This window comes from Gordonia shandongensis DSM 45094 (genome assembly GCF_000423025.1).
GTDB lineage: Bacteria > Actinomycetota > Actinomycetes > Mycobacteriales > Mycobacteriaceae > Gordonia > Gordonia shandongensis.
This window is the reverse complement of sequence record NZ_KE383970.1, coordinates 10,523-68,193: the sequence shown is the minus strand read 5'-3', so window position 1 is coordinate 68,193 and position 57,671 is coordinate 10,523. Positions and strand designations below refer to the sequence as shown.

The window sequence follows — 57,671 nt, the reverse complement described above, 5'->3', positions numbered from 1 at the left end:
AGCGGTCGCCGAACTGCGGGAGAAGGACCTGCGGGTCGGCACCATCATCGTCAACCGGGCCAACCCGCCGTACCTTCCCGAAGATCAGACCGACGCCATCGCCGAGGGCCGCATCGACTCCGCGGGCGTCGCGAGTTCGCTGGCCGACGCGGGCATCCGCCTGTCCGAGGACGACCTGGCCGGCCTGCTCACCGAGACCATCGACTACGCCGCACGCCTGCAGGCCCAGCACATCGCCCGCGCCGAACTCGACGAGGTCGACGTCGCGCAGCTGGAACTGCCCACCGTGGAGAACGGTGTGGATCTGGGCGCGCTGTACGAACTGTCGGCCGTGCTGAAGAGAGCAGGTGCGTGATGCCCGACCTCATGATGGGGCAGATCCTCACCGACGACGCGACCCAGGTGGTCGTGTGCTGCGGTTCCGGCGGTGTCGGCAAGACGACGACCGCGGCCGCGATGGCCCTCTACGCCGCCGAGCACGGGCGTCGCGTCGCGGTCCTGACGATCGACCCCGCTCGACGCCTGGCGCAGTCGTTGGGCATGAGCGAGCTGACCAACGAGCCGCAGCCCGTCCCCCTCGACGACGACGCGCCGGGCACCCTCGACGCGATGATGCTCGACATGCGTCGCACCTTCGACGACATGGTGATCGAGCATTCGACGCCCGAGCGCGCGGAGTCGATCATGAACAACTCGTTCTATCAGACCGTGGCCTCATCGTTCTCCGGCACGCAGGAGTACATGGCGATGGAGAAACTGAGCAAGCTGCTCGACGAGAAGCGGTGGGATCTGATCGTCGTCGACACGCCGCCGTCACGGAACGCCCTCGACTTCCTCGACGCCCCGCAACGACTCGGGTCGTTCCTCTCGGGGCGGCTGATGAAGATGCTCGTCGGCGGCGGACGCGGCGTGGGCCGCGTGGTGACCGGTGCGATGAGCATGGCGATGCGCGGGATCGCGACGATCGTCGGCGGCGACATCCTGCGTGACGTCGCACTGTTCGTGCAGTCCCTCGATTCGATGTTCGGCGGATTCCAGGAGCGCGCCAACCGCACGTACGATCTGCTCAAAGCGCCGGGCACCCAGTTCGTGGTCGTCGCGGCGCCCGAACCCGATGCGTTACGCGAGGCCTCGTTCTTCGTGGAGCGACTGTCGAAGGACTCCATGCCGTTGGCGGGGCTGATCGTCAACCGGACACATCCCACGCTGACCTCGTTGAGCCCGGCGGCCGCCGAGACGGCGATGGCGACGGTGCCCGACGACCTCACCCGCGGGGTGCTCAAGGTGCACATCGAGCGGGCGGCGACCGCGAAACGCGAACTGCACCTGCTGGGCCGGTTCACCTCGTCTCACCCCAGCGTCCCCCGCGTGGGCGTGCCGGCGCTGCCGTTCGAGGTGGCCGATGCGTCGGCGCTGCGCGCGGTGGCCGAACAGATCACCAGTCGCGGCTGACCAACCGCCGCGACCCCCGGCAGTCGAGCGAGAACGAGCCCGGCCTCACGGCCGGGCTCGTTCTGCTCAATTGGCTGTGCGCACCGCGCTCATCTGCTGGCGACGACGCTGGGCTTCGAAGAAGTCGGCCCACGACGTGACCTCCGGATGCTGACGGAGCAGCGCGCGGCGCTGGCGCTCGGTCATTCCGCCCCACACTCCGAACTCCACGCGGTTGTCGAGCGCGTCGGCTCCGCATTCGAGTTGGACCGGACAGTGCCGGCAGATCGTCGCGGCCTTCCGCTGCGCCGCGCCGCGGACGAACAGATCGTCCGGGTCGCCTCCGCGACAGCGTGCCTGGGACACCCAGGCCAGTCGAGCTTCCGGATCTCCGGTGGACAACGGCGCCAGAGTCATTGCGCGATCCCGCCTTTCACAAACCCATCGACACGTTCCGTGTTCGGTACGTGCATAAGATCTCTCGGTGATTGCGACCTTCGCAGAATTACTTCTGTTAGGTACCTCACGTCCTCAATCTATTGAGACGACCGATACAGCGCAAGTCGGGCCGTCCGGCGAAGCACGTTCGGGCAGATCACGATCCGATATTCGACACACGTCCCCGCAGGTCGCTTCATGGCGTCGTGGCCTTCGACACGTATCCTGGCCAACGTGCGCAAGACTTCGAACCTCACCGGCCTGGTCATCGCGTGCCTGATGGCCGCCGTCCTGGTCGCCGGACTGCTGTTCCCGGTGGCGACCGGGATCGGCGTGCTGTCGAATCGTGCCGCCGCGACGATGGAGAACTCGTCGTCCGAACTGCTCGACGGCACACTTCCCGAGGTCACCACGGTCACCGACGCGAACGGCGCGCCGATCGCGCAGCTCTTCGACCAGTACCGGCGGCAGGTCGGATACAACGACATCGCGCCCGACATGATCCGCGCGATCATCTCGATCGAGGACCGGCGCTTCCTGGAGCACGACGGCGTCGACTGGAAGGGCACGATCCGCGCGGCCTTGAAGAATTCGTCGTCCGGCGAGGTCCAGCAGGGTGCGTCGACGATCGATCAGCAGTACATCAAGAACTATCAACTCCTGGTGCTGGCGCGGACCGAGGCCGACCGCGAGGCCGCGGTGGAGACCACCCCGGCGCGGAAGCTGCGTGAGGTCCGCATGGCGCTGACCCTGGAGCAGACGCTCACCGAGCAGGCCAAGCGGGAGAAGGGCCTCGACGATGCGGCCGCCAAGCAGGACGCCAAGAAGCAGATCGTCACCCGGTATCTGAACGTCGTCCCCTTCGGAAACAATGCGTACGGCATCGAGGCCGCGGCGCAGACCTACTTCGGCCACTCCGCCAAGGAGCTCACGGTGGAGCAGGCGGCGATGCTCGCGGGCATGGTCCAGTCGAGTTCGGCGTTGAACCCGTACACCGACCCGGAGGCCACGGTCGAACGGCGGAACACGGTGCTCGACACCATGATCGAGAACTTCCCGAGTCGGCGGGCCGAGCTCGAGTCGGCCAAGAAGAAGCCGCTCGGCGTGCTTCCGGCCCCGAAGACCCCGGTGCAGGGGTGCATCGCCGCACGCAACAACGGCTTCTTCTGCGACTACGTGCTGCAGTACCTCGCCGACAACGGCATCCCGCGGGCCGACGTCATGCGGGGCGGATACACCATCCGCACCACCCTCGACCCCCAGGTGCAGGCGAGCACCCTGCGCGCCACCCAGCACCAGACGTCTCCGAACACCGACGGCATCGCCTCCGTGATGAGCGTCGTCCGCCCGGGCAAGGAGTCGCACGACGTGCTCGCGATGGCGTCGAGCCGCGACTACGGGCTCGACTCCAAACGCGATGAGACGGTCCAGCCGCAGCCGTTCTCGATGGTCGGTGACGGTGCCGGCTCGGTGTTCAAGCTCTTCACGATGGCCGCCGCCATGGAGAAGGGGCTCGGCACGGGCAGCGTCCTGCCGATCCCGCCGAGCGTGGCCGTCTACGGGATGGGCGACAGCAACGGTGCGTTCGGCTGTCCGCCGAAGGCGTACTGCGTGAAGAACGCCGGCCCGTACCCGCCGTCGGCGTCGGTCACCCAGGCGCTCGCGACATCGCCGAACACGACGTTCGTGCAGTTGCTCCAGCAGGTCGGCGTGAAGCCGGCCGTCGACATGGCCGTGCGGCTGGGGCTGCGCTCGTACAATCAGCCGGGCACGTCGGGCGTCAGCGACCGCAGCCTCGCCGATTACGTGAAGAAGGGCAACTACGGTTCGTTCACGCTCGGTCCGTTCGCGGTGAACGCGCTGGAGTTGTCGAATGTGGCCGCCACCCTGGCGTCCGGTGGAACCTGGTGTCCGCCGAACCCGATCCAGTCGATCCAGACCGTCAAACGCGACCCGTACGGGAACACCGTGGTGGGCCCCGACGGCAAGCCGGTGATGGTCAACGCCCCGTTCAACCCGCCGGCCTGCGAGCAGGTGGTCGAGGAGGGTCTCGCCGACACTCTCGCCAACGCGATGAGCGAGGACGACAAGGGCGCGGGCACGTCCGCGGCGGCGGCCCGCGCCGCCGGCTGGTCGCATCCCCTCTCCGGTAAGACGGGGACCACCGAGGCCCACCGGTCGGCGGCGTTCCTCGGCTTCACCAACCAGTTGGCGGCGGCGGTCTACACCTACAACGACGGTTCGCACCCGGCGGGCATCTGCTCCGGTCCCCTGCGCCAGTGCGGCGAGGGCGATCTGTACGGCGGATTCGAACCCGCCCGCACGTGGTTCGAGGCCATGGGGCCGATCGCGACGAAGTTCGGGCCGGTGAAGATGCCGCCGAAGGATCCGCGGTTCGTCGCGGGCAGCGACCGCGGTCGGATCCCCAAGGTGAGCGGACTTCCGGCGAGCCAGGCGACGGCGCGTCTGCAGGAGGCCGGCTTCAAGGTGTCGGAACTGGAGGTCGACAGCAGTCGCCCGAAGGGCACGGTGGTGTTCACCGCACCGTCCGACAGCGCGATGCCCGGCAGCAAGATCGCGATGTACGTCAGCAACGGTCGTGGCTCCAAGCCGGGTGACGGCGATGGTGGCGACGGTCCGGCCGAGAAGACGGTGCAGGTCCCGGGCGTGGGTCCGGTCGTGATCGAGGTGCCGGAGAACTGACGTTCCGGGCTGCGGAGCCGCGGGGCGTATCCTGTGGGGCATGGTCTCGGTTCCCGGATTCGGTGACTCCCCGCTCGGCTCCCGCCTCCCGACCGTCGGTTCGGCGGCGTTCACCCGGATGATCGCCGGGGCCGCGGGCGCCGCCGCGGCCGGCCTCGTCTATTCGACGGTCATCGAGCGCAACGCGTTCGTGCTCCGTCATGCGTCGCTTCCGGTGCTCGACCCCGGTTCCTCCCCGCTGCGTGTTCTGCACTTGAGCGACATCCACATGACGCCGGGTCAGCACCTCAAGCAGGCGTGGATCGGTGAGTTGGAACGGCTCGAGCCGGATCTGGTGATCAATACCGGAGACAACCTCGCGCACCCGGCCGCGGTGCCCGCGGTGGTCCAGGCTCTCGGCGGTCTGTTGGCACGACCCGGACTGTTCGTGTTCGGGTCGAACGACTATTTCGGCCCGACCCCGAAGAATCCGTTGAAGTATTTCAAGAAGAACCACCGACGCAGCCACGGGCAGCCGTTGCCGTGGCAGGATCTGCGCGCGGCGTTCAGCGAACGGGGTTGGCTCGATGCAACCCACACGGTCCGCGAGCTGGAGGTCGGTTCGGTGCGCGTGGTCGCCGCGGGCGTCGACGACCCGCACATCGAGCGTGATCGTTACGAGACGATCGCCGGGCGGCCCAATCCGTTGGCACAGTTGCGCCTCGGGTTGACGCATTCTCCGGAGCCGCGGGTTCTCGACGCTTTCGCCGACGACGGGTATTCGCTGGTCCTGGCCGGGCACACGCACGGCGGACAGCTCTGTGTGCCCGGGTACGGGGCACTCGTGACGAACTGTCACCTCGACCGCTCGCGGGTCAAGGGCGTCTCGGCGTGGGGGTCGACGATGGCGCTGCACGTCAGTGCGGGGCTCGGCACGAGCCCCTATGCACCCGCACGCTTCTGCTGCCGCCCGGAGGCGACGCTGCTGACGCTGACAGCGGTGTCGCACGGCGGCGACCCCGATCCGATCGAACAGTCGCTCCCGCAACTCGTCGGGCAGCTCGGCTGACCATGCCCGCCGTCCCCGACGACGCTCATCCTCCGGTGGGCCGCACCAACCGCGAGTCGATGCTCGCCGGCGAACCCTACGAGGACAGCGATCCGGAGTTGGTCGAAGCACGCCTGGCCTGCGGAGAGCTGCTCGACCGGTTCAACGCGACGGGTGCGCGGCAGGACGCCGAGCGCACCGAGATCCTCACAGCACTGCTCGGTGGAATAGGTGAACGCAGCTGGATCATGCCGCGATTCCGCTGTGATTACGGCTCGCACATCGTCATGGGCGCCAACAGTTTTCTGAACTACGACGCCATCCTCCTCGACTGCGCGCCGATCACGATCGGCGACGACTGTTCGATCGGGCCGCGCGTCCAGTTGCTCACCGCACTGCACCCGATGGACGATCACGGCGCGCGCCGGGCCCGATGGGAGTCCGCCGCGCCGATCGTGATCGGTGACAACGTCTGGTTCGGCGGCGGCGTGATCGTCTGCCCCGGGGTGACCGTCGGTCGCAACACGGTCGTCGGTGCGGGTAGCGTCGTGACCCGAGATCTCCCCGATCACGTGTTCGCCGCGGGCAATCCGGCGCGCATCGTCCGGCGGCTCCCCGTCGAGGGGTCGCCGCCTCCTGTGCGGTGACGGGCTGACCGCGAAGACACCGCCGCCCGCACGTCCCCGACCTGCTGACTTTTTACCGAACACCCTATTTTGTTACCTTTGCCTTACCTATCACGGAAGGCTGTTCATGTTCTCTGGATTTCGACGCGGCGCGGCCGCGGCGGCCGCGGTGGCCGCGGCCGGCCTCGCACTGACCGCATGCTCCACCACCGGCTCCGACGACGCCGCGGGATCCGGTGAGACGATCACCGTGACCACCGACAGCGGCACGGTCGAGGTCCCCAAGGACCCGCAGCGCGTCGTGGTCCTCGACAACACGGCGGCCGAGACGGTCGCCGCATTCGACGTGACCCCCGCCGCGGTGCCGAAGCAGCTCTTCAGCGGTAAACAACTCGGCGACTGGACCAACGACGAGGCGGTCAAGGACGTCGGCACGCACAACGAGCCCAAGTTCGACGTCATCGAGGACGTGAACCCCGACCTCATCATCGGCGGCTACCGTTTCAGCAAGTACACCGATGAGCTGAAGAAGATCGCCGACGCCTCCGGCGGCGCCTTCATCGACGTCGCGGCCGGCGACGACGCTCGCGGGACCCGGGTGGAGGCCATGATGCGGCAGACCAAGGTCCTCGGCGAGATCTTCGGCAAGCAGGACCAGGCCGAGGAGATCGTCTCAGTCTTCCTCGAGAAGCTGGACGCCGCCAAGAACGCCGCGCGCGACAAGACCGTCTTCCTCGCGAACGTCAACGGCGGAAAGATCGACAACGGCGCCAAGCGCCTCAGTCCCCTCGTCGAACCGCTCGGACTCAAGGACGTGTTCGCCGGGGACGCCGGCGACATCCACCAGAACTCGGGCCTGACCCCGGAGGCCATCGCACAGGCGAATCCCGACTGGGTCATCGTCATGGACCGCGACGCGGCGGTCGCCAAGGACGGCGAATCCCCCACTCCCGCGGCGGCCGTCTTCGACGCGCAGGACGCCTTCGAGAAGACGTCGTTCATGACGAAGAAGCACATCATCTACCTCGACCCGCAGTTCTACCTCCGCGAGGGCATCCAGGGCTACGGCGAGAGCTACGAGAAGATCGCCCAGGCGATGGGCTCCGGCGCCTAGCGTGACCGCCACCGACACCGCGTCCCGGGCCGGAAGCCGATCGGCTTCCGGCCTGGGACGTCTGGTCTTCCCGGCGGCGGCGATCGCCTGCGTCGCACTCCTGCTCGGCTCCCTGATGACCGGCGAGTACCACATCACGCTCGCCGGACTCCTCACCGGCGACAGCGAGATGTGGCGGATGTTCTTCATCTCCCGCGTCCCGCGAACCCTTGCACTGGTGTTCGCCGGGGTCGCGATGAGTTTCTCGGGCGTCATCATGCAGCGCCTCACCCAGAACCGGTTCGTCGAACCCACCACCGCCGGAACGGCCGAATGGGCGGGCCTCGGCGTCCTGCTGTGCCTGCTCTACCTGCCCGGTGCGTCACCGCTCGTCCGCATGGGCGTCGCGACCGCCACGGCCTTCGTCGGGACCATCGTGTTCCTGGCGATCATCGACCGGATCCGGGCCCGCAAATCGGCGATCGTCCCCCTGGTCGGTCTCATGCTCGGCGCCGTCGTCGGCGCGGCTACCACCTACCTGGCGATCGAACGGAACATGCTGCAGGCCGTCGTCGCCTGGCGGTCGGGCGGGTTCGCCCACATCGTCCGGGGGTTCTACGAGCCGCTGTGGGCCGTCCTCATCGTGGCCGTGGCCTGCTACGTCCTGGCCAACTACTTCACCATCGCGGGTCTCGGCCGCGACGTCGCCACCAGCCTGGGACTGCACTACGGGCGCACGGTGGCGGTCGGTGTCACCATGGTCGCCCTGGCCTCCGGCGTCACCAGCGTGGTCGTCGGGTTCATCCCGTTCCTCGGCCTCGTGGTGCCCAACATCGTCAGCGCGCTCCGCGGCGACGACGTCCGCAGCAACCTCCCGTGGATCGGCGTGCTCGCGACCGTCTTGATCATCGGCTGCGATCTGCTCGGCCGCATCGTCGTGCGGCCGATGGAGATCCCGACCTCGGTGGTGATGGGCGTCATCGGGGCGGGCGTGTTCCTGGCGATCATTCTGTCGCGGAGGTTCAATGTCAGTCTCTGATGCCACCGCGGCTCCCGCACTCGGCGCCGGACGGCCGACCCGGTTCTCGTGGCGGTCCCGACTGTTGCTGGCCGCCGCCGTCGCCGCCGCGTCGGTACTCCTGCTGCTGTTGATCCGCACCGGCGCCGACGACGTGATGCGGTGGGACTTCCGGTTCGGCCCCTCGTTCGACCGTCGCCTGCGGACCGCGGCGGCGATCGTCCTCGCCGCGTTCTGCCAGGGTGTCGCGACGGTGCTGTTCCACTCGGTGACCCACAACCGGATCCTCACGCCGTCGATCATCGGGCTCGACGCACTGTACGTGCTCATCCAGACGGTCGGCGTCGCGGTGATGGGGGCCCGATTCGTCGACAACTCCGACACCATCGGACAGTTCGTCCTCCAGACCGCGGCGATGGTACTGTTCGCCGCCGTGCTGTACCGCTGGCTGTTCTCCGGACGTTTCGCGAGTCTGTTCCTTCTACTCCTCGCGGGTGTCGTGATGGGCCTCGCGTTCCGGGCCGTCTCCGAGTTCCTCCAACGGCTGATCGCGCCGTCCGACTTCGACGCCCTGCAGATCAAGCTCTTCGGCCGTCTCGGCTCGGTGAACACGGAACTGCTGCCGATCGCGACGGTGATCTGCGTGCTCGTCGGCGCCGTCATCTGGCGCAGGCGACGCATCCTGGACGTTCTGCTCCTCGGTCGCGAGACCGCGACGAGCCTCGGCGTGAACCACCGGCGCGAGCTGACGCTGTCGCTGGTGCTGATCGCGGTCCTCGTCTCGGTGTCGACGGCCCTCGTCGGCCCACTGACGTTCTTCGGTTTCATCATCGCGACCCTGGCCTATCAGCTCGCCGGCGACTGGCGGCACCGCGCCACCCTGCCGATGAGCGTGCTGCTCGGCATCGCGATGCTGGCCGCGGGTCAGTTCGTCCTCACCAACGTCTTCTATGCCGCCGGGACCCTCACCATCATCATCGAGTTCGTCGGAGGCGTCGCCTTCCTGGCGATCCTTCTCCTGCGGAAGGGGACACTGTGATCGAGTTCGCCGATCTGACCAAGTCGTACGGGAGGGCCACCGTCCTCGGGCCGGTGAGCGGCGAATTCCCGTCCGGCGGCGTCACCGCCCTCGTCGGCCCCAACGGTGCCGGCAAGTCGACGCTGCTGACGATTCTGGGACGGCTGGTCGACGCCAGCTCCGGCACCGCGACGATCGACGGGGTGCCGGTCTCGCAGTTCAAGCCGGCGCAGATCGCCCGTCGCCTGGCGATCCTGCGCCAGGAGAACTCGGTGAACGCCCGCCTCTCGGTCCGGGATCTGGTGGCGTTCGGACGTTTCCCGCACAGTCGCGGACGGCTCACCGCCGATGACCACGCCACGGTCGACGACGCCATCGGATTCCTCGGTCTGGCCGACCTCGCCGACCGTTTCCTCGACGAGTTGTCGGGCGGCCAGCGTCAGCGCGCGTACGTCGCGATGACCCTCGCCCAGGACACCGATGTGATCCTGCTCGACGAGCCGCTGAACAATCTGGACATGCGTCACCAGGTCCGCATGATGGATCGCCTCCGCGACGCCGCCGACGCCCTCGACAAGACGATCATCGTGGTGGTGCACGACCTGAATTTCGCCGCCGCCTACGCCGATCGGATCATCGTGCTCCGCGACGGGACGATCGCCGCGTCGGGGACGCCCGCCGAGATCATGCGATCGGAGCTGCTCACGGAGATCTTCGGGACCACGGTGCGCGTCCACGTCCTCGACGGCATCCCCGTCGCCGTCTACGCGGGTCTGCCGCACCCCGGTGCCGACGACGACTCACCGACCGGTGTCGAAGCATCGGACCACCCGTCACCGTCTCGGTGACCTGGTCTTTTCCGTCGGGGATCGAGGTTCCTCGAACCGTTGGTATCGCGTGGGGCTAGTGTGATCTGCGCTAAAGCTGAATCGATACGTAACGGACTGATCCACACATGACGAAGAAGACACCCCGCCCCTCGACGGGCGACTCCGCGAGCGACGGCGACACCGACGCAGGGCAGCAGGACGGTGGCGACAACCGGCGAATGGCCCGAGTCCGCGAACCCGCTCGACGCCTCATGCGGGAGGTCACCGAACCGGGTCTCGTCCATCCGGCACTGATCCCCGGGATCGGTGTGGAGCGGACGGGACGCGTCTTCCGGACGAACCCGGTCGTCTTCGTCGTCGCCTGCGTCCTCATCGTCGCGGTCGTGGTGTGGGCGTTCGTCGCACCGGACAACATCTTCTCGGTCGGCAACGCATCCCTGGACTGGGTCACGAAGTACTTCGGCTGGATGTACGGCGTCCTGGCGGTGGTGATCGCCGGGTTCATGCTCGCCCTCGGGTACACGCGGCTCGGCGGTGTCCGGCTCGGCGCGGACGACGAGGCCCCGGAGTTCAGCACCGTCTCGTGGGTCGCGATGCTGTTCTCCGCCGGCATGGGCATCGGTCTGCTCTTCTACGGGCCGTACGAGCCGCTCACCTACTTCATGGATCCGCCGCACGGATTCGACGTCGCCCCCGCCAGTGTGGACGCCACGCAGACGGCGCTCGCGCAGACCCTGCTGCACTGGGGGCCGATCGCGTGGGCCTTCTACGCCCTCGTCGGCGGCGCCATCGCGTACAGCGCCTACCGGCGCGGGCGCCCACCGTTGATCTCGGCCATCTTCGAGCCGATCTTCGGGACCCGCACGCACGGCCCGCTGGGCGCCGTCATCGACATCTTCGCGATCGTGGTGACCCTCTTCGGCACCGCGATCTCGCTCGGCATCGGCTCCCTGCAGATCGCTCGGGGCACCGAGGTCGTCGCCGGGGTCGGCAAGCTCGGTAACACGTTCATCATCGGCACGATGGCGGTCCTCACCGCGGCGTTCATCATGTCCGCGGTGTCGGGCGTCAAACGCGGCATCCGCGCACTGTCGAACATCAACATGGTGCTCGCGGGCCTGCTCGCGATCTTCGTCTTCGCCGCCGGCCCGACCGTCTTCCTGCTCAACCTGATTCCCGCCGGAATCATGGAGTACTTCAACGAACTGGGCACCATGCTCGTGCGCAACCCGAATCAGGGCGAGGACACGGCCGAGTTCATGTCGACCTGGACCACGTACTACTGGGCGTGGTGGGTGTCGTGGACGCCGTTCGTCGGCATGTTCATCGCGAAGATCTCCCGCGGCCGCACCCTGCGCGAGTTCGTCACCGTCGTGATGCTGGTCCCGGCGGGTGTGTGCTTCCTGTGGTTCGCGGTCTTCGGCGGCACGTCGATGTGGATGGAGCTCTCCGGCAAGAAGATCAGCGAGTCGGACAGTCCGCAGTCGATGCTGTTCTCCCTGCTCGACAACCTTCCGTTCGCGGGCGTCACAGCCATCATCGCCATGATCTCGATCCTGGTGTTCTTCGTGACGTCCGCCGACTCCGCGTCGATCGTGATGGGGTCGATCAGCCAGCGAGGCAAGTCGCAGCCGTCGCCGTGGGTCACCGTCGTGTGGGGCGTCATGCTGGGCCTGACGGCGTCCGCCCTGCTCCTCGCCGGCGGCGAGGACGCCCTGACCGGACTCCAGTCGATCATGGTGGTGACGTCGCTGCCGTTCGCATTCGTCATCATGGCGATGATGTTCTCGTGGGCCAGAGACTTGAAGACGGACCCGTACATCCTGCGACGAAAATACGCTCAGGCGGCGATCGCCCAGGGCGTCCGGCTCGGGATCGCCGACTACGGTGACGACTTCGTGTTCGGCTCCAGTGAGGTGTCGCCGGCCGCCGGCGCCGGTGCCTGGCTCGACAGCATGGACCCCGAACTCACCGAGTGGTACGTCAAGGCCGCCGCGGAGATCGGCGTGGTCAGCGCCGACGATGTGCGGCGATCCCTGGAGCCCGGCCGCATCCAACCGAAGGGTCCCGATCGTCCCGACCTCACCGCTTCGGGCGATGTCGCGCTGGCGACCCGGCAGCGGGTGGAGCACCATCGCCGCGAATACGCGAAGATCATCGCGCGCAGGCACGCCTCGGCGACGGCCGCCGGGGAGACCGCCACCGGAGACGACAGGGCCCGGAACGACAGGGCCGGGGACGACGGGGCCGGTGAGGGGTCACCGACATCCGACCCGACCGACGACGCATCCGGTGGGGATCGCGACTAGACGCCGATGCTGCGGCCGTTCCACGGCGCCGGAGCGGTCGCTGCCGCCCGGGCCGCGGCCGCCACGTCGTCGGGCATCGGGACGCTGCGTCCCGCCTCCTGATCGACGTGCAGCGCCATGATCTCCTCGGTGGCGACCAGCGTCTCACCCGAGTGCATCGAGTGCGCGATGTGCAGCTTCTTGTCCGCGACACCGACGATCTCGGTGGTCACCGTGAGCGGCGCGGCGAGACCCACCTCCCGCAGGTACCGGACATGCGCCTCCACGGTGTACAGCGAGCATCCGGTCCTGGACCGATACCCCTCGTCGAGCCCGAGCACATCCATCGCGGTGTCCGTCGCATACCCGAAGACCAGCACGTAGAACGCTTCGGACAGGTGGCCGTTGTAGTCGATCCACTCGCGCGCGACCGTCGTCTCGTACGTCGACAGGCTCACCGAGCACCGTCCTGCTCGCCCGGGGTCGGGTACGTCTCCCGCACCGCGGCGACGGCCTTGCGCACCGCGATGATCGAGGCGTCGCGCGCTCGGACCAGATCGGTGATGCTGCGGCCCGCAGCCTCCTCGTCGCATCCGGCGACGACGTCGTCGCGGAGTTCCCGCGTCAGCTCGGGCGCATCGAGACGGGTCCACGGCGACTTCAGCGACGGACCGAAGTGATCGAGCATGTGGGCCATCCCGCCCTCACCGCCGGCGAGATGGAAGGTGAGCATCGGCCCCTGAAGCGGCCACCGCAGACCCGGACCGTCGGTGATGGAACGGTCGATCTGCTCGACCGTGGCCTCACCGGACTCCACCATGTGCAGGGCCTCCCGCCACAGCGCCTCCTGCAGCCGATTCGCGATGAAACCGGGGACCTCGCGATCCATGCGGATCACCGACTTGCCGATCTCGTCGTACCAGCGCGCGGCCCACTCCACCGCGGCGACGTCGGTGCGTTCGCCGCCGACGACCTCGACGAGCGGAATCAGGTACGGCGGATTGAACGGGTGGCCGACCACGAGTCGCGCCGCGCCGACGTCGGGCGTCTCGACGGCCATCTCGGTCATGCCGTACCCGGAGGTCGACGACGCGATCACGGCGTCCGCCGGCGCCGCCGCGGCGATGTCGGCCAGGAGGCGCTGCTTCATCTCGAGCACCTCGGGCGCCGACTCCTGAACGAAGCCGACACCGTCGAGCGCTTCGGCGAGATCGGTGTGGACCGTCCACGCGGTGGCGTCGGCACCCGGGGCGAGCCCCAGTTCGGTGAGAGCCGGCCACGCGTTGTCGATGAGCCGCGTCAACTTGTCCGCGGCGTCGGGACTCGGGTCCCAGACGCGCACGCGGAGCCCCTTGGCCAGGAAGTAGGCGGCCCAGCCGCCGCCGATCACGCCGGCGCCGACGCAGGCGACGGTGTCGATCGAGTTCATGTCTCGCAGCTGCATGTGCTGCCTTTCTCATCACGGGCGCCCGCGGCGGCCCGGTCGGTCGGTGAGGACGGGTGGAGCGACGTCCCCGGTCAGTGGACGCGGAGACCGAGGATCTCGCGAGCCTCGTTCGGGGTCGCGACGGTGGCGCCGAGAGACGTGACGATCTCGCCGGCACGCTCCACGAGCTGAGCGTTCGTGGCCTTGACGCCCTTGCTGAGGTACAGATTGTCCTCGAGTCCGACGCGGACGTGCCCGCCGGCGAGCACCGAACGGCCCACCCACTCCAACTGGTTGCGGCCGATGGCGAACGAGGTGAACTCGGCCGACTTCGGCAGCATGCCGACCATCGCGTCGAGCAGTCCGGCGTCGGCGGGCGCACCGTACGGGATGCCCTGGCACAGCTGGTAGAACGCCGGGTCGTCGAGCAGCCCCTCGGCGTGCATCACGTTGGCGAACCAGAGGTTGCCCGTGTCGAAGCACTCGAGCTCGGGCTTCACACCCAGTTCGCGGATGCGTGCGGCGCCCTCCCGCATCATGTCGGGGGTCGAGACGTACAGGGCGCTGCCCTCGCCGAAGTTCAGGCTGCCGCAGTCCAGGGTGCAGATCTCGGGGCGGAGGGCCTCGACGTGCTCGAGGCGGGTCGCCTGGTTCACCAGGTCCGTCCCGTCGAGCGACTGCGTCGGATTCTTCGGGTCGATCATCAGATCGCCGCCCATGCCCGCGGTCATGTTGATCACCGGGTCGACGTCCGACTCACCGATCAGCCGGGCCACCTCGGCGTAGTACTCCGTCTTGCGCGAGCCCTGCGTGGTCTGCGGGTCGCGGACGTGGATGTGGACCACCGACGCGCCGGCGCGGGCGGCGTCGATCGCCGAGTCGGCGATCTGCTGCGGGGTCACCGGGACGTGCTCGGACTTCCCGGCGGTGTCGCCGGCCCCGGTGAGCGCGCAGGTCAGGATGACGTTTCGGTTCATTGCTTCTCCCGTGTTGGTCTGGGTGTTCGAGTTCTGGAGGTTCGAGTTCTGGGTGGTCGAGTTCTGGGCTGTCGAGTATGGGGGGCGGCGTCTCAGTCGACGGTGAGGTTGCGGTCGATGTAGGCGTCCACCTGGTCGGCCATCTCCTCACCGGTGAGCATCCCGGTGAGCACACGAATGCCCAGACCGTCGATGAACGCGGTGAGCGCGTCGACCACGTCGTCGAGTGGTTCGTCGTAGAACACGCCGCGCTCGCGCCCGTCGTCGACGATGTCGCGGACCGTGTTCCACCACCGCCGGTAGCTGCCGACGTGCTCGCCCTGACCGTCGCCGGTGACGGTGATCGTGGTCCACACCTGCAGCCAGATGGCCCATTCGGCGCGACCCTGCCGGCCGACGGGCAGTTGGAGCCGGATCAGGCGGCGCAGTCGTTGCACCGGGTCGTCGATGGAGTGCAACTGCGCCTGTTGGCGGTCGAAGGCGAGTTTGACCGAGTAGCGCAGCACTTCGCCGAAGATCGCGCGTTTGCCGTCGAAGTAGTAGTGGATCGATGCGCTCGACACGTCGGCGGCCTCGGCGATGTCGGCGATCCGCACACCGTCGTAGCCGTGCTCGGCGAAGAGCCACCACGCCTTCTCCACGATGGTCCGGCGGGCGAGCGCCTGCTCGGCGCTCTCGTCGTGGCGAGCGGGCAGCAGGTCGGCCGGCACCTCGGCGGCACCTGTGCCGCCGGTCATGAGCCAGTCGACGGTCACACCGGCGACGGTGGCGAGGCGGACCAGTTCGTCGGCGGCGAAGCGGCGCGTGCCGCTCAGCGACTTCGACATCTTCGACTCGTCGAGACCGATGCGTCGGCACACCTCGCGCTGCGCCATCCCCGAATCGCGGATGGCGATGCGCGCGCGGTCGCCCACGGTCGTCGATGTCTCGCTCACACCACGCACCGTAACCACATTTTGCGACTATCGCAAGATGTTGAGTCAATCTCAAACAGCTTCGCAAGTTCGATGCCTCGGGGAAACCGCTCGAAGACCGCAGATACGAGGAGACCCCCGATCCGCCGTGCGGATCGGGGGTCTCGTCTGCTTTCTCAACCAAGCGTCGGGGTGGCGGGATTCGAACCCACGACCTCTTCGTCCCGAACGAAGCGCGCTACCAAGCTGCGCCACACCCCGTGTGTAGCCTGCAATAGCGTACAACGAACGTCATCGAACTGGTAAATCGTATGGTCAACGGCATTTTCGCCCAGAGGCCGGTCAGGGGACGTCACCGGCCTGCCACCGGTCGCCGATCACTGGTAGGAGATGAACCACGGCACCGGCCGCACCCGCATCGTTCGGCGCGGCGAGAACATCGGGCTGTCCTCGCGGTAGAAGTTCTTCCACCCCGTCCACGCGCCGGGCGGCAGCCCGTCGACGATGCGGCGCCACGTCTCCAGCTTCACCGGCGGTGTGCCGTGGCCGTCCGCGTGGACGACGACCGCCAACTCGGGATGCCGGGTGTCGATGCGGCTCCGATCACCGAGCATGTCGGCGTCGAACTGGTGCAGGACGAAAGCCTTCTGCGGCAGCCCGTGGGCGCGCACCAGTCCCGACAGCCACGCCGAGACCCGGTTGACCTCCTCGGGCGCCACCGAACCGATCTGCGTGAGATGCACCTGGTCCGCCCGGAGCCGCCACTCGGGGTCCAACGCCAACCCGACATGCGGCTGAGTGAGCAGCCCCTCGTACCGCTTCGCCTGCGCGAGGAAGTCGGTGCGACCGGGCTGCAGATCCAGTGTCACGTACACGCCCGCGGCCGCGGCGGCGTCCACCCACGGCCGGACCGCCTCCGGATCGAGCATCGTGCTGTAGGCGCCGTCCGGCCCCGGATCCGACGAGGCGACGCTGACGATGATCTCGAACCCGGGAACCACGGGAACCGGTGAGACCCCGTCGTACTCCGCGGCCACCCGCTCGGCTCGGGCGACGGACTCCTCGATGCTCTGCCGACCGAGCGGCCCCAACTCGGGCGCGCCCGGCGAACCGTACAGTGCCACCACCCGACGGCCCGGGAACATGATCTGACCGCCGCCGGGGAGTTCCGGCACGCTCCTGGCGAGGCCGATCCGCTCACGCAACAGCCGCTCATCGGCGAAAGCCGCACCGACCGCACGCACCGGGGCGTCCGGAGACGACCTGAGCGACTCGACGGCGCTCCCCGAACTCCGGGGGTCCGCAGTCGGCAGGACCTCCGTCCGTGCGCCGGCGGCCTCCGCCGTCGCGACCGCATCGGCACCGGGATCGACGAGCAGCACGACGGCGGCATCGCCGGCGGGTTCACGCGCACCGTCGTCCCCGGCCGCACCGAGGTCACCGGGATCGGAGGTGCTCGGCACCCCGAGATCGGGCACCTCGCCGATCGTCAGAACACGGTCGACACCCAGCCTGGCGAGCTCCGACCGCACGGCGCCCATCGACGTCGGATCCACGTGAAACATCGGCACGCCCCGTGTCCGCGCGGCCTGCGCTCCCCCGCCGATCGCCGCACCGTCGGCACCACCGCCGACCACGACCGCCGCCGGGGCGGAGTCGAACAGGGTCCGACTCACCAGCACCGCATCGGGAACCCCGCGCTCGGCGACCACCTCCAGTCCCGAACCCGGCGAGGTCGCCCGCGGTTCGGCCGACGAGCCGACGAGGGCCGCCGAACTCGTCGCGACCAGGGCGACGACGATCACGACGACGAGGCCGGCGATCGAACGCCGACGCCCCGCCGCCGGTCGGGTCATTCCTCGTCCGAGGCGTACGACTCCGCGAACGACACGCGAGGCGTGACGAGCGCCGCGTAGACGGCGAGACCGAGATGACTCAACGCGGCCACCGCGAAGGCGACCGCCGCGACGATCATCACCACCCAGATCACGACGACCGTCGCATCGTCCGATCCACGCAACACCAGCACCCCGGCCGTCGCCAGGAACGCCGTGAGCAGCGACCACGCCGCCGAGCGGCAGTGCGGCCCGATCACCGAGCTGTAGAACAGCCGCTGGTACATCCGGACCTCGAACTCCTCGACGGCCGCTCTCCGCACGGCGTCGTCGCCCGCCGCCGAACGCAGCGCGGCGGCCAACTCGGCGTCGCGCGCCAACTGCGACGACTCCGACTGGCGGTACCTGACATATGCGATTGTCGCGACGGTGGCGGCCACAAGGACGGCGGCCATCGCGACGAGAGCCCAGCTATTCACGAGACATCACCGTACCGGGCGTGGCGGGCCCACGGGTTTCACACGCGCGAAGTCACGGTGTGCGCGATGTTCCCGCGGGTGGCCTTCGAGTACGGGCAGAAACCGTGTGCGGCCTGTGCGAGCTCCGCCGCCTGCGCGGTGTCGAGGCCGGGGAGGTACACCTCGATGTCGGCGGTGAGCCCGAAACCGTCGTCCGCGTCGTCCTTGCCGATGCCGACGGTCACCGTCACCGACGCGTCGTCGGGCACCGCGGCACCCGCGTTCTTCGCGACGAGGCGCAGGGCCCCCATGAAGCACGCGGCGTACCCGGCCGAGAACAGTTCCTCGGGATTGCTGCCGTCGCCCCCGCCGCCCATCTCGGTCGGCGGCGCGAGCTGAAGATCGATCCGGCCGGTCTCGGACGCCACTGCGCCGTCCCGTCCTCCCCCGGTTGAGGTGGACGAGATCCGGTAGACGGGGCTCACTGCCATGACTTTCTCCTTCGATTCGATCCTCGGTGGACGGTCGTGCCGCGCCCCCGCTCGAACGGTCGGTCGGGCACGCTGCGCCCCAACCTACCCGCCGTGACGACCCGCCTCAGGCTCTCCGGAAGGGCCGGATGGTCATCGACGGCGGCAACCACGCCGAGACGACCCCGCGCATGGTGACGATCACCGAGAGCACCAGGGCACCGCACTGCACCCACGCCGCGATCCGCGCGAACGCCGGCAGTTCGGGATAGGCGAACAGCAGGTCGGCTCCGACGATCACGAACAGGACCGTCACGACCACGACCGCCGCATAGATGCTGCGGAGGTTCCGACTGTGCGACGAGGCGATCGCCCGCAGCAGCGGATACGTCACCAGCGTCACGAGCGGGATCCCGATGAGGAGCGCCGGAATCCAGAACGACGCCAGCGACTCCGCCTTCTCCGTCGGATCGACGCCCTTCATCTCGGTCAGTCCCGGCAGCAGACGGTCCACCATCAGCCGCTCCACCGTCCCCAACTCGACGAATCCGTAGATCATCCACGTCAGGCACGCCACCGCGGCGACCGCCCACAGCACGGGAGCGTGTCGGGTCAGCGCCGCGGGGGCCGGCCCCGGGTCCACGGGGCGACTCGGATACCGGTTGCGGTGGTCGGCGTCCTTCGAGCGTCTCGCGATCTCCGCCATGTCCTCGGCGTCGAGTTCGGCCTGCGTCGGGATCCGGTCCGGCTCTCCGGATTCTCCGGGAATCGTCATGTCATCGATCCTGGCACATCTCGACGGCCGCGACCCCGGCCCGCCGCTTCCAGACCGTCGCCCCCGGCCCGTCGTCCCCGGACCGTCACCGTCCCGTGCGGCGTCCCGGTGCGACCTTCAGCATGCGGGTCACCGTGCCCTGCCACAACGTCCCGTCGGGCGCGATCATGCCGGTGAGCTGGAGCGGCTCGTCGACGGGCGCCGCGCCGACACGCTCGGTGACGATGCGCCGACCCGTCGCGAAGTCGATCGCCACATAGTTCACCGGCCCCGACTGTTGAACGCCGCCGCGGTACGGACCGTACGCCAGTCCGTGGATCATCCCGTCGGCCCGGGACAGCCGCGGCAGCGTCGCCATCCGGTCGGTCCGCGTCTCCCAGACGCGAGAACACCGGCCGTCGGTCACGTCGACCCGGGTCATCCCACCGCGGAACGGTGCCGACGCGGGTACGCTCGGGCCGCCGCTCGTGGCGATCGGCGGGTACACGAACCCGTAGGTGCTGGGGATCACCAGGCTGTTCCCCCACGCCATCGGCGAGTTCTCCGTGCCCTGCCTCGGGGCCCGGAACGCCTTCATCCGACAGACCTGCGAGCCGTCGTCGGCGCGGTAGACGATCAGCTCGGGCACCGCCGCACTGTCGACGATCGCCACCCAGGCGTCGCCTCCCGGTCCGAAATAGGTCGGCGTGGTGCCCGACCCCCAGGTGAGCTGCCCCGGTTTGCGCGCCTTCCCGCGGTCGTACGAGCGCCGCCACACCGTGTGCGGGACGCCGTCGTCACCCGCTCGCATCTCGTAAAGCGCGTGCGTGCTCAGCACCGACGCACCGCCGCGACGGATCGTGAGACCGTTGCCGAGCCGCTCACCGCGCGGCAACCGGGTGGCGCCGACCCGCCCCGCCGCATCGACGGTCCCGACCACCCCGTGGGTGGTGGCGAACCACGTCCGCCCCTGATAGTCCGGCGCCAAACCGGTGACGCCGTCACCCCGCAGGTGTCGCGAGATGTCGGTGCGGGCGTCGACGCGCAACCGCCACCCGTCGGCCGTCCGATGCTTGCCGACGCGGACGATCGAGCCCGTGCCGTCGGCGACCACCACGCGGTCGCGGGCGTCGAGGAAGCCGTAGACCCCGCCGAACAGGTCGCCCTTGGCCAGCGGAAGCTTCGCCAGCACTCGCGCCGTCTTGGGGTGGAACAAGGTGACCACCGGGACGGCCACGTCCACGCCGGCCACCCCCGACGCGCCGCGCCGCGGCGTCCGCTCCACATAGGCGGTGCACAGCGACATCGGATAACCGTCGCCGGTGACGAAGGTCGCCGCGCACACGCCGCCGGGCACCGACGAGCCGGCCAGGTGCGCTCCGCGGCCCGGCCCCGGGAAGGCGGTGCTGTCACTCGACTCGGGGTCGCCGTGCATCATCGACGTCCACTCGGGTCCGGACGCCGGCACAGCAGGGCTCGCCACGGCCGCCGTTGCCGGAACCGTGGCGAGCCCGAGTACTGCGGCGAGAAGCGCGGTCGTCACGCGCTGCGTGAGAGTCATGCACCCGAGTCGATCACACGGGTGACACTCCGCGCGGCGATTACGCCGTCGACGACACTTACTTGCTCAGGTTGTCGATGATGAACGACGTCGCGGGCAGCAACTGGAACATCATCGGCAGCCCGTGGTTCAACACCATGCCCGGCAGGATCGGCGGCGTGTAGTCGTTCGCCAACCGGACCGGCGCACCCTGCTTCTTCCAGTCGCGGTACAGCTGGACCACCTGGCCGTGCGGGATCACGTCGTCGTTGAGCCCGGTGGAGATGAGGACCGGAGCGTTCGGCTTCGACCCGCCGATGCGCTGATCGGCGAGCATCTCCTGGATCTCCGGGTACTTCTTGACGACGGCGGCCAACGACTTCCCGCTCTTGGTCAGCGCGGTGGTCGGCTGGAACCCGTGGGTCAGCGCGGTGTCGGCGATGCACTGCGTCGAGACCTGCTTGAGCGTCCGCTTGCCCTCGGTGTTGGTCTCCTTGCGCAGGATCGGGTTCAACGCGGGGTAGCGGGCGGCCAGACCGTTGATGGCGTAGCCGATCGCACCGGAGATGAACGTGCCGTCGATCTGCGTGATGACCTTGCTCAGGTCGGCCGGCGGCGCCCCGGCGTAGGTGGCCTTGACGTTGAGCTTCGGCGCGTACGTCTGCGCGAGTTCGGCGGCCGACGCCACCGCCCCGCCGCCCTGCGAGTAGCCCGAGAACGCGACCGGCGCATCGGCCGGCGCCTCGGCGACACGGAGCGCGGCGCGCGCAGCGTCGAGGACGGCGTGCCCCGATTCGAGGCGATTGACGTACGTGTGGATGCCCGGGGTGCCCAGACCGATGTAGTCGGTCATCACCACGCGGACGCCGTTGAGCAGGAAGAGGTTCATCTCCAAACCGGAGTAGTTGACGCCGAGACTCGGCTTGGTCGGGTCGATCGACATCGGCAGCGAAAGCATCTTCGAGCCCGCACACTGGTCACCCTGGCCGACGGTTCCCGGTGCGAGAACCACGGTGGGCCGCGGTCCGCGTCCGCGCCACGGCGCCGTCGGCTCGACGACCGTGCCGGTGACGGCCGTCGGCGTGCCGTCCTGTCTGGTCGACGTGTACATGATGCGCGTGGCGCTGCCCGGCCACTGGCCCCGGACGCCCGGGATCTGCAGGAGCAGTTCGGTCGGCTGGCTGCGGATCACGTCGCCCGGCGTGGACGAGAACGACGCCGGTGGCGTGTAGAAGCTCGCGGCCTGCGCGGGCGCGGGAGCGGCGATGAGCCCCGCACCGGCGACCGCGCCGGTCACGGCGAGGACGGCGAGCCGCCGGACTGGTGAGATGGAACCCCGAATTTTTCTCATGCGAGTAACGTACGGCACAGATTTGCCGTCATGTCAGTCGGGGCTCACCTCGTCGCGACCGGTCGTCCACCGGCCGCGACGAGAGTCGTCAAACGAGCAGTTCCGCGATCTGAATGGTGTTCAGGGCGGCGCCCTTGCGGAGGTTGTCGCCCGAGACGAACAACGCCAGCCCGCGACCGTCCGGGGCACCCGGGTCCTGCCGGATCCGGCCCACCAGCGACACGTCGCCGCCGGCGGCGTCCAACGGATTCGGCACGTCGACCACCGAGACCCCCGGCGCACCGCCGAGGATCGCCCGCGCCTCGTCGGGAGTCACCGACTCCGCGAACTCGGCGTTGATCGACAGCGAGTGCCCGGTGAACACCGGAACGCGCACGCACGTGCCGCTCACCAGGAGGTCCGGCAGTTCCAGGATCTTGCGCGACTCGTTGCGCAGCTTCTGATCCTCGTCCGTCTCCCCCGAACCGTCGTCGACGACACCGCCGGCCACCGGGACGACGTTGAAGGCGATCGGCGCCACATAGTTGATCAGCTCCCCCAGGTCGACGGCGTGACCGTCGTGCACGAGCTGCTCCGCGTCGTCGATGCCCGCGCGCAGCTGACCGGCCAGCTCCTGTACGCCCGACAGACCGCTGCCCGACACCGCCTGGTAGCTGGAGATGACCAACCGACGCAGTCCCTTCGCGTCGTGCAGGGGCTTGAGCACCGGCATCGCGGCCATGGTCGTGCAGTTCGGGTTCGCGATGATCCCCTTCGGCGGGTTCTTCGCGAGTTCGCCGTTCACTTCGGCGACCACGAGCGGCACATCGGGATCCTTGCGCCAGGCCGACGAATTGTCGATCACCGTGACGCCGGCCTCCGCGAACCGCGGAGCCTGCACCTTCGACATCGTGCCGCCCGCCGAGAACACCGCGATGTCCAGACCCGAGGGGTCCGCGACGGTCGCATCCTCCACCTCGATCTCACCGCCGCGCCACGGCAGCTTCTTGCCCGCCGACCGCGGGGATGCGAAGAAGCGGATCTCATCGGCCGGGAAGTCCCGCTCCTCGAGCAGCTTCCGCATGACGGCGCCGACCTGTCCGGTCGCGCCGACGACTCCGAGACGAACTCCCATTGCTCTACCGTCCTGTTCCGCCGTAGACGACGGCGTCCTCGTCACCGCTCAGATCGAACGCCTCGTGCAACACCTGCACGGCGTGATCGAGATCCGTCTCGCGCACGAGCACCGAGATCCGGATCTCCGAGGTGGAGATCAACTCGATGTTGATGCCCGCGTCGCTGAGCGATTCACAGAAGGTCGCGGTGACGCCCGGATGGCTCTTCATCCCGGCGCCGACCAGCGACACCTTGCCGATATTGTCGTCGAGCACCACTTCGTGGAACCCGATCTCGTCCTTGAGCTTGCCGAGTTCGGCGATCGCCACCTCGCCGAGCTCCTTGGGCAGCGTGAACGTGATGTCGGTCTTGCCTGTCTCGACCGCCGAGACGCCCTGCAGGACCATGTCGATGTTGATCTCGGCGTCGGCGACCGCCCGGAACACCTTGGCCGCGTAGCCGGGCTTGTCTTCGATCCCGACGACCGTGACCTGAGCCTCGCTGCGGTCGTGGGCGACGCCGGTGAGGATTGCTTCTTCCACTGGAATGTCCTCCATCGATCCGGACACCATGGTGCCGGTCTTGTTCGAGTACGACGAGCGCACATGGACGGGAGTGTTGTAGCGGCGCGCGTACTCGACGCAGCGCAGCATGAGGATCTTGGTGCCGCAGGCCGCCATCTCGAGCATCTCCTCGAACGAGATGTGATCGAGATGCCGGGCGCTCGGCACGATGCGGGGATCGGCCGTGTAGACGCCGTCGACGTCGGTGTAGATCTCGCAGACATCGGCTTCGAGAGCCGCAGCGAGCGCGACGGCGGTCGTGTCCGACCCGCCGCGACCGAGGGTCGTGACGTCCTTCGTGTCCTGCGAGACACCCTGGAATCCGGCGACGAGAACGATCTTCCCGTCGTCGAGGGCGCTGCGGACCCGTCCCGGGGTCACGTCGATGATCTTCGCCTTGCCATGACTGCTCGTCGTGATGACACCGGCCTGAGAGCCGGTGAACGACTGAGCCTCTTCACCGAGCGTATCGATCGCCATGGCGACGAGAGCGTTCGAGATCCGCTCGCCGGCGGTGAGGAGCATGTCCATCTCACGGGCCGGCGGATGCTCGGTGACCTGCTGAGCGAGATCGAGCATCTCGTCGGTGGTGTCGCCCATCGCGGACACCACCACTACGACGTCGTTGCCGGCACGCTTGGTCTCGACGATCCGTTCGGCGACCCGGCGGATGCGTTCGGCATCCGAGACCGAGGAACCGCCGTACTTCTGGACGACCAGTGCCACGTCGTGCAACCTTCCTTATACCTAGGGGGTGGGGACTTGCGCGCGCTTCACCTTACCTGGACGGCGCTGCGCCTCCCATTCGAGTGAGCAGCGCCATGCGCCCCCGTAGGATCTGTTCCGATGACTACCGCCCGCCTCTCGGACGCGGTCGCGACCCGCGTTCGAGACCACCGTTTCGCGTTGCAGTGCATCGGCGTCTTCCTGGCGGTTCGCGCGGTCGGACTGGCGATCCTCGCCTGGCTCGCGGCCGTCCACCACACCACGTTGACCTGGTCGTTGACCCTGTGGGACGGCGAGTGGATGCTCGGCATCGCGCGCTACGGCTACGCGGGCGTACCCGCCACCTTCGCCGACGCCAACGGAGTCCACACCGACGACACCGCGTACGCGTTCTTCCCCGGCTATCCGATGCTGGTGCGGGCCGTCGCCTTCCTCCCCGGCATGGACGAGACGGCGGCCGCCATGACCATCAACGTCGTGGCCGGCGCAGCCGCCGCGGTCGCGATCGGCCGGCTCGGCGTCCTGTGCGCCACCCGGGTGCGCCCCGCCGTGCGACTGCCCGCACCCGACGCCCCGCGCGCCGGCCTCCTCCTGGTGGTCCTGTTCGCCGCCACGCCGATGTCCGTCGTCCTCAACATGGCGTACACCGAAGCCCTCTTCTGCGCCGTCGCCGCGTGGGCACTCGTCGGGGTGCTCGACCACCGGTGGATCCTGGCCGGATGCTGTGCACTGGGGGCCGGACTCGTGCGGCCCACCGGGATCGCGGTCATCGCCACCGTGATGCTCGCGGCGCTCGTCGCGCGCCGCGACGGACCTCGCGCCTGGATCGCCGCGGCGCTCGCCCCCGTCGGCTACCTGTCGTATCTGGCCGTGGTGTGGGCGCGGACGGGTTCACCGACCGGATGGTTCCGCATCCAGACCGAGGGGTGGAACACCACCGTCGACTTCGGCCGCGCCACGTGGAGCTTCCTCGCCGACACCTTCGGCTACGCCGGCGACTTCGCATCCGTCGCGACAGCGCTGGTGATCGTCACCGTCCCGTTCCTGCTGCTCTGGTCCGCGATCGACCGCGTCCCCTGGCCGATCCTCCTGTTCGGTGTCGGCGTGGTCGCGTCGATCCTCCTGTCCGACGGGCTCATGCTCAGCCGCATCCGCCTGCTGCTCCCCGCATTCGTCATCCTGATCCCGATCGCCCTCCGACTGGCTCACAGACCCCGCGGTGAAGTGATCCCGGTGTCGGTCGCGCTCACGCTCTTCTCCGGCTGGTTCGGCGCGCATATGCTGACGGTGTTCGGGTACGCCATCTGAGGCGCCGCCACCCCGACGACACCCGCTCATCGTCACAGGAGTCCCCATGTCCGCGGCCCCCGCCTTCGGCGCCTCGCGGGTCCCCGACGCGGACCGCAGAACGTGGTTCGGGCTGCTCGTGCTGATGCTTCCCGTCCTGCTCGTCTCGATGGACTTCTCGGTGCTGTACCTGGCGATCCCGACGATCACCGACGCGATCGATCCGACGGCCACAGAACAGCTCTGGATCCTCGACATCTACGGCTTCCTCATCGCGGGCCTGCTGATCACGATGGGCAACATCGGCGACCGGATCGGCCGCCGCCGCATCCTGCTGACCGGCGCCGCCGTCTTCTGCGGCGCCTCCGTCCTCGCGGCGTTCGCCCCGAACGCCGCACTGCTCATCGCGGCCCGCGCGCTCATGGGCGTCGGCGGGGCGACGCTGATGCCCGCGAGCCTGTCGCTCCTGGCGAGCATGTTCCCGCCGCATCAGCGCGGCCGGGCGATCGGCGTGTGGACGGCTGCCTTCGCCGGCGGCGCCGCACTGGGACCGGTGGTCGGCGGCATTCTGCTGCACCACTTCTGGTGGGGAGTCGTCTTCCTCATCAACGTTCCGGTTCTGGCCGTCCTGTTCGCCCTGGCGCCCCTCCTCCTGCCCGAGTACCGGGCGTCGTCGACCGAACCGTTCGACGTCCTCGGCGTGGTGCTGTCGATGGCGGGCATCCTTCCCGTGGTCTACGCGGTGAAGACGTTCGCCGCGTCGGGACCGTCGACGTCCGTCGTGGTGGCCGCCGCCCTCGGCGTGGCCGCGTTCGTCACATTCCTGCGCCACGAATCCCGGTGTGCGGCACCGCTGGTCGATCTCAGCCTCTTCCGGAACCCGGCCCTGTGCGCGGCCTTGGCCGTCGCCCTGGTCGGGATGATGGCGCAGGGCGGCATCGCCTACCTCTCCAACGTCTACCTGCAGTCGGTTCTCGAGTACGACGTCCTGTCCGCCGCGTTCGCCGGCCTCCCGATGGCCGTCACCGTGGCCGTGTTCTCGGTGAGCGCCGACCGCGTCGCGCGACGCTTCGGCGTGCGCTGGACGCTGTCCGGGTCGGTGCTCCTCGCCGCCGCCGCGACCCTCGGCTTCCTCACCCTCGACGCCGACACCGGGCTCTGGGTGTTCCTGGTCCTGACCGCCGCCGCCGGCATCGGCTACGGCATCCAGTTCGCCCTCGTCAGCGACGTGGTCGTCGGTGCCGCACCGCCCGAGAAGTCCGGCGCCGCGTCGGGCATCTCCGAAACGTGCTTCGAACTCGGCACGGCACTGGGGCTCGCGCTCCTGGGGTCGATCGCGACGGCTGTCTTCCGGTCGCGTGGACGGGACGCCGGCGTCGCCGACTCCCTCGGCGAGACCCTCAAACAGGCGCGGGCCGACGGCGTGCCGGGCGAGGCCCTCGCCGACGCGGCACGCGCCGCCTTCGTCGACGGCATGCACGTCGCCGCCGCTGCCGGCGGCATCGGCCTGGCGATCCTCGCCGGGGTGGTGGTGGTCGCCGTCGCCGACCGGCACACGCGCACCGTCGACTCGGCCGAGGGCGTCGACCTCCCCGACGCCTGACCCTGGGACGCCTGACCCTGGGACGCCTGACCCTGGGATGTGAGCGGGCACGCATCCGGTGTTATGCTCGCTGTTATGCAGCGCGCGCTCCTCCTCGGTTGCCGCGGCGGGGTCTGATTCGACCGGCCCTCCGTCGCGGGGCCACATCACGCGCCGGTCAACCCCATCTTTTCTGATCAGGAGATTGACCACTCATGGCACCAGCAGACGCCTTCGCCTCCGGACCGAGCCGCATCGTCGAGCCGACCGGGCCCATCCCCGACGGACAGCCGTCGTGGAATCCGCAGCGCAACTCCGCGATGCCCAACCATCGCTACCGCAGCTTCGCCGACGAGGTGGAGCAGATCTCCCTGCCCGACCGCACGTGGCCCGACACCGTGATCGACCGTGCCCCGCTGTGGTGCGCCGTCGACCTGCGCGACGGCAACCAGGCGCTCATCGATCCGATGAGCCCCGCCCGCAAGCGCCGCATGTTCGACCTGCTGGTCCGCATGGGATACAAGGAGATCGAGGTCGGCTTCCCGTCCGCGAGCCAGACCGACTTCGACTTCGTCCGCGAGATCATCGACGAGGGCGCCATCCCCGACGACGTCACCATCCAGGTGCTGACGCAGGCGCGGCCCGAACTCATCACTCGCACGTACGAGGCGTGCGCCGGCGCCCAGAACGTGATCGTGCACTTCTACAACTCCACCTCGATCCTCCAGCGCCGCGTGGTGTTCCGGGCCGACAAGGATGCGATCACCAAGATCGCCACCGACGCCGCGACACTGTGCCTGGCCGAGGAGCAGAACTACCCCGACACCAACTGGCGCTACCAGTACTCCCCCGAGAGCTACACGGGCACCGAATTGAGCTTCGCCAAGGAGGTGTGCGACGCCGTGTCGGCGATCATCGCTCCCACCCCCGAGAAGCCGATGATCATCAACCTGCCGGCGACCGTCGAGATGGCGACGCCCAACGTGTACGCCGACTCGATCGAGTGGATGAGCCGCAACCTGGCACGTCGCGATTCGATCATCCTGAGCCTGCACCCGCACAACGATCGCGGCGAGGGCGTCGCGGCCGCCGAGCTGGGGTACATGGCCGGCGCCGACCGCATCGAGGGCTGCCTGTTCGGCAACGGTGAGCGGACCGGCAACGTCTGCCTGGTGACCCTGGGCATGAACATGTTCAGCCGCGGTGTCGACCCGCAGATCAACTTCGCCGACATCGACGAGATCCGACGCACCGTCGAATACTGCAACCAGTTGAACGTCCCCGAACGCCACCCGTACGGCGGCGATCTGGTCTACACCGCGTTCTCCGGAAGCCACCAGGACGCCATCAACAAGGGCCTCGACCAGATGAAGATCGACGCCGACGCGGCCGATCAGGACATGGACGACATCCTGTGGCAGGTCCCGTACCTGCCGATCGACCCCAAGGACGTCGGACGCAGCTACGAGGCCGTCATCCGCGTGAACAGCCAGTCCGGCAAGGGCGGCGTCTCGTACATCATGAAGGCCGATCACGGTCTGGACCTGCCGCGTCGCCTGCAGATCGAGTTCAGCCAGGAGATCCAGAAGATCACCGACGGCGAGGGCGGCGAGGTCAACCCGAAGGCCATGTGGGACGTCTTCGCCCAGGAGTACCTGGAGCCGGTGTCGCCGCTGGAGCGGATGCGTCAGCGCGTCGACGCCGCCGAGGAGGACGACGGCGTCGACCACATCACGGCCGTGGTCAAGATCGACGGTGTCGAGAAGGAGATCTCCGGATCGGGCAACGGTCCGCTGGCCGCCTTCGTCGACGCACTCGGGACCGTCGGCTACGACGTGCGGGTCCTGGACTACGCCGAGCACGCCCTGACCGCGGGTGACGACGCGAGCGCCGTGAGCTACGTGGAGGCCGAGATCGACGGCGAGACGGTGTGGGGTGCGGGCATCGCCCCGTCGATCACGACCGCGAGCCTGCGGGCCGTCGTCTCGGCGGTCAACCGTGCCTTCCGCGCGGAGAAGCCCGTCGAGGAGGCGGCCGAGGGCGCTCGCACCTGGGCCCCCTGATCGGCTCGCCGACCCCGGAATCGGTCGAACTGCGCGGCCGCCTCTGCCAGGCTGGGAGATGAGCCCCACGAGGAGAGGAAGTGGTGAGGATGTCGATCAACGCGCCAATCGTCGTCGCGGTCGACGGATCGGAGCAGGCCCTCGCGGCAGTGCGGTGGGCCACGACGGCCGCGGCACGGCATCGCCGACCCCTGCGGATCGTGAGCGCGATGCCGCCGTTCGCCCCGCAGTTCACCCTGTCGGCGCTCTCGTTGGAGGACGCCGCCGTGCGGGCCGCACGGAAGTTCGCCGAGGAGTCGATCACGACGGCCGGTGAGATGGCCGCCGAGATCGCACCCGACCTGCAGATCACCGGCGCGATCCTCGAGGGGAAACCCGCCCTCGTGCTGCGCGACGTGTCGAGCCGCGCCCACATGCTGGTGGTCGGGCGGCGCGGACTCAGCGGCGTCCGCGGACTGTTGATGGGGTCGGTGAGCACCGACGCCGCGGCCCACGCCGACTGCCCCGTCGTCGTGGTGACCGGAGACGACTACCGCCCCGACGGGCCGGTCGTCGTCGGCGTCGACGGCTCCCCCGTCTCCACCGCCGCCATCGCGGAGGCCTTCCGGCAGGCGTCCGTCCGCGACACGCGGCTGATCGCCGTGCACACCTACGGGGGATTCTCCGAGGCCGCGTTCTACAGCGACGACATCGACCGCGTCCTCACCCAACTGCGCGAGGAGGCCGCCGAGGCACTCGGTTCACAACTCGCCGGGTATCGGGAGGAGCACCCGGATGTGACGGTGGAACCCGTCGTCCGCGAGGGCGGTGCCGCCGAGTCCATCCGGGAACTGTCCCACGACGCCCAACTGGTGGTCATGGGGAGTCGCGGGCGCGGCGGGTTCCGCGGCCTCGTCCTCGGTTCCACCAGCCAGGCGGTGCTGCACGTGGCGCACTGCCCGGTGATGGTGGTCCACTCGGCGTGACGGTCGCGGCGCGGTGGTCGCCGCGTCAGCGAGACGCGAGCCCGTGAGCCACGGCTTCGCCCATCCTGGTGACGACGTCCTGCGCCTCGGGGCTGAGCATCGCCATGTTGATGAATCCATGGATCATCGACCCGGCGCGTTCGACGGTGACCGGGACGCCCGCGGACCGCAGTGCATCGGCGTATTCGATGCCCTCGTCGCGCAGCGGGTCGAAGCCCGCCACGACGACGTGCGCGGGGGCCAGACCCGACAGGTCGTCGGCGAGCAGCGGTGACACCCTCGGATCGGACAGTTCGTCGGGCGACGCCAGATAGGTGTCACGAAAGTAGTCGATCTGCGCGGCGGTCAGGAAGTAGCCGTCGGCGAACTCATCGACCGAGCTGCGGCGCTGCGACATGTCGACGACCGGGTAGATGAGCAGTTGGAATGCCGGGGGAACGTCGTCGCCGCGAGTCTGCTGCGCCACGACGGCCGCGAGGTTGCCGCCCGCCGAGTCGCCCGCGACGGCGATCGCCCGCGGGTCGAGTCCCCATGACTCGGCCCGGTCGACGGCGAAGCGGAAGGCCGCGACGGCGTCGTCGACGGCGGCGGGAAAGAGATGCTCGGGCGCCATGCGGTAGTCCACCGACAGGACGTCCGCTCCGGAGGCGACGGCCAGTGCGCGGGCGGGCGAGTCGTGACTGGCACGGCTGCCGACGACGAAACCGCCGCCGTGGTAGAAGACGATCAGGCCGCGACCGGCGTCGCCGCCGTCCGGACCGTTCACGCTGTATCGGGTCGCGGGCAGCGGTCCGGCATCGGTGTCGATGAGGAGGTCTTCCTCCACGGCGAAGGGGGCGAAATCCTGGGCCATCATCGTGCTGTTCAGGTCGAGCGCCTTGCGCGATCCGGGCACCGAATCACCCATCAGCGCCATCCCGGGGACGTGCGCCGACGCCGCGGCGACGAGCGCCATCTCCGGTGCCAGGCGTTCGCCGTCGGCGTTCACCGAGGTGAGGGTCCGGGCCGCGGACCGCAGCGGACCCGGGACCTTCGCGGTGCCCTTCAGCACCGATCGCTGGATCCGGAACCACAGTGGCAGGTGTACTTCTGTTGCGCGACTCACACCGGCGAACCTATCACCGGTCGATGGAATGGTCACCCGTCGGCGGGCCGCCGGCGGACGCCGTGAAGCCCGATGGAGGTCAGCACCCACGCGGTGACGACGATGCCCACCGGGATTCCGGGAAAGAGGACGAAGAGCCCGAACCCCGCCGTGCACACGTCGGGGGCGGTGTACTCGGGGTCGGGATGCTCGGGGTCGGGGAGACAGTCCGCGGTCGCCACGACGGCGGCGAAGACGGCCCAGAAGGCGGCGCCCGCGGCCCAGGCCACCGCGAACGGCACCGTCGCCGCCGCACTCGGCCCCGACCGCCGCAGCAGTGCGGCGCTCACCGCCAGTGCCGCGCACGACACCGCGGCGATCGCGGCGGAGATCGTCGTCCACACCGGGATGTCGCGCCCCGCGCCCGCCGGGTACAGGAAGATCGCGATCGTCAGCCAGGGTGCCGACAGTGCCGCGGCCAGGTGGCAGGCGCGCCACCCCGGGTGCGTGGAAGGGATCACGGTCCGGGCCTCGGACCGGGTCGGCGGACCTTGCGGTTGTCGACGAACGCGGCGGCCGCCACGAGGAGGACTGCGGCGAAGGGCAGGGACGCGGTCACCGGGCGACGACCCGACCACGGGATCGCGGACCCCGCGGCGACGCAGACGAATACCGCCGCGGCACCCAGGTAGACGATCCCGAGGATCGTATAAGCGCCATGGCAGATGGCACCGGGCCACGCGCCGATGACGAGGAGCGGTGTGGCGAAGGCGGCCCACACATGCGCGTCCCGCCACGTCATCGCGTCCCCCTCCTGACCGCCGACTCCCTGTGACCGCCGACTCCCTGTGATCGCCGGCTCCCCTCGTCCGGCATCGTCGATTCTTCCACGACCTCCGCGCGGGCCGACGGGCCGCACGGAAACGCTCGCACCCGGCTCAGTCGGAGTGCCGACCCCGTGTGGGAAAATCGCAGAATGTCGTCCAGAACGCGTCCACCGCTCCGCACTCGTGCCGCGCTCGCCGCAGCAGCCTCGGCCCGGTGGGCGTCCCGCGCGACGGGCCGCGGGAAGGGCGCGATGATCGGCGGGCTGATCGCCGAGAAGATCGATCCCCGCATCATGGGGCGTCTCACCCGCGGCAAATCCGTCGCGCTCATCACCGGCACCAACGGGAAGTCGACGACCACGCGGATGACGGCGGCGGCCCTGGCCCCGCTCGGTGAGGTCGCCACCCAGGCCGACGGCGCCAACATGGACGCCGGGATCATCGCGACGCTGAGCCTGCACCGCGACGCCCCGGTCGCCGCACTCGAAGTGGACGAACTGCACGTCGCGCACGTCGCAGACACCACCGTGCCGCGGGTGATCACCCTGCTCAACCTGTCGCGCGACCAACTCGACCGCGTCGGGGAGATCACCGCGATCGAGCAGAGCCTGCGCGGCGGAATCGCCCGACACCCCGATGCGATCGTCGTCGCCAACTGCGACGACGTGCTCGTGACGTCCGCGGCGTTCGACGCACCCCACACGGTGTGGGTGGCCGCCAGCGCCGGCTGGGTCGGCGACTCCATCAGCTGCCCGCGCACCGGGGAGCCGATCATCCGTCGCGGTGACGACTGGTTCTCCACCGGAGACGACGCCTTCCGGCGCCCCGCACCGTCCTGGTGGTTCGACGACACCCACCTGTACGGGCCCGACGGATTCGCCGCGCCGATGACGCTGGCGGTGCCGGGCCGCGCCAACCGCGGCAACGCGGCGCAAGCCGTCGCCACCGCCGTCGCGATGGGCGCCGACCCCCACGACGCCGTCCGCGCCGTCGGTACCGTCGGGGAGATCGCCGGCCGCTACGGCACCGTCGAACTGGCCGGCCACCGCATCCGCACCCTGCTGGCGAAGAACCCCGCCGGATGGCAGGAGGCGCTGTCGATGATCGACCCCGAGGCCGACAGCCTGGTGATCGCCGTCAACGGTCAGGTCGCCGACGGCGAAGACCTCTCCTGGTTGTGGGACGTCCGCTTCGAAGCATTCGACCAGGTCAAGGTGATCGCGTCCGGCGAACGCGCCGCCGACCTGTCGGTCCGGCTGCTGTACGCCGACGCCCCGCACACCGTGATCGACGATCCGATGGAGGCCGTCGCGTCCTGCCCGCCCGGCAGTGTGGAAGTGTTGGCGAACTACACCGCGTTCCGCGACCTCGGCGTCGCTCTGGAACGCGCCGGCGCCCGACCGTCGGTCGGGGCCCGCGAGGAGGAGAGCCGATGAGCGAGTCGACCCTGCGGATCGGGCTCGTGCTGCCCGACGTGATGGGCACCTACGGCGACGGCGGGAACGCGCTGATCCTGCGCCAGCGCGCCCGCCTGCGCGGCATCGCCGCCGAGATCGTCGAGATCACGCTCGACGACGAGGTTCCCGATTCGCTCGACGTCTACACCCTCGGCGGCGCCGAGGACTACGCGCAGCGGCTCGCGACCCGCCACCTGCAGCGGTACCCGGGACTGCAGCGTGCGGCCGACGCCGGGCGCCCCGTCCTCGCGATCTGCGCCGCCGTCCAGATCCTGGGGCACTGGTACGAGACCGCCGCCGGCGAACGCGTCCCCGGCATCAGCATGCTCGACGTGACCACGTCGCCGCGCGCCGAGCGGGCGATCGGCGAACTCGTCACCGATCCGGTGATCGACGGTCTGTCCGCTCCCCTGTCCGGGTTCGAGAATCACCGTGGCGCGACCTCTCTCGGTGCCGCGGCCGCTCCGCTCGCGCGCGTCCGGTCGGGCGTCGGCAACGGCGTCGACGGTGTGGAGGGCGCCGTTCAGGGCGGCGTCATCAGCACCTACATGCACGGTCCGGTGCTGGCCCGCAACCCGGAGCTCGCCGACCACCTGCTGGCGACGGCCGTCGGTGCCGGCCTCTCCCCGCTCGACCTTCCGCAGGTGGAACGTCTGCGCACCGAACGGCTCGCCGCCGGCCGCTGACGGCGACTGACGGCCACTGACGGCGCCGGACGCCGGTCAGCGGCGTCCGGACCCGAGCAGCGGCGTCGAGATCGGTCCCTGCGGCGCCTTCGTCGTCGCGGTGCGTCCGGTCCGCAGATACCGGGCGACCGCCGCGTCGACCGTCGCATTGCCGCGACCCAGCTGACCGTGGTCGCCGCTGCCGACGGTGATGAGGTGCGCGCCCATCGACCGTCGCGTCGCCATCGACCATCGGTACGGAGTCTGCGGGTCGCCGACGCTCTGGATCTGCAGCGGCCGCACCCGCAGGCGGTCACCGGAGATCGGCACCCGCGCGCCGACGGGCGCGGCGCCCGAACATCCCAGACCGGAGGCGAACAGCAGGCCGGGCGCCTCGAAGATGTCGCCGGTCAGGTAGTTCTGGATGTACGCCGCGGGCGTCAGGAGCGGATCGTGGGGAGCCCAGTCCTCGTTGCAGATCATCACCGACTGCATGTTCTGGCCGGTCTCCGCCAGGTTCACCACGGCCTTCGACGGCTTCGGCTGCCGCAGCTTCCCGGTCATCATCTGTGCGACGTACGGCCACGCGTTGCGGTTCGGGGCCGCCGCCCGCGTGTTCACCAACAGTGACGACGACGCCTGCACCCTGCCCGTCACGAGCGTCGCGATGACGTTCTCGATGCGGGCACGGGCGTCTGCCGTGAGGTCGGCGCCGGCGATGTACTGCTCGGCGACCGCCCGGAGACCGGGCGGGACGTCCCCGACCCGCGCGGGCGGTGCGAGCAGCGACGGCGGCACCCCGGCCTCCTGCGACACCTTCCGGCTCCACACCCGGTACACGGCCAGCGGTGTGCGCCCGAGATGGTAGACGTCGTCGTTGCGGGCGATCCACGCCATCATCGCGTGGGTGCGCGCCTTATAGCCCGCCGTCTGATCCTGCAGGAGCTCGCCCCAGGCGCGCGCCGGATCCATCGCCGAATCGAGGATGAGCCGGTCGGTGTGCTGCGGGAACAGGGTGGCGTAGGTCGACATCAGCCACGTCCCGTACGAGAGTCCGTACAGGCTGACGCGCTCCTGCCCGAGGGCCTGGCGGACACGGTCCATGTCGCGCGCCGTGTTCTCGGTGGTGATGGTGCGCGTGTATCCGGGCGTGTTCTGCTCGCACCGCTGCCGGTTCACGGCACCGAGCCGGGTGAGCATGTCCGGACTGAACGAGACGGGGTCGCAGCGCACCGGTGTCGACCCCACCAGTCCGCGCGGCTGGACCGCCACCTGATCCCAGTGGTCGCGGACCTCCGAGGGCATCGGCACGGCCGTGAACATTCCGATGCCGTCGCCGCCGGGCCCGCCGGGGTTGCCCATGAGCACGCCGCGGCGTCCGCCCGGGTCGCGTGCCGGGAGCCGGGACACCGTCAGCGAGATGGTCGGTCCCTTCGGATCCGCATAGTCGCGGGGCACCCGGATCGTCGCGCACCGCGACTGCGGCGACGCCTGGTGCACCGGATCGCAGGCACCCCACCGCAGCGCCTCCGGTGCGGCCGACGCCGCTCCCGGTGACACGACTCCCGCGGCGACCGTTCCCCCGGTCACGACGCACGCGACGCACGCGATCACGGCCGCCGTCCGACGCATCCCCATACCGACTCCCCCTGCTCTCATCGGCCGGTGCGCCGACCGCGATGTCCTCCGAATGACGGACTCATCGTATCGCCGCGCCGTCTCGCCCCGGCGGCCCCCGGGCAACCGCTCCGACGTCAGCCGATGACCGTGCAGCGGTCGCGGGTGCCGTCCACCGCGAACCATCCCCGTTCGAAGGCCTGCCAGCGCATCAGGTTCCCGCGGTCGGCCTCGCCGTCGCGGGCCACCGCGCGACGCAGCCGCTCGGTGGCCGACGGACCGTCGATCCACAGTGCCGCGGCCAGCCGGTGCGCCGAACGGCGGCGCGCCGACGTGACGCCCTCGATGACGAGCAGCGGCTGCCACCGGATCCACACCCGGGGCCCGACCGTCGGCGTCCCGTCCACCCACACCCGCGGACGGTAGGTGTAGTCGTGATGCCGCTCGTAGGCGCGGAGAATGTCGCGTTCGAGCTCCGGCCACCACGCGGCGGGATCGTCCCACGTCGCGAAGTCGTCGGTGCTGATCAGCACCGACCGGCGGCCGCGGTCGCCCAGAGCCCGGACGAGTTCCGCCGCGAACGTGCTCTTGCCGGCGCCGGACGGACCGTCGACGGCGACGACGCCCTCGGTGAGACCGAGACGGGCCGCGATGCCGTCGGCGATGAAACTCCAGTCGTCCTCGGAGGCGACGGACCCCGTCACGGCGGACGTCACACCAGGATGCGGCGCCCCGACAGCGCCCGCCCCAGCGTCAGCTCGTCGGCGAACTCCAGATCGCCGCCCATCGGCAGCCCCGACGCCAGTCTGGTCACCGACAGGCCGGGGAAGTCCTTGAGCATCCGCAGCAGATAGGTCGCGGTCGCCTCCCCCTCCGTGTTGGGGTCGGTCGCGACGATGATCTCCGCGACATCCTTCCCGTCGGGCTGATCGGCGAGCCTGCGCAGCAGCTCACGGATGCGGAGCTGGTCGGGACCGATGCCCGCGAGCGGATCGAGCGCACCGCCGAGCACGTGGTAACGACCGTCGAACTCCTTCGTCCGTTCGATCGCATAGATGTCCTTGGGTTCCTCGACCACGCAGATCTTGGTCGCGTCACGACGGGCGTCACCGCAGATCCGGCACAGGGACTCAGCGGCGACGTTGCCGCACTCGGAGCAGAACGTGACATCGTCGCGGACCCGCACCAGTGCGGCCGTGAGCCGGTCGATCTCCACGTCCTCGCCCGCCAACAGATGAAAAGCGATCCGCTGGGCGCCCTTCGGGCCCAGCCCGGGAAGCTTCGCGAGCTGGTCGATGAGATCTTGAATCGGGCCTTCGTACACGGGTTCAGGATAGTCGTTCGACGCCGTCGAGGAGCCGGGTGACGTGCTCGGCGAGTTCGTCCACGCTGGCGCCGTCGCCGGGCCGGACGACGAACGAGACGAGCGGATCGTCGAACAGGCGCGCCGCCCGCGGCGTGAGCGCGAACTCGAACCTGTCACCGATGCGACGCCACTGGTCGACTCCGCCGAACACCGGCGCGCTCGCCCCCGTGGTGATGCAGTACTCGCCCGCCCGGGCCCCGCCCGGCAGGTCGCGCTGCAACTGGAAGCAGGCGTCGGACTCCTCGTCGAGGAACACGACGGCCTCGCACCCCAGGTCGGGGTGCCGCTCATACGAGCCGATGATGGCCATGCTCAGGAGGGTACCCACCCGGTCCGACGGCTGCGGAACTCACGATGCTCGCCCGACAGCGGGTCGGTGAACGCCAACAGTTCCGCCGTGAGACACAGCGGTCGGGAGAAGTCACCGGCGTCCGGCGCCCCGGCGAGCTCGGGATCGACCGTCGGATACAGCGGGTCGCCGACGATGGGGACGCCGAGGCCCGCCATGTGCAGACGCAGCTGGTGCGTCCGTCCCGTCTGCGGGATCAACCGATAGTCGCCCGTCCCGTCGCCGCGGTCGGCGATCAGAGCGATGTCGCTGATCGCGTTCACCTCACCGGGCACCACCCGCGCCCGCAGCTCGCCTGCCGTCTTCACGATGCGGTTCTCCACCCGCACCCCGGCGGTCAACCGCTCGTCGTGCGCCGCCACCGCCCGATACTCCTTGTGCACCCGACGTGCGGCGAACAACTCCTGGTAGGGAGCGCGGACCTCCCGCCTGCGAGTGAACAGCAGGACACCGGAGGTGAGGCGATCGAGCCGGTGAGCGGGCGCGACGCCGTCGGACCCCAGTTCTCGGCGCAGACGCACCAGCGCCGTCTGCACCACATGCGCACCCCGCGGCATCGTCGCCAGGAAAGGCGGCTTGTCGACCACCACGATGTCGTCGTCGATGTGCAGGATCGGCATCTCGAACGGCACGTCCGGTTCCGTCGGCGGATCTCGATGCAGGTACACCGGAATCGGTCGCACCACGGTCGCGTCGAGATCGACCGGCGTCCCGTCGGCCCCGACGATCTCCCCCTCCGCGGCGCGCACCCGCAGCTGGCCCTCGGTGATCCCCGCCAAGGCGGGAGCCGCCATCAGCGCGTCGAGGACGCGACCCGGCAGACGCACGACCACCCGGGTGGCGTCGACGCCGTCCCGGGCGGTCAGTGGTTTGACGCGACGGCGTCCTCGCCGACTCAGGTCGGTCCGATCAGCTCTCGAGACGCGACTTGAGGTTGCCGAGCAGTTCGCCCTGGATCCGCTTGAGGCCCATCGGCGCGAAGGTCTTCTCGAAGAACCCGCCGATGCCGCCGGCGCCCTTCCAGGTGGTGGTCGTCTCGACCTGCGATCCCGATCCGGCCGAGGTCACGGTGTAGGTGGTGACCATCGTCGAGTTCCGGTCGGTCTCGGTGACGGTGCCGCCCGAGACGGTGACGTCGGCCAGGACGTCGCGCGAACGCTTCTCGGTGGCCTGCAGGATCCAGTGGACCACGGTGCCGTCGCCGGTGCCGCCGGCGTCGACGCGGTAGTCGCGGTAGTTGGCCGGAAGGATCGCCGGACGCACGGTGGCGTAGTCGGCGACAGCCGCGGCAACGGCCTCCGGAGCGGCGTTGATCTGAACGGCGGTGGTGGCGGTGACCTGTCCCACGATTGATTGGCTCCTTCTGATGTTCATTGCCCGAACGGCTCCCTACACCGTAGGCGAGAACCGGACTACGGTTGGCATCGAGCAGACGGGAGGGGCGTCGGCCGAGCCGACGCTGCGAATCGGACTACGGTGGAAATCGTGCCGGAGAACACCGTGCGAACGAACACCGTGCGAACGAGAACCAGGGGGATGCGAGCAGTGAACGGAGCCGTCCGATGACATCCACGGTGTACGGGCCCGAGGCGTTCGAGCGGGGGCGACAGCGGCTGCTCGACAGCTACCGCGCGATCCCCGACGGCGCCACCGTCCGGTTGGCGAAGAAGACGTCCAACCTGTTCCGGAAGCGTGCCGCGCTCTCCCATCCCGGTCTCGACGTGTCCGGTCTCGACCGGGTGGTGTCGGTGGACCCGGAGACGCGGACCGCGCAGGTCGCCGGAATGTGCACCTACGAGGACCTCGTCGACGCGACCCTCCCGTACGGGCTGGCCCCGACCGTGGTCCCCCAGCTCAAGACCATCACGCTCGGCGGCGCCGTCACCGGACTCGGCATCGAGAGCACCTCGTTCCGCAACGGCCTGCCGCACGAAGCGGTCCTGGAGATGGAGATCCTCACCGGCGCAGGGGAACTCGTCATCGCGACGCCCGACAACGAGCATCGCGACCTGTTCTTCGGGTTCCCCAACTCCTACGGCACCCTCGGGTACTCCGTGCGACTCACGATCCGTCTCGAGCCGGTGCAGCCGTACGTGGAACTGCGGCACGTCCGCGTCCACAGCACCCGCGAACAGCAATCCCTCATGGAGCGCATCGCCACCGACCGCGAATATCTCGGCGAACGCGTCGACTACCTCGACGGCGTCGTCTTCACCGCCGACGAGCTCTACCTCGTCCTCGGTCGCCAGACCGACGAGCCGGGCCCGGTCAGCGACTACACCGACATGAACATCTACTACCGGTCCATCCAGCACGACGACGCCCGACCCAAGCGCGACCGGTTGACGATCCGCGACTACCTGTGGCGGTGGGACACCGACTGGTTCTGGTGCTCCCGCGCGTTCGGCGCCCAGAACCCGCGCATCCGGCGCCTCTGGCCCGCCCGCTACCTGCGCAGCAGCTTCTACTGGAAGCTGATCGGCTACGACCAGCGATGGAACATCGGCGACAAGCTCAACGCACGCAAGGGGCTCCCGCCGTCCGAACGCGTCGTCCAGGACATCGAGGTCCCGATCGATCGGACCGCCGACTTCGTCGACTGGTTCCTGGAGCACATACCGATCGAACCGATCTGGCTGTGCCCTCTGAAGCTGGCGGAACCCTCCCCGGGGTCCACCGACGCGGCCCAACCCTGGCCGCTGTACCCGCTGCAGCGCGGGACGTTCTACGTCAACGCCGGGTTCTGGTCGGGGGTGCCCGTCACCCCCGGACGTCCCGGCTTCACCAACCGGATGATCGAGCACAAGGTCAGCGAGCTCGGCGGCCACAAGTCGCTGTACTCCGAATCGTTCTATCCGCGAGACGAGTTCGACGCCCTGTACGGCGCCGAGGCGTACGCGGAGTTGAAGAAGACCTACGACCCCCGCGGCCGGCTGCTCGGTCTGTATGAGAAGGCGGTCACACGAGCATGAAGTTGGCAGAGATCTTCGAGACCCTTGTCGGTCCGGACCTGAGCGTCCGGATCACAGCGTACGACGGCAGCGCCGCCGGACCCGAGGACGCCGAGTACGGGCTGCACCTCAAGACGCCCCGCGGCACCACCTATCTGGTGACCGCACCGGGCGATCTCGGTCTGGCGCGCGCCTACGTCTCCGGCGATCTGGAACTGATCGGCGCCCACCCCGGCGACCCCTACGGGGCGCTGCAGGCGCTGGCCGCCGACTTGAAGTTCACCAAACCGAGTCCGCTGGAGATGGCGCAGGTCGCCAGGGCCCTCGGCGTGGAGCACTTCAAGCCGATCCCGCCGCCCCCGCAGGAGGCGTTGCCGCGCTGGCGACGGTTCGCCGAGGGGCTGCGCCACAGTCGGACCCGCGACGCCGACGCCATCCACTACCACTACGACGTCTCGAACCGCTTCTACGAGCTGGTTCTCGGTGAGTCGATGACGTACACCTGCGCCATCTACCCCCGCCCCGACGCGACGCTCGACGAGGCGCAGGCCAACAAGTACCGGCTGATCTTCGACAAGCTGGCGCTCAAGCCCGGAGACCGTCTCCTCGACATCGGCTGCGGTTGGGGCGGCATGGTGCGGTACGCCGCGCAACGCGGGGTGCACGCGCTCGGCGTCACCCTGTCACGCGAGCAGGCGCAGTGGGCGCAGCAGGCGATCGCCGACCAGGGGCTCGGCGACTTCGCCGAGGTGCGATTCAGCGATTACCGCGACGTCACCGAATCGGAGTTCGACGCGATCTCGTCGATCGGTCTCACCGAGCACATCGGTGTGGCCAACTACCCCAAGTACTTCGGGTTCATGCGCGACAAGCTGCGCCCCGGCGGCCTGATCCTCAACCATTCGATCACCCGTTCCGAGAACAAGACCCGGAGCAAGGCCGGACCGTTCATCGACCGATACGTGTTCCCCGACGGGGAGCTCACCGGATCGGGCACCGTGATCGCGCGCATGCAGGACGTGCCGCGCATCGAGGTGATGCACGAGGAGAACTTCCGCCTCCACTACGCGATGACCCTGCGTGACTGGAACCGGAACCTGGTGGAGAACTGGGATGAGGCCGTCGCCGAGGTCGGCGAGGGCACCGCACGCCTGTGGGGCCTCTACATGGCGGGGTGCCGGATCGGCTTCGAGCGCAACATCATCCAGCTGCACCACGTGCTGGCGACCAAACTGCAGCTCGACGCCACCTCCGATCTGCCGCTGCGCCCCTGGTGGCAGCCGTAGGCTGATCCGCGGGGCTATTCGACCGGGCGGGCGCCGAGCTCTGATTTGAGGAGTTCGAGCGCCACCTGGTCGGGGTCGAGCCGGTCGTCCGGGTCGCCGTCCTGCGCCTCGGCGATCATCTCGTCGCGCTCGGCCTGGGTGAGGTCCTCGTCGGCGGTCGGCGGCTCCGGTTCCGCGGGCTCCTCGGGCTCGGGCGGTGCATCCGACGGCGACTGCTGCGACTCCGGCTCCCGCGGGCGGCTCGGTCGCGTGAACGTCTGTCGACGCGGTTGGGCGTCGTCGTGCTGCGGCCGTCCCTGCGGGGCCGGTGCGGCACTCGGGTCGGCGTGCACCACACCGACACCGATGCCGGGTCCGAACACCTCGGTGATCGCCGTCGTCAGTGCGCGCAGACCGCGTTCGTCCGAGAGCCTGCCGACCAGCGCGGTGTGCGGGTGACCGAGGATCACCGTGTCGCCGTCGACACGCTGCACCGACGCCGCGGACAGCATGGCCTCCAGGACCGTGCTCTGGGCGCGGACCGCCGCGCGGATTTCGGGCCAGCGGGCAGACACCGCCTCGACCGTCAAGCCGGACGACGCGGCCGGTTCCGCCTCGGATTCGGGTGCCGGGGTGTCGGGGGTCGGGGTGTCGGGGGTCGGGGTGTCGGGCGGCACCGAATCGTCCGGGTGATACGGATCCATCGGCGGCTCGGGCGGTGGGGGGACGTCGTCGACCACCGCCCGTTCCGGCGCCGGCTCGCGCGTCGATGCCGCCGGAGCGGCCGCGGGTGGCGATGTGGGCGCCTGCGGTGCCCGCGGGTCGGGTTCGGAGGCCACGGGCGGATACATCTCCCGCGACGACGCGTCAGGCTCCGGGCGCTCGGGTGCAGCAGGTTCGGGCGCAGCAGGTTCGGGCGCCGCAGCGGGTTCCGGTCCCGTCGCGACGGGTTCGGGTGCAGGCGCAGGCGGCTCGGGAACAGGCACCGGAGCCTGCTCATCCGCTGCATCTGCGCGTGCCTCCTCTGCGCGTGCCTCCTCTGCGGCGCGGCGCTGCGACGGCCGCACGAATCGCGGTTCGGGCTCGTCCGACGGTGGCGCCGCAGAAACGGGCCGAGAGGCCCCGCTCGCCGCCGCGTCCGTCACCGGCCCGGCCCCGCCGGGTCTGCGCTCCAGCGTCTCGACTCGCTGCAGGAGCGCGGCGTCATCCGATGCCGCCGACGGCAACAGCAGCCGCGCGCACATCACCTCCAGGAGCAGCCGCGGCGACGTGGTGCCACGCATCTCACCGAGAGCGGCATGCGCCACCTCGGCGTACCGCGTCAACGTCGCCGGCCCCAAGGCCTCCACCGCACGTCGCATACTCGCCAACTGGTCGTCGGGAGCCTCGACCAATCCTCGCTCGGCGGCGTCGGGCACCGCACGCAGCAGGATGAGATCCCGGAAACGATCGAGCAGGTCGATCGCGAACCGGCGCGGATCGTGCCCGGCGTCGACCACGCTCTCCACCACACCGAACAGGGCCGCACCGTCGGACGCCGACAGGGCGTCCACAGCCGCGTCGATCAGCGCCGAGTCGGTGACGCCCAGCAACGCCAGCGCGCGGTCGTACGTGACGCCGCCGTCACCCGCCCCGGCGAGAAGCTGGTCGAGAATGCTCAGACTGTCCCGCGGGGAACCCCCACCGGCCCGAATGACCAGCGGATACACCTCGGACGCCACGGTGACGCCCTCCTTGCCGCAGATCTCCTCGAGCAGCCCGCGCATCACCGGCGGCGCCAGCAGACGGAACGGATAGTGATGCGTCCGCGACTTGATGGTCGTGAGCACCTTCTCCGGTTCGGTCGTCGCGAAGATGAAGATCAAGTGCTCGGGCGGTTCCTCGACGATCTTCAGCAGCGCATTGAACCCCGCCGACGAGACCATGTGCGCCTCGTCGATGATGAACACGCGATACCGGGATTCGGCCGGCGCGTAGAACGCCCGATCCCGCAGGTCTCGAGTGTCGTCGACACCGCCGTGACTGGCCGCGTCGAGTTCGACGACGTCGAGATTCCCCGGTCCGCCCGGACCGAGGGACACACAGGAGGCGCATTCGCCGCACGGGGACGACGTCGGGCCCTGCGCACAGTTCAGCGAACGCGCCAGAATGCGGGCCGACGACGTCTTGCCGCAGCCCCGCGGACCCGAGAAGAGGTAGGCGTGATTGATGCGGCCGGTATCCAGTGCACGACTCAGGGGCGCGGTGACGTGCTCCTGGCCGACGACTTCGGCGAACGTTGCCGGGCGGTAGGTGCGATAGAGGGCCACGCAGGCAAGAGTACCGGCGCCGTCAGACAACCGGGGAGGGGCTCGGCACCGCCGACCGAGGTCGCAGGGCCGCCGCGATCGTCGCCACGGCAGTGACGACGAGGATCACGACGAAGGGCTGCGACGTGAACCAGTCGAACCCGTCTGGATGCTTGAAGAACAGCCCGGTGAAATACGCCTCCCGGACACTCCGGTTGGCGAACCACATGGCGAACCCGAAATGAGTGCGCCACGCGAGCGCGGCGAGCACGCCGCCGACCCCGACCACCGCCACGACCGCCCGCCACACCCCGGTGAGCCGCTCGAACACCAGATGGATCACGATCACCAGCAACGGCACGAGCCACACCCAGTGGTGCGACCACGCGACGGGCGAGACCGCACACGACGCCATCCCGACGATCGAGAGCGCCAACAACTCCCACCCGCGACGGTGAGCGAGGACCGCCGCCGCCCCCGCCAGCACCACCATCGCCGCCGACAGGACGATCCACAGCAGCGCACTCGGATGATCCGTGTTCGCCACGTTCGCGATGGCGCCGCGAATCGACTGGTTGCCGTTCGTCTGCGGCGACGAGACCCGATCGGAGTCGAACATCGTGCGGAACCAGAAGTCGACCGACGCCGACGGCATGAGCACGAACCCCACGGCCACCGAGGCCGCGAACCCGCCGACGACGCCGAGCGCGGCCCGCCACTGCCTGGTGGCCGCGAGATAGACCGCATAGATCATCGGGGTCAACTTGATCCCGCCGGCCACCCCCGTCGCGACACCCCGCAGCCGCCCACCGGGCCGCAGCAGATCGGCGATCACGACCAGCATGAGGAAGACGTTGATCTGACCGAACCAGATCGTCGACCGCACCGGTTCGAGAACCGCGGCGATGGACACCAGCGACACCGCGACCACCCGCAGCCGCCACGTGACCTCGTGGCCGAGACTGCGGAAACTCAACACGATCACCAGGTACAGGGCCGCGAAGATCGCGATCGTCCAGATCAGATGAGCCGACCCCGCCGACATCCACGCGAACGGAGCGAAGCCGATCACCGAGACCGGCGCGTACGTGAAGTCCATCTGACCGAGCAGCTTCGCGTCATAGAGGTCGCCGCCGTCGAGCGCCACCTGGGCGCCCGCTCGATACACGTCGAGATCGAGATAGTTCTGAAACAGCCCCCAATACGGCTCGGTGTACGGGATCAGCGCGTGCTGCACCCAAATCGCCAGCAATCCGACGAAAAGGAAACCGACGACAACAGGTGTCGACCGATCGAGCTTCACGGCATCCCCGCCTCACTCAGCGTCGAGGAGCACCTCGGTCGCAGCCAGCAGAGCACAGGTGGCGACACCGTCCATCGCGGTCGCCAGTTCGTCGATCGACGGGAACGTGGGAGCCAGACGGATGTTCTCGTCCCGCGGATCGTTCTTGTACGGGTACGTGGAGCCGGCCGCGGTGAGCGCGATCCCGGCGTCCTTCGCCAGCTGGATGGTTCGCGACGCACTGCCGTCGAGCACGTCCAGGCTGATGAAGTACCCGCCCTCCGGCCGGGTCCACGAGGCGATCTTGCTGTCGCCGAGCCGGTCCTCGAGGATGTCGAGCACCGTGGCGAACTTGGGGGCGATGAGGTCGCGGTGCCGCGCCATGAGCTCACGCACCCCGTCGGCGTCACGCAGGAACATCAGGTGCCGGAGCTGATTGAGCTTGTCCGGTCCGATCGTGGCCACCGAGATGTTCTCGACGTACCAGTCGAGATTGGCCTTCGACGACGCGAGGAATGCGACACCGGCACCCGCGAAGGTGATCTTGCTGGTGGACGCGAACACGTACACCCGATCGGGGTTCCCGGCCTCCGCGGCGAAGTCGAGGATCGGCAGCGGGTCCGGCGCACGATCGACCAGCGTGTGAACCGCGTACGCGTTGTCCCAGTAGATGCGGAAGTCGGGTGCCGCAGGCATCGCGACCAGCCGGCGGGCCACCTGCTCGCTGACCGTGTACCCGGTCGGGTTGGAGTACGTCGGCACGAGCCACATGCCCTTGATGCTCGGGTCGGCGGCGACGAGTTCGGCGCACGCGTCCACATCGGGGCCGTCGGGCCGCATCGGGACGGTGATCATCTCGATGCCGTACTGTTCGGCGATCGCGAAGTGCCGGTCGTATCCGGGTGCCGGGCACAGGAACTTGATCGGCGACGTCGACCACGGCCGGTCGGAGCCGACCGTTCCGCGGAGCAGCGAGAACACGGTGATGTCATGCATCGCCTGCAGGCTGGCGTTGCCGAGCGCGATGGTGCGGTCGGTCCCGGTGCCGAGCAGTTCGCCGAAGATCTCGCGGAGTCCGAGCAGACCGGTCACGCCGCCGTAGTTGCGGCAGTCGACGCCGTCGGGGCTCACGTGGGTGTCGCCGGGCAGCGACAGCATCTCCGCGGACAGGTCGAGCTGGTCGGGTGCGGGCTTACCGCGGGTCAGGTCGAGCGAGAGACCGGCGGCACGCAGCGCCTCGTAGCGCGTGTGCAGGTCTGCCTGGGTGGTGCGGAGTTGGTCGACACTCATCGAGTGAAAATTCAACGTGGACCTCTCCCACAGGCGCTCCGTCGCAGCGGCTGCGGATATACGCAACAGAAATTATAGGGGACCCCGCGCACCCGAGAGAGCCCGTTGACCCTTGCTGCCTTCCGGCCCTGGGGGAGTTCACAGGATGCACGCCGCGCGGGATCCGTAGAACAGTGTAGCGGGTCGCTCCGCGGGCGGCGTTTTGGGATCCACCACGGCCACCCGCTACGATCGTTGCCTGGAGGATTCGCCTAGTGGCCTATGGCGCTCGCCTGGAACGCGGGTTGGGTTAACGCCCTCAGGGGTTCGAATCCCCTATCCTCCGCCGAAGACGAGTCGGACCCCTTCCGCCCGAGAGCAGGGCGCGGGGGTCCGACTCGTCTCTGCACCTTCCCGCGTCACCCGTGCACTTCCGCGGCCGTTCGATCGGCCGCGGGTGTGCGCGTCTGACGCGGCAGCACTGGGGCACCGAGGCGACGGTCGGCGATATCGGAGACGGGCGGTGCCGCCTGTGCCATCCTGAACTAGAACACGTTCTCGCTCAGGATGGAGGCCCCGTGCAGGGACGATCGGTGATGGTGACCGGCGGCGGCAGCGGCATCGGCGCAGGCGTCGCCGCGGAGTTGGCGGCGGCCGGCGCGACGGTGACGATCGTGGGGCGCAACGCCGAACGACTCGACCGCGTCGCGGACACGCTGGGCGACGGTGTGCGCGCCCACAGCGCCGACGTGACCGACGAGGATCAGATCGCCGATGCCGTCGCCGCGGCCGTCGACCACGGCGGACGGCTCGACGGGGTGGTCGCCTGCGCCGGCGGCAACGAGACCATCGGCCCGATCGCCCAGCTCGACACCGCCGCCTGGCGCCGGACCGTCGAACTCAACCTCACCGGCACCATGCTCACGATCAAGCACGCCGCACCCCGGCTGGTCGACGCGGGCGGCGGCTCATTCGTCGGCATCTCGTCCATCGCCGCGAGCAACACCCACCGCTGGTTCGGCGCCTACGGCCCCAGCAAGCTCGGCATGGAGATGCTGCTCAAGGGGGCGGCCGACGAGCTGGGCGCCAGCAGAGTGCGTGTCAACGGCATCCGCCCCGGCCTGACCCGGACCGACCTCGTGGAGCTCATCACCGCCGGCGGCCCCCTCCTCGAGGACTACCGGGAGTCCACGCCGCTCCCCCGCGTCGGCGAGGTCGAGGACATCGCAGCCCTCGCCGCCTTCCTGCTGTCGGATGCGTCCTCCTGGATCACCGGCCAGATCATCAACGTCGACGGCGGGCAGAGCCTGCGTCGCGGCCCCGACTTCACCTCGATGCTCGAACCCGCCTTCGGTGCCGACGGGCTCCGCGGCGTCGTCCCGGAGTGACCTCCCCGCCTCGCCCATTCGCGCGTCAGTCGCGCACACCCGCGGCCGTTCGACCGGCCGCGGACGCGCACGAGTGACGCGGCGGGTCGGAACCGACGCCGGGCGTCGGCCCCGCGACGACGCGTGGCGGCACCGCCGACCCCGCTGCAGCACACGCTCCGGCCGAGGCGCTGCGCGCCCCCAAGGCCGCCGGCATCGCCGGATACCTGCTGCTCCTCGCGGCGGTCGCCCTCATCGGCGTCACTCTCGCCGCAGCCGCGCGCGGTGACGCCCTGGTCGTCTGGATCGCGTCGGCGGCCGTCTGCGCCGCAGCCGGGCTCGCGTGCGTCGTCGTCAGCCGCCTGATGTTGACCAGGCGTGCGGGCCATGACCGTCCACAGCACGATCCGCTGATCCCGGCGGTCACCGAGGAGGAGGCCGTCGACTACGAGGCGACCCACCCGCGTCCGGGCGATACACGATGATCGGTCGACGCCGAGTCCAGCCGCCGACGCCCAGTCAGCCGCCGTCGCGGAGGTCCACCGCCTCCTCGCGCAGCGGTGGCTGCTCGGCAGGAGGGTCCTCGTCCGGTGACCGTTCGGGGGCGGGGACGTCGGACCGGTAGCTCAGCGCCCGGTTCGCGAACGCCAGCGCGGGCACCGCGAGGAGGCCGCCGATGATGCCGGCGAGCAGGATGCCCGCGGTGATCGCCAGGATCACCGCCACCGGGTGCAGCCGCACCGAACGGCCCAGCAGGAAGGGCTGCAACACGTGGCTCTCCACCTGCATCACCACGACCAGGACGACCAGCACCAGCACGGCGGTCAGCCACCCGTGCGAGGCGAGTGCGACGAACACGGCCAGCGATCCGGCGGCCACCGACCCGACGATCGGGATGAACGCGCCCAGGAAGATGATCGCCATGAGCGGCATCACCATCGGGACGCCGAGGATCGCCAGCCCGATACCGACTCCGACCGCGTCGATCAGCGCGACGAGAACGGTCGCGCGAACATACGACTGCAGGGTCCGGAAGCCGTATTCGCCGGCCCCGCGCACATGTCCGCGGTGTGCCGTCGGCACGATCCGCGTGACGTACTCCCAGATGCGGTGGCCGTCGTACAGGAAGAAGATCAGCAGGAAGATCGTCAACAGCGCGGCGGTCAGCAGTTTGGTGACGGTGGACGCGGTGTCGAGTGCGCTGGTGGCGATCGCGTCCTGATGCGTCTGCAGCCAGCTGATCGCACTGTCGCTGGTCTCGCGCAGGGTGTCGGAGTCGAGTTTGAACGGTCCGGTCTCGAGCCATTCGCGCACACCGGCGATCGCCTCGGCGATGTCGCCGGCCATGTTCGGGATTCCGACGATCAATTGGCGGACGACGAACGTCAGGGCTGCGCCGACCGCGGCGAAGGTCACCAGCACCGAGGCGAGGACGCCCACCGACCGCGGCACTCGGCGTCGCTCGAGCCAGCCGACGACGGGTGCCAGGAACGCCGACATCAGGATCGCCACCGCGACCGGGACGAGGGCGGCCTCGAACCGGAAGAACACCCGTCCCAGCACATACACCCCGACGGCGAGGATGAGCAGCCGCCAGGTCCACGCCGCAGCGATCCGCACGGCTGGATGCACGTGGGCCGCAGCCGTTTCCTCCGGGGACGGTCCGGAACCCGCCGGCGTCGAGGTCACCTCTCGCAGCCTACGCGGCCGGGTCCCCGGGGAACGGTCAGAACCGGATCGCGACGGGCGACGCCTTGCCGATCGAGAGGGCGGCCAGCGACGTCGGGGTGATGCCCCGACGGAAGGTCGCCGACACTCCGCGGATGTTCTCGCCGCGTGCCAGCTTCGCGACCTGCCCCCGGGTGAGGGTGAGGTCGGCGATGTCGACGCGCCGCATGGCGTCGTCGCCGTTCATGTCGGTGGTCGATGTCCGCATGCTGAGCACGGCGCGCGTCCCGGCGACCCGGATCACCGGGTCGGCGAGTGCGATCTCGAGGAGGTGGAACTTGGTCGACGCGACGACCGTGCCGCGGTAGCGGAGTTCGCCGCGACCGTCGCGGACGGTGTTCTCGACCAGTTCGAACGACATGCGGCCGGCGTCGTCGACGGCGGCGCCACCGTTCCCACCGAGGGCGCCCGAGGTGGACTTGACGACGGTGCGGGCGAAGTTGGGCGAGTACGCCCACACGAGGTTCTTGGGCGCCGGCTTCGGCGTGTTGGGGCCGGGCTCCGGCGAGTAGCGGAGCGGAACCATGGTCTCCTGGGCGGCGTTGACGGCGTCGGCTGCACCGAAGGTGTAGATGCCCCATCGGCCGTCGGCCGGCTTCTTGGCTGGCGTCGCCAGCGTGATGCGCGCGGTGAACGAGCCGCTGCGGCTCAGCGGCACCCACTGCTGGCGGACGGTGCGCCGCATGTCGAACGGGACGTTCGGCACCTTGTTGAGGGCGGCGCGCGAGAGCGCCCACTTGGTCTGGGCGCGCACGGTGGTGCGGGCCGACTCGGGGGCGCCCGTCGACGGCTTCCACTTCGGGGCGAACGCGCCGAAGGTGATGAACGTGCCGTGTGGAACGCCGGGCGGCACCGGGACGGGCAGGCCGGAGGTGTTCGCGTTCGGATCGAAGCCGGTTCCCTTGACGACGACCTGGTCGCCGGGGTGCAGGACGGTCGATCCGGCGGGGGTGACGCCGTCGGCGAGGTACACCGAGATCGAGGCGGATGCGGGCTTCGCCTGAGCGGGCGCGGCACCGATCGCAGTCAACGTGAACGCGGTGAGGCCTGCGACCATCACCACCAGTAGGCGAAGCAACTTATTCATGAGTGCAGCCTAACCTAGGCTCCGATGGGCGCTGTCAGTCGATCCTGTTTCCGTCCTCATCCCAGTGTTCGGCGACCATCTTGCTCGGCGGCACGCGCGGCGGCTCACCCGGCATCTTGGGGTAGTTCGGCGGATACACCAGGTCGCCCAGACCGGCGGCTTCGTCGCGCTCCACCATCTCCAGCAGCGGCTCGATGCCCGCGGCGGCCTCGTGCATCGCATCCCACGGATCACCGCGCCGGGCGACGAGGTCCGGAACGGTCGCCATCGTGAGATCGTCCGGGTCGACGTCGACGAGCTCGTCCCACGTCACCGGTGTCGACACTCGGGCACGCGCCGTCGCACGCACCGAATACGGTGCCGCCATGGTGCGGTCGCGCGCGTTCTGGTTGTAGTCGATGAACACGCGGTCGCCGCGCTCCTCCTTCCACCACGACGTCGTGACCTCGTCGGGCGCACGACGCTCCAGTTCGCGACCGACGGCGATCACCGCGCGGCGGGTCGCGATGAAGTCCCACTCGGCTCGGATCGGCGCGTAGACGTGGACTCCTCGGCTGCCGGAGGTCTTGACGAATGCGGCCAGCCCCAGCTCGTCGAGCAGCGGACGCACCAGGTCGACCGCGATGCGCCGCACGTCGTCGAAGGTCTTGTCCGGCGGCGGATCCAGATCGATGCGCAGCTGATCGGGATGATCGCCGTCCGGGTGAAGCGTCGGCCACGTGTGGAAGGTGACGGTGCCGAGATTGGCGGCCCACACCACGTCCGCGGGCACGCGCGGGCACAGCGCCCGGCCCGAGCGGCGGGACGGGAACACGATGCGTGTCGATTGCACATGCTCGGGATGTCTCTTCGGCAGATGCTTCTGATAGATCTGGTCGCCGTCCACACCGTCCGGATAGCGCTGCAGGAACGTCGGCCGCCCGGCGAGCGCCGCCAGCAGCGGACCGGTGGGCTGCGAGCCGGGGGAGGCCATCGTCCGGTAGTACGCGACGAGATCGGCCTTCCGACCGCCGTCGGCGCCCAGTTCCGGGAAGTAGATCTTGTCCGGATTGCTCATTCGCACCTCGACGCCGTCGACGTCGAGCATCGTCGCCTCAGCCATCAGCGTCTCCCGTCGACCCCATGAGCACGTCGAACACGTCGCAGGTCAGGGGCACCTCCAGCTGGTCGAACCCGCAGTCGTCGGGGTCGCGGTCGGGCCGCCACCGCAGAAATTTCACGGTGTGGCGGAACCGGCCGCTCTCCATCTGGTCGTAGGCGAACTCGGCGACGAGTTCGGGCCGGACCGGGATCCATTCGGCGCTCGCCGCCGACCGCCACCGGTTGACCTCCCCCTGTGCGACGGCGCCGCCCTCCGGGCGCAGGGCTTCGAGCCGTTCCTGCAGTTCGGTGCGCGCAGCGTCCGAGAACGCGCTCGACCCGCCGACCATCCGCAGTTCGCCGTCGGCGGAGTGCAGGCCCAACAGCATCGAGCCGAGGCCGCTGCCCGACTTGTGGATGCGGTAGCCCATGATCACGCAGTCGGCGGTCCGCTTGTGCTTGACCTTGACCATCTCGCGCCGTCCGGGCGCGTAGCGGCCGTCGAGGCGCTTGGCGACCACGCCGTCGAGGCCCGCGCCCTCGAAGTCGGTGAACCAGGCGCGCGCGGTCGCATCGTCGCGGGTGACTCGGCTGACGCGGATCCTGGGATCCGACGCTGCGCCCGTCGCGTCGAGGAGGGCCTGCCGCCGCACCGCGAACGGTTCGCCGGTGAGGTCGGCGGACCCGAGCGCCAGGGCGTCGAAGCCGATGAACATCGCCGGGGTCTGCACCGACAGGAGCTCGATGCGGGACGCGGCCGGATGGATTCGCGCCGACAGCGCGTCCCAGTCGAGTCGCGCGACCCCGCCGAGGGGTGCGGCCACGGCGACCTCGCCGTCGAGGACGACGCGGTGCGGCAATGCGGCGAGCGCGGCGTCCACGACCTCGGGGAAGTACCGCGCCAGATCCTTTCCACTGCGCGACGACATCACCACGTCGTCGCCGTCGCGGAAGATCAGCGCTCGGAACCCGTCCCACTTCGGCTCGTACGACCATGCGGTCTCGCCGGGCGGCTGGTCGGGGACGGCCGGTACCGCCTTCGCCAGCATGGGGCGTACGGGCGGGTTCACCGGAAGGTCCACGGACTCATCGTCCCCGACCCGGACCGGGGTGGCAATGAGTCAAGGCCGCATCCGCGGCGGTCGTCAGGCGGTGTCGGCGCGACCCCCCGAGTCGTCGCCGGCGGCCGATGCGAGGGTCCGCCGCACGAAGTCGGCGGCGACCGCGATCGCTCCGCGCCCCTGCGTCGATCCCGGCACCGCTGCGGGGAATGCGTGGATCTGCCCCGAGTGCACGTGGATCTCGTTGACGATTCCCGCGCGGTCGAGGGCGTCGTGCAGGTCGAGGGCGTCGACCACGAGGGCCTCCCGCTCGGCGACGACGATCACCGCCGGCGGGAAGGCCGCGGCGACGGCGTCGCCGGTGGTGTCCAGGGGGCCGGTGATCTGGTGCGGGCCGCGCTCGTAGAACGGTCGGAGCTTCTCGAGTCGACCGATCGGCAGCATCGCATCGTGACGACTCGACCGCTGCGCACCCGGATCGAGGTTGAGCAGCGGCGAGAAGCCGACGTAGGCGTCCGGACCGGGCACCCCGTCTCGTGCGCACTGGTCGACGATCTTGGCGGCGAGGTATCCGCCCGCCGAGTCGCCCGCGACGACGATCGAGTCGAAGTCGCCGGAGGCGCGCAGTTCCCGGTACACCGAGTACGCGTCGTGCACGGAGGTCCCGACGCCCGCCTCGGGACACTGTCGGTAGTCGACGTTGACGACCGGGGCCCGCAGGTTGCGGGCGACGGCCGCCGCCACCGGGCGGTGGGTGTTGAGCCCGCACGCGATGAAGGCGCCACCGTGCAGGTAGACGACGCCCACGCGGGGATCGTCGAGGGCGTGCGGGGTGATCCGCTCCACGGGCACGCCCGCGATCTCGGCGCTCGCGACGTCGACGCCGCCGATCGGGCGGCGGCCGCGACCGGCCCACGTGTCGAGGTCCGCCAGCCGCCGCAGCAGCCCCTCGGTCACGGGTACGGTCCGCAGCAGGGTCTTGACGATCAGCCTGCACATCCAGAACAACACGAAGGAGCGGCGGTCGCGCTCGTCATGGGTGATCACCGACATGCGGCCATCGTCCTCCATCACACTCGTCGACTCCCGCTCGGCCCGGCTCCGGAGGATCGCGGAGGGCTCGATCACGGCGTTGAGCGACCGTGCGGGGCGTCGGCGGCCTAGACTTCAGGACTCATGGCCGTTCCTCCCCGCTCCGTGTCGGAGCACTCCCGCAGGCACTTCCTCGGTCTGACGGCCGGTGCGGTGGGCGCCACCGCGGCCTCGACTCTCCTGCCTGCGTCGCTGCTGTCTGCGGTGGCCCGGGGACGGCCGGCGGGCAGTCTCCGCGATGTGGAGCACGTGGTGGTCCTCATGCAGGAGAACCGTTCGTTCGACCATTATTTCGGCACCCTGCGGGGTGTCCGCGGCTTCGCCGACAACTCGGCCAAACCCGGCGTGTTCCGGCAGAGCGGGGTGCACCCGTTCCTCGCCCGGGACGCCGCCAACCGGGGTTCGCTGTCGGTGGAGTATCTGGCATCGCTGAAACACGAGTGGGCCGACGGTCAGCAGGCGCTCCGGCACGGCCACTGCGACGGGTGGGTTCCGGCGAAGGGCAAGGCCACGATGGCGTGTTACGACCGCCGCGACATCCCGTTCCATCACGCCCTCGCCGAGACCTTCACCGTGTGCGACGGCTACTTCTCGTCGTCACCGACGGGCACCGGGACCAATCGGAACTACCTGTTCTCGGGGACGAGCGGCGACGAGCCGTGGGGTGCGCGGTCGGTGGGCAATGAGATGTATGCGCCGGTCCATCCCGGTTTCGGGTGGGAGACCTACGCCGAGAGTCTGGAGCGCGCGGGCGTCGACTGGCGGGTCTACCAGGAGTGGGACAACTTCACCGACAACAATCTCGACTTCTTCGCCTCGTTCCGCGGCATCGGCCGCGATGCCGTGCTGCGCGCCGGCCAGGTGGGGGTCGACCTCACCGGGTTCTACACCCTGCTGCTCGAGACGGGTGGCCGCACTGCGAACGGCGAGTTCACCGCCTCGGACGATCAGCGGGCTCGCGTCGATGCGGTGCACCGTGCGGCCCGCGGTCTGGGACGTCGGGCGGCCGATCGGTACGACCGCGCCCTGTATCGCAGCGAGCCCGGCACGCTCGTGTCACGGTTCCGCGCCGATGTGGAGCGCGGGCGGCTGCCCGCCGTCTCCTGGATCGTGGCGCCCGAAGCCGATTGCGAGCATCCGCGCAGTTCTTCGCCGGCGCGGTCGGCGGCGCTGATCCACGGGCTGCTCGATGCGTTGGCGTCGTCTCCGGAGGTGTGGGCGAAGACCGCGGTGCTGATCACCTACGACGAATTCGACGGCTACTACGACCACGTCGTCCCGCCCCTGCCGCCGACCGGCGAACCCGACGAGTGGTGGCGGGGCGACCCCATGGGACTGGGCTTCCGCGTCCCGATGACCATCGTCTCCCCGTGGACCGTCGGCGGCCGCGTCAGCTCCGAGACCTTCGACCACACCTCGGTGATCCGCCTGCTGGAGAAGACCACCGGCGTCCGCTGCCCCAACATCTCCCGCTGGCGCCGACGCATCTGCGGCGACCTGGTCTCGACCTTCGACTTCACCCGATCCGACGGGATCCGCGTCCCGGAGCACCCCGCGGTTCCGCCGGCCGGGCGGACCCGTTGGGAGGCGGCGCCGGGCGGCGGGTTCCCGGTCCAGGAGACCGGTTCGGCCGTCGCACTGCCGACGCCGTACCGACTCTCGGCGACCATCGCCGACGGGGTGCTGAACCTGACGAACGACGGTACCCGCGCCGCCGTCTTCGCCGTCTTCGCCGACGGCTCCGTCTCGCACCACACCGTCACCGGGACACGACGGATCCGTCTGCACCGCACCACCACCCGCGTGATCGTGACCGGACCCGACCGCTTCCTGCGCGATCTCACCATCACCGCGGGAGGGTCGTCGGCGCATGTCGGGATCGACCACGCCGCGGGCCGCGTCACCCTCGACGGCCGCGATGTCACCGAATCCCACGTCCACGACGGGTGGTACGAGGTCACCGTGCCGCATCCGACCGGACGGCAATACTTCACCGGTCGCATCGAGACCGGACGACCCACCCGGACGAGCCCGCTGCGTCGCTGAGGCGAGTGCGTCCCGGGCCGAATCGGAGCAGCCGCCTCACCCGCGGCCGTCGCCCGCCCGTCGCCGGCGGGAAACGTGGCCGCCACCCCGTCGACACCCTCGCGGCCTAGCGTCCGGCCTCGTGGCTATCGCTCCGAAGAACATCTCGTCCTTCTCCCGCAGGCACTTCCTCGGCCTCACGGCCGGCGCCGTCGGCACCGCCGGCGCCGCGACGCTGCTGCCGCCCTCGCTGCTCTCGGCCGTGGCCGACGGTCGGCCGGCGGGCAGTCTCCGCGATGTGGAGCACGTGGTGGTCCTCATGCAGGAGAACCGTTCGTTCGACCACTATTTCGGCACCCTGCGGGGTGTCCGCGGCTTCGCCGACAACTCGGCCAAACCCGGCGTGTTCCGGCAGGGCGGTGTTCATCCGTTCCGGGTACGAGACGCCGCCAACCGGGGTTCGCTGTCGGTGGAGTACATCGCCTCGCTCCCGCACGGCTGGGCCGACGGGCAGCAGGCGCTTCGGCACGGCCACTGCGACGGGTGGATTCCGGCGAAGGGCGAGGCCACGATGGCGTGTTACGACCGCCGCGACATCCCGTTCCAGTTCGCCCTCGCCGAGACCTTCACCGTCTGCGACGGATACTTCTCATCGTGCCCCACGTCGACGAGCCCGAACCGGAACTATCTGTTCTCCGGGATCAGCGGGTACGAGCCGTGGGGGCCGCGCGCCGTCGGCAACGAGGCGTACGACTCGGCCCATCCCGGGTACACGTGGCGCACGTACGCAGAGTCGCTGCAGTCGGCGGGCGTCGACTGGCGCGTGTACCAGGAGTGGGACAACTACACCGACAACAACCTCGACTTCTTCGCCACGTTCCGCACGATCGGTCGCGCCGCGGTCACCGCGGCCGGTCAACCGGGCGGTGATCTGACCGGCTTCTACGAGCACCTGCTGTCGGGGGCGGAGCCCGGCGACGACGGGGTCCACCGGGTGAGCGACTCCGCCCGCCGGCGGGCCCGGCGGGTCCACCGGGCGGCCGCGGCCATGCCGAGGCCGGCTCGCGAGCTGTACGAGCGCGGCCTCTACCGCAGCGAGCCCGGCACCCTGGTGGACCGTTTCGCGGCGGACGTGCGCAGCGGGTCGCTTCCCGCGGTGTCGTGGATCGTGACCTCGGCGGCGGATTCCGAGCATCCGTCGGCGTCCTCCCCGATCCAGTCGTCGTCGATCACGTACCGGCTGCTCGATGCGTTGGCGTCGTCTCCGGAGGTGTGGGCGAAGACCGCGGTGCTGATCACCTACGACGAATTCGACGGCTACTACGACCACGTC

51 protein-coding genes, 2 tRNA genes and 1 other RNA gene (1 of these 54 cut by a window edge) are annotated in these 57,671 nt (G+C 69.6%); 22 read left to right on the top strand and 32 right to left on the bottom strand.

All coding sequences use genetic code 11. The features are described 5' to 3' along the window. Both bagA and bagB read left to right on the top strand, forming a co-directional pair. Positions 1–355 carry the final stretch of an ATPase BagA gene (gene bagA / locus G528_RS0115605; RefSeq protein ID WP_026919766.1) on the top strand. It extends 671 nt beyond the left edge of the window, so the window shows 355 of its 1,026 coding nt (coding positions 672–1,026); the start codon falls outside the window, past its left edge; it ends in the stop codon at positions 353–355. Then, positions 355–1,452, top strand: coding sequence for an ArsA family ATPase (gene bagB / locus G528_RS0115600; RefSeq protein ID WP_026919765.1), 1,098 nt, complete (start codon positions 355–357; stop codon positions 1,450–1,452). Before bagA ends, bagB begins: the two co-directional genes overlap by 1 nt. Before the next feature lie 66 nt (positions 1,453–1,518). Here the strand turns inward: bagB and G528_RS0115595 are convergent, their stop codons facing one another. Beyond that, positions 1,519–1,848 (bottom strand): WhiB family transcriptional regulator, encoded by a 330-nt coding sequence (locus G528_RS0115595; RefSeq protein ID WP_026919764.1) that lies wholly within the window; start codon positions 1,846–1,848, stop codon positions 1,519–1,521. A gap of 300 nt (positions 1,849–2,148) precedes the next feature. Between G528_RS0115595 and G528_RS0115590 the strand changes: the two genes are divergently transcribed. The 8 genes from G528_RS0115590 (at position 2,149) to G528_RS17900 (ending at position 12,493) form a co-directional block, all read left to right on the top strand. Further along, the gene (locus tag G528_RS0115590) at positions 2,149–4,572 is read left to right on the top strand and encodes a penicillin-binding protein (protein WP_051198903.1); all 2,424 of its coding nucleotides are present in this window, start codon (positions 2,149–2,151) and stop codon (positions 4,570–4,572) included. A 40-nt stretch (positions 4,573–4,612) separates the two neighbouring features. Beyond that, positions 4,613–5,620 (top strand): metallophosphoesterase, encoded by a 1,008-nt coding sequence (locus G528_RS0115585; protein ID WP_026919762.1) that lies wholly within the window; start codon positions 4,613–4,615, stop codon positions 5,618–5,620. 59 nt (positions 5,621–5,679) lie between these two features. Further along, entirely contained in the window at positions 5,680–6,246 is a 567-nt protein-coding gene (locus G528_RS0115580; protein ID WP_156890492.1) for a sugar O-acetyltransferase, read from the top strand. A gap of 106 nt (positions 6,247–6,352) precedes the next feature. Beyond that, entirely contained in the window at positions 6,353–7,339 is a 987-nt protein-coding gene (locus G528_RS0115575) for an ABC transporter substrate-binding protein (protein WP_026919760.1), read from the top strand. A 52-nt stretch (positions 7,340–7,391) separates the two neighbouring features. After that, the gene (locus tag G528_RS0115570; protein ID WP_026919759.1) at positions 7,392–8,357 is read left to right on the top strand and encodes an ABC transporter permease; all 966 of its coding nucleotides are present in this window, start codon (positions 7,392–7,394) and stop codon (positions 8,355–8,357) included. Continuing rightward, entirely contained in the window at positions 8,344–9,375 is a 1,032-nt protein-coding gene (locus tag G528_RS0115565) for an iron chelate uptake ABC transporter family permease subunit (protein WP_026919758.1), read from the top strand. The genes G528_RS0115570 and G528_RS0115565 overlap by 14 nt, the downstream gene beginning before the upstream one ends. Beyond that, a complete protein-coding gene (locus G528_RS17905; RefSeq protein ID WP_084638272.1) occupies positions 9,372–10,202 on the top strand; it encodes an iron ABC transporter ATP-binding protein in 831 nt (276 codons plus the stop codon). Before G528_RS0115565 ends, G528_RS17905 begins: the two co-directional genes overlap by 4 nt. Before the next feature lie 107 nt (positions 10,203–10,309). After that, positions 10,310–12,493 (top strand): BCCT family transporter, encoded by a 2,184-nt coding sequence (locus tag G528_RS17900; RefSeq protein WP_245569805.1) that lies wholly within the window; start codon positions 10,310–10,312, stop codon positions 12,491–12,493. On the opposite strand, the gene G528_RS0115550 is transcribed toward G528_RS17900, so the two are convergent. The 13 genes from G528_RS0115550 to G528_RS0115490 form a co-directional block, all read right to left on the bottom strand. Further along, positions 12,490–12,930 (bottom strand): thioesterase family protein, encoded by a 441-nt coding sequence (locus tag G528_RS0115550; RefSeq protein WP_169515298.1) that lies wholly within the window; start codon positions 12,928–12,930, stop codon positions 12,490–12,492. The genes G528_RS17900 and G528_RS0115550 overlap by 4 nt on opposite strands. Then, positions 12,927–13,916: a 3-hydroxyacyl-CoA dehydrogenase NAD-binding domain-containing protein gene (locus G528_RS17895; RefSeq protein WP_035720334.1), complete on the bottom strand. Its 990-nt coding sequence runs from the start codon at positions 13,914–13,916 to the stop codon at positions 12,927–12,929. The genes G528_RS0115550 and G528_RS17895 overlap by 4 nt, the downstream gene beginning before the upstream one ends. Positions 13,917–13,990: 74 nt before the next feature. Continuing rightward, the gene (locus tag G528_RS0115540) at positions 13,991–14,875 is read right to left on the bottom strand and encodes a beta-keto acid cleavage family enzyme (RefSeq protein WP_026919756.1); all 885 of its coding nucleotides are present in this window, start codon (positions 14,873–14,875) and stop codon (positions 13,991–13,993) included. A 92-nt stretch (positions 14,876–14,967) separates the two neighbouring features. Continuing rightward, positions 14,968–15,810, bottom strand: coding sequence for a TetR family transcriptional regulator C-terminal domain-containing protein (locus G528_RS0115535; protein ID WP_026919755.1), 843 nt, complete (start codon positions 15,808–15,810; stop codon positions 14,968–14,970). Between the two features lie 166 nt (positions 15,811–15,976). Then, positions 15,977–16,050 (bottom strand) — tRNA-Pro (locus G528_RS0115530). A 116-nt stretch (positions 16,051–16,166) separates the two neighbouring features. After that, positions 16,167–17,645: a hypothetical protein gene (locus G528_RS0115525; RefSeq protein ID WP_026919754.1), complete on the bottom strand. Its 1,479-nt coding sequence runs from the start codon at positions 17,643–17,645 to the stop codon at positions 16,167–16,169. Beyond that, complete coding sequence (locus G528_RS0115520) at positions 17,642–18,103, bottom strand: hypothetical protein (RefSeq protein WP_026919753.1); 462 nt, start codon at positions 18,101–18,103, stop codon at positions 17,642–17,644. Before G528_RS0115520 ends, G528_RS0115525 begins: the two co-directional genes overlap by 4 nt. Before the next feature lie 38 nt (positions 18,104–18,141). Further along, positions 18,142–18,573, bottom strand: a complete 432-nt coding sequence (locus G528_RS0115515; protein ID WP_026919752.1) for an organic hydroperoxide resistance protein — start codon at positions 18,571–18,573, stop codon at positions 18,142–18,144. Between the two features lie 106 nt (positions 18,574–18,679). Further along, positions 18,680–19,327, bottom strand: coding sequence for a hypothetical protein (locus G528_RS0115510; protein ID WP_026919751.1), 648 nt, complete (start codon positions 19,325–19,327; stop codon positions 18,680–18,682). 85 nt (positions 19,328–19,412) lie between these two features. Next, the gene (locus G528_RS17890; protein ID WP_035720333.1) at positions 19,413–20,867 is read right to left on the bottom strand and encodes a hypothetical protein; all 1,455 of its coding nucleotides are present in this window, start codon (positions 20,865–20,867) and stop codon (positions 19,413–19,415) included. Positions 20,868–20,925: 58 nt separating this feature from the next. Next, positions 20,926–22,197 carry a lipase family protein gene (locus tag G528_RS0115500; RefSeq protein ID WP_026919750.1) on the bottom strand — a complete coding sequence of 424 codons (1,272 nt, stop codon included), beginning with the start codon at positions 22,195–22,197 and terminating at the stop codon, positions 20,926–20,928. Between the two features lie 88 nt (positions 22,198–22,285). After that, on the bottom strand, positions 22,286–23,311 hold the full coding sequence (locus tag G528_RS0115495) for an aspartate-semialdehyde dehydrogenase (protein ID WP_026919749.1): 1,026 nt from the start codon (positions 23,309–23,311) through the stop codon (positions 22,286–22,288). 4 nt (positions 23,312–23,315) lie between these two features. Then, a complete protein-coding gene (locus tag G528_RS0115490; RefSeq protein ID WP_026919748.1) occupies positions 23,316–24,581 on the bottom strand; it encodes an aspartate kinase in 1,266 nt (421 codons plus the stop codon). Positions 24,582–24,701: 120 nt separating this feature from the next. Here G528_RS0115490 and G528_RS0115485 point away from each other — a divergent pair, with 120 nt between their 5' ends. From G528_RS0115485 to G528_RS0115470, 4 genes are all read left to right on the top strand, one after another. Next, positions 24,702–25,889 (top strand): hypothetical protein, encoded by a 1,188-nt coding sequence (locus tag G528_RS0115485; protein ID WP_026919747.1) that lies wholly within the window; start codon positions 24,702–24,704, stop codon positions 25,887–25,889. 46 nt (positions 25,890–25,935) lie between these two features. Beyond that, positions 25,936–27,471, top strand: a complete 1,536-nt coding sequence (locus tag G528_RS17885) for an MFS transporter (protein WP_051198895.1) — start codon at positions 25,936–25,938, stop codon at positions 27,469–27,471. A 194-nt stretch (positions 27,472–27,665) separates the two neighbouring features. Next, complete coding sequence (leuA, locus tag G528_RS0115475; RefSeq protein ID WP_026919746.1) at positions 27,666–29,513, top strand: 2-isopropylmalate synthase; 1,848 nt, start codon at positions 27,666–27,668, stop codon at positions 29,511–29,513. A gap of 89 nt (positions 29,514–29,602) precedes the next feature. After that, on the top strand, positions 29,603–30,478 hold the full coding sequence (locus tag G528_RS0115470; protein WP_026919745.1) for a universal stress protein: 876 nt from the start codon (positions 29,603–29,605) through the stop codon (positions 30,476–30,478). 25 nt (positions 30,479–30,503) lie between these two features. On the opposite strand, the gene G528_RS0115465 is transcribed toward G528_RS0115470, so the two are convergent. The 3 genes from G528_RS0115465 to G528_RS0115455 are packed head-to-tail and all read right to left on the bottom strand — an operon-like array spanning position 30,504 to position 32,364. After that, positions 30,504–31,583 carry an alpha/beta hydrolase gene (locus tag G528_RS0115465; protein ID WP_026919744.1) on the bottom strand — a complete coding sequence of 360 codons (1,080 nt, stop codon included), beginning with the start codon at positions 31,581–31,583 and terminating at the stop codon, positions 30,504–30,506. A 32-nt stretch (positions 31,584–31,615) separates the two neighbouring features. Continuing rightward, on the bottom strand, positions 31,616–32,083 hold the full coding sequence (locus G528_RS18095; RefSeq protein WP_051198894.1) for a hypothetical protein: 468 nt from the start codon (positions 32,081–32,083) through the stop codon (positions 31,616–31,618). Then, the gene (locus G528_RS0115455) at positions 32,080–32,364 is read right to left on the bottom strand and encodes a hypothetical protein (protein ID WP_026919743.1); all 285 of its coding nucleotides are present in this window, start codon (positions 32,362–32,364) and stop codon (positions 32,080–32,082) included. Before G528_RS0115455 ends, G528_RS18095 begins: the two co-directional genes overlap by 4 nt. Positions 32,365–32,538: 174 nt before the next feature. On the opposite strand from G528_RS0115455, the gene G528_RS0115450 reads away from it, so the two are divergent. After that, a complete protein-coding gene (locus G528_RS0115450) occupies positions 32,539–33,825 on the top strand; it encodes a MurT ligase domain-containing protein (RefSeq protein WP_035720332.1) in 1,287 nt (428 codons plus the stop codon). Further along, positions 33,822–34,532, top strand: a complete 711-nt coding sequence (locus tag G528_RS0115445; protein ID WP_026919741.1) for a type 1 glutamine amidotransferase — start codon at positions 33,822–33,824, stop codon at positions 34,530–34,532. Before G528_RS0115450 ends, G528_RS0115445 begins: the two co-directional genes overlap by 4 nt. Positions 34,533–34,568: 36 nt before the next feature. On the opposite strand, the gene G528_RS0115440 is transcribed toward G528_RS0115445, so the two are convergent. The 6 genes from G528_RS0115440 to G528_RS0115415 form a co-directional block, all read right to left on the bottom strand. Beyond that, entirely contained in the window at positions 34,569–36,143 is a 1,575-nt protein-coding gene (locus G528_RS0115440) for an alpha/beta fold hydrolase (RefSeq protein ID WP_026919740.1), read from the bottom strand. 122 nt (positions 36,144–36,265) lie between these two features. Next, a complete protein-coding gene (locus G528_RS0115435; protein WP_026919739.1) occupies positions 36,266–36,832 on the bottom strand; it encodes a uridine kinase family protein in 567 nt (188 codons plus the stop codon). Between the two features lie 8 nt (positions 36,833–36,840). Beyond that, positions 36,841–37,452: a recombination mediator RecR gene (recR, locus tag G528_RS0115430; protein WP_026919738.1), complete on the bottom strand. Its 612-nt coding sequence runs from the start codon at positions 37,450–37,452 to the stop codon at positions 36,841–36,843. 4 nt (positions 37,453–37,456) lie between these two features. Further along, complete coding sequence (locus tag G528_RS0115425) at positions 37,457–37,804, bottom strand: hypothetical protein (protein WP_026919737.1); 348 nt, start codon at positions 37,802–37,804, stop codon at positions 37,457–37,459. Between the two features lie 2 nt (positions 37,805–37,806). Then, positions 37,807–38,676 (bottom strand): pseudouridine synthase, encoded by an 870-nt coding sequence (locus tag G528_RS0115420; RefSeq protein ID WP_026919736.1) that lies wholly within the window; start codon positions 38,674–38,676, stop codon positions 37,807–37,809. A 76-nt stretch (positions 38,677–38,752) separates the two neighbouring features. Further along, complete coding sequence (locus G528_RS0115415) at positions 38,753–39,190, bottom strand: SRPBCC family protein (protein WP_026919735.1); 438 nt, start codon at positions 39,188–39,190, stop codon at positions 38,753–38,755. Positions 39,191–39,405: 215 nt separating this feature from the next. Here G528_RS0115415 and G528_RS0115410 point away from each other — a divergent pair, with 215 nt between their 5' ends. Together G528_RS0115410 and G528_RS0115405 are read left to right on the top strand one after the other, a co-directional pair. Then, positions 39,406–40,815, top strand: coding sequence for an FAD-binding oxidoreductase (locus tag G528_RS0115410; protein ID WP_026919734.1), 1,410 nt, complete (start codon positions 39,406–39,408; stop codon positions 40,813–40,815). After that, on the top strand, positions 40,812–42,080 hold the full coding sequence (locus G528_RS0115405; RefSeq protein WP_026919733.1) for a class I SAM-dependent methyltransferase: 1,269 nt from the start codon (positions 40,812–40,814) through the stop codon (positions 42,078–42,080). The genes G528_RS0115410 and G528_RS0115405 overlap by 4 nt, the downstream gene beginning before the upstream one ends. 14 nt (positions 42,081–42,094) lie before the next feature. Here G528_RS0115405 and G528_RS0115400 read toward each other — a convergent pair whose 3' ends face one another. The 4 genes from G528_RS0115400 to ffs all read right to left on the bottom strand — a co-directional run bounded on the left by G528_RS0115400 (position 42,095) and on the right by ffs (position 47,087). Next, entirely contained in the window at positions 42,095–44,368 is a 2,274-nt protein-coding gene (locus G528_RS0115400) for a DNA polymerase III subunit gamma and tau (RefSeq protein ID WP_026919732.1), read from the bottom strand. A 22-nt stretch (positions 44,369–44,390) separates the two neighbouring features. Further along, a complete protein-coding gene (locus G528_RS0115395) occupies positions 44,391–45,650 on the bottom strand; it encodes a glycosyltransferase 87 family protein (protein WP_026919731.1) in 1,260 nt (419 codons plus the stop codon). A 12-nt stretch (positions 45,651–45,662) separates the two neighbouring features. Next, complete coding sequence (locus G528_RS0115390; RefSeq protein WP_026919730.1) at positions 45,663–46,934, bottom strand: aspartate aminotransferase type Ic; 1,272 nt, start codon at positions 46,932–46,934, stop codon at positions 45,663–45,665. Between the two features lie 58 nt (positions 46,935–46,992). Next, positions 46,993–47,087, bottom strand: an RNA gene (gene ffs / locus G528_RS18310) — signal recognition particle sRNA small type. Between the two features lie 72 nt (positions 47,088–47,159). Between ffs and G528_RS0115385 the strand changes: the two genes are divergently transcribed. Both G528_RS0115385 and G528_RS0115380 read left to right on the top strand, forming a co-directional pair. Continuing rightward, positions 47,160–47,244 (top strand) — tRNA-Ser (locus tag G528_RS0115385). 232 nt (positions 47,245–47,476) lie between these two features. Next, on the top strand, positions 47,477–48,286 hold the full coding sequence (locus G528_RS0115380; protein ID WP_026919729.1) for an SDR family oxidoreductase: 810 nt from the start codon (positions 47,477–47,479) through the stop codon (positions 48,284–48,286). A 498-nt stretch (positions 48,287–48,784) separates the two neighbouring features. Here G528_RS0115380 and G528_RS17870 read toward each other — a convergent pair whose 3' ends face one another. The 5 genes from G528_RS17870 to G528_RS0115350 all read right to left on the bottom strand — a co-directional run bounded on the left by G528_RS17870 (position 48,785) and on the right by G528_RS0115350 (position 54,349). Beyond that, positions 48,785–49,954, bottom strand: coding sequence for an AI-2E family transporter (locus G528_RS17870; RefSeq protein WP_084638269.1), 1,170 nt, complete (start codon positions 49,952–49,954; stop codon positions 48,785–48,787). Between the two features lie 37 nt (positions 49,955–49,991). After that, complete coding sequence (locus G528_RS0115365) at positions 49,992–51,080, bottom strand: HtaA domain-containing protein (RefSeq protein WP_026919728.1); 1,089 nt, start codon at positions 51,078–51,080, stop codon at positions 49,992–49,994. A gap of 34 nt (positions 51,081–51,114) precedes the next feature. After that, positions 51,115–52,182 carry a DNA polymerase domain-containing protein gene (locus G528_RS0115360; RefSeq protein WP_026919727.1) on the bottom strand — a complete coding sequence of 356 codons (1,068 nt, stop codon included), beginning with the start codon at positions 52,180–52,182 and terminating at the stop codon, positions 51,115–51,117. Next, entirely contained in the window at positions 52,175–53,242 is a 1,068-nt protein-coding gene (locus G528_RS0115355) for an ATP-dependent DNA ligase (protein ID WP_026919726.1), read from the bottom strand. The genes G528_RS0115360 and G528_RS0115355 overlap by 8 nt, the downstream gene beginning before the upstream one ends. A gap of 63 nt (positions 53,243–53,305) precedes the next feature. Then, positions 53,306–54,349: an alpha/beta hydrolase gene (locus G528_RS0115350; protein WP_245569804.1), complete on the bottom strand. Its 1,044-nt coding sequence runs from the start codon at positions 54,347–54,349 to the stop codon at positions 53,306–53,308. 48 nt (positions 54,350–54,397) lie between these two features. Here G528_RS0115350 and G528_RS0115345 point away from each other — a divergent pair, with 48 nt between their 5' ends. Continuing rightward, entirely contained in the window at positions 54,398–56,359 is a 1,962-nt protein-coding gene (locus G528_RS0115345; RefSeq protein WP_026919724.1) for an alkaline phosphatase family protein, read from the top strand. A gap of 121 nt (positions 56,360–56,480) precedes the next feature. Then, positions 56,481–57,671: alkaline phosphatase family protein (locus tag G528_RS17865; protein WP_281170367.1), on the top strand; the 1,191-nt coding region annotated here is incomplete at its 3' end.

Excerpts from the sequence above, each read along its gene's own strand:
- G528_RS17890 (WP_035720333.1), bottom strand. The coding sequence starts at position 20,867 with ATGACTCTCACGCAGCGCGTGACGACCGCGCTTCTCGCCGCAGTACTC.
- G528_RS0115510 (WP_026919751.1), bottom strand. The coding sequence starts at position 19,327 with ATGACGATTCCCGGAGAATCCGGAGAGCCGGACCGGATCCCGACGCAG.
- G528_RS0115595 (WP_026919764.1), bottom strand. The coding sequence starts at position 1,848 with ATGACTCTGGCGCCGTTGTCCACCGGAGATCCGGAAGCTCGACTGGCC.
- G528_RS0115590 (WP_051198903.1), top strand. The coding sequence starts at position 2,149 with ATGGCCGCCGTCCTGGTCGCCGGACTGCTGTTCCCGGTGGCGACCGGG.
- leuA (WP_026919746.1), top strand. The coding sequence starts at position 27,666 with ATGGCACCAGCAGACGCCTTCGCCTCCGGACCGAGCCGCATCGTCGAG.
- G528_RS17900 (WP_245569805.1), top strand. The coding sequence starts at position 10,310 with ATGACGAAGAAGACACCCCGCCCCTCGACGGGCGACTCCGCGAGCGAC.
- G528_RS0115575 (WP_026919760.1), top strand. The coding sequence starts at position 6,353 with ATGTTCTCTGGATTTCGACGCGGCGCGGCCGCGGCGGCCGCGGTGGCC.
- G528_RS0115565 (WP_026919758.1), top strand. The coding sequence starts at position 8,344 with ATGTCAGTCTCTGATGCCACCGCGGCTCCCGCACTCGGCGCCGGACGG.
- G528_RS0115365 (WP_026919728.1), bottom strand. The coding sequence starts at position 51,080 with ATGAATAAGTTGCTTCGCCTACTGGTGGTGATGGTCGCAGGCCTCACC.
- G528_RS0115500 (WP_026919750.1), bottom strand. The coding sequence starts at position 22,197 with ATGAGAAAAATTCGGGGTTCCATCTCACCAGTCCGGCGGCTCGCCGTC.
- G528_RS0115455 (WP_026919743.1), bottom strand. The coding sequence starts at position 32,364 with ATGACGTGGCGGGACGCGCATGTGTGGGCCGCCTTCGCCACACCGCTC.
- G528_RS0115495 (WP_026919749.1), bottom strand. The coding sequence starts at position 23,311 with ATGGGAGTTCGTCTCGGAGTCGTCGGCGCGACCGGACAGGTCGGCGCC.
- G528_RS0115425 (WP_026919737.1), bottom strand. The coding sequence starts at position 37,804 with ATGGCCATCATCGGCTCGTATGAGCGGCACCCCGACCTGGGGTGCGAG.
- G528_RS17885 (WP_051198895.1), top strand. The coding sequence starts at position 25,936 with ATGTCCGCGGCCCCCGCCTTCGGCGCCTCGCGGGTCCCCGACGCGGAC.
- bagB (WP_026919765.1), top strand. The coding sequence starts at position 355 with ATGCCCGACCTCATGATGGGGCAGATCCTCACCGACGACGCGACCCAG.
- G528_RS0115515 (WP_026919752.1), bottom strand. The coding sequence starts at position 18,573 with ATGGCAGTGAGCCCCGTCTACCGGATCTCGTCCACCTCAACCGGGGGA.
- G528_RS0115345 (WP_026919724.1), top strand. The coding sequence starts at position 54,398 with ATGGCCGTTCCTCCCCGCTCCGTGTCGGAGCACTCCCGCAGGCACTTC.
- G528_RS0115440 (WP_026919740.1), bottom strand. The coding sequence starts at position 36,143 with ATGCGTCGGACGGCGGCCGTGATCGCGTGCGTCGCGTGCGTCGTGACC.
- G528_RS0115525 (WP_026919754.1), bottom strand. The coding sequence starts at position 17,645 with ATGACCCGACCGGCGGCGGGGCGTCGGCGTTCGATCGCCGGCCTCGTC.
- G528_RS0115470 (WP_026919745.1), top strand. The coding sequence starts at position 29,603 with ATGTCGATCAACGCGCCAATCGTCGTCGCGGTCGACGGATCGGAGCAG.
- G528_RS0115410 (WP_026919734.1), top strand. The coding sequence starts at position 39,406 with ATGACATCCACGGTGTACGGGCCCGAGGCGTTCGAGCGGGGGCGACAG.
- G528_RS0115585 (WP_026919762.1), top strand. The coding sequence starts at position 4,613 with ATGGTCTCGGTTCCCGGATTCGGTGACTCCCCGCTCGGCTCCCGCCTC.
- G528_RS0115445 (WP_026919741.1), top strand. The coding sequence starts at position 33,822 with ATGAGCGAGTCGACCCTGCGGATCGGGCTCGTGCTGCCCGACGTGATG.
- G528_RS0115485 (WP_026919747.1), top strand. The coding sequence starts at position 24,702 with ATGACTACCGCCCGCCTCTCGGACGCGGTCGCGACCCGCGTTCGAGAC.
- G528_RS0115450 (WP_035720332.1), top strand. The coding sequence starts at position 32,539 with ATGTCGTCCAGAACGCGTCCACCGCTCCGCACTCGTGCCGCGCTCGCC.
- G528_RS0115580 (WP_156890492.1), top strand. The coding sequence starts at position 5,680 with ATGCTCGCCGGCGAACCCTACGAGGACAGCGATCCGGAGTTGGTCGAA.
- G528_RS0115405 (WP_026919733.1), top strand. The coding sequence starts at position 40,812 with ATGAAGTTGGCAGAGATCTTCGAGACCCTTGTCGGTCCGGACCTGAGC.
- G528_RS17895 (WP_035720334.1), bottom strand. The coding sequence starts at position 13,916 with ATGCAGCTGCGAGACATGAACTCGATCGACACCGTCGCCTGCGTCGGC.
- G528_RS0115540 (WP_026919756.1), bottom strand. The coding sequence starts at position 14,875 with ATGAACCGAAACGTCATCCTGACCTGCGCGCTCACCGGGGCCGGCGAC.
- G528_RS0115360 (WP_026919727.1), bottom strand. The coding sequence starts at position 52,182 with ATGGCTGAGGCGACGATGCTCGACGTCGACGGCGTCGAGGTGCGAATG.